The organism is Nitratireductor thuwali, from assembly GCF_036621415.1.
Taxonomy (GTDB): domain Bacteria; phylum Pseudomonadota; class Alphaproteobacteria; order Rhizobiales; family Rhizobiaceae; genus Chelativorans; species Chelativorans thuwali.
The window spans coordinates 2387980-2442326 of sequence record NZ_CP030941.1; the positions used below are offsets into that span (position 1 = coordinate 2387980).

The 54347-nt window shown below is 65.3% G+C and carries 58 protein-coding genes and 1 pseudogene (2 of these 59 only partly in view); 30 read left to right on the forward strand and 29 right to left on the reverse strand.

Annotated elements, in window-relative coordinates:
- From istA to NTH_RS11635, 3 genes are all read left to right on the forward strand, one after another.
- Positions 1–735, forward strand: the 3' portion of a protein-coding gene (istA, locus tag NTH_RS11620; protein ID WP_338528863.1) for an IS21 family transposase. It extends 765 nt beyond the left edge of the window; 735 of the gene's 1500 nt are visible here — the last part of the coding sequence; its start codon lies beyond the left edge, outside the window; it ends in the stop codon at positions 733–735.
- Entirely contained in the window at positions 732–1469 is a 738-nt protein-coding gene (istB, locus tag NTH_RS11625) for an IS21-like element helper ATPase IstB (protein WP_422392347.1), read from the forward strand. Before istA ends, istB begins: the two co-directional genes overlap by 4 nt.
- 344 nt (positions 1470–1813) lie before the next feature.
- Positions 1814–2839, forward strand: coding sequence for a sigma-70 family RNA polymerase sigma factor (locus tag NTH_RS11635; RefSeq protein WP_338530163.1), 1026 nt, complete (start codon positions 1814–1816; stop codon positions 2837–2839).
- Here the strand turns inward: NTH_RS11635 and NTH_RS11640 are convergent.
- Positions 2828–3253: a hypothetical protein gene (locus NTH_RS11640; RefSeq protein WP_338530164.1), complete on the reverse strand. Its 426-nt coding sequence runs from the start codon at positions 3251–3253 to the stop codon at positions 2828–2830. The genes NTH_RS11635 and NTH_RS11640 overlap by 12 nt on opposite strands.
- Positions 3250–3582 (reverse strand): autorepressor SdpR family transcription factor, encoded by a 333-nt coding sequence (locus NTH_RS11645; protein ID WP_338530165.1) that lies wholly within the window; start codon positions 3580–3582, stop codon positions 3250–3252. The genes NTH_RS11640 and NTH_RS11645 overlap by 4 nt, the downstream gene beginning before the upstream one ends.
- Before the next feature lie 210 nt (positions 3583–3792).
- On the opposite strand from NTH_RS11645, the gene NTH_RS11650 reads away from it, so the two are divergent.
- A complete protein-coding gene (locus NTH_RS11650; protein WP_338530166.1) occupies positions 3793–4176 on the forward strand; it encodes a hypothetical protein in 384 nt (127 codons plus the stop codon).
- Positions 4177–4255: 79 nt separating this feature from the next.
- Here the strand turns inward: NTH_RS11650 and NTH_RS11655 are convergent, their stop codons facing one another.
- The 3 genes from NTH_RS11655 to NTH_RS11665 form a co-directional block, all read right to left on the reverse strand.
- Positions 4256–4378: an Atu4866 domain-containing protein gene (locus NTH_RS11655; RefSeq protein ID WP_338530167.1), complete on the reverse strand. Its 123-nt coding sequence runs from the start codon at positions 4376–4378 to the stop codon at positions 4256–4258.
- Between the two features lie 102 nt (positions 4379–4480).
- The gene (locus NTH_RS11660) at positions 4481–5443 is read right to left on the reverse strand and encodes a DUF72 domain-containing protein (protein ID WP_338530168.1); all 963 of its coding nucleotides are present in this window, start codon (positions 5441–5443) and stop codon (positions 4481–4483) included.
- Between the two features lie 82 nt (positions 5444–5525).
- A complete protein-coding gene (locus NTH_RS11665; RefSeq protein ID WP_338530169.1) occupies positions 5526–5942 on the reverse strand; it encodes a carboxymuconolactone decarboxylase family protein in 417 nt (138 codons plus the stop codon).
- Positions 5943–6467: 525 nt separating this feature from the next.
- Between NTH_RS11665 and NTH_RS11670 the strand changes: the two genes are divergently transcribed.
- The 5 genes from NTH_RS11670 to NTH_RS11690 all read left to right on the forward strand — a co-directional run bounded on the left by NTH_RS11670 (position 6468) and on the right by NTH_RS11690 (position 12954).
- On the forward strand, positions 6468–7685 hold the full coding sequence (locus NTH_RS11670; protein WP_338530170.1) for a quaternary amine ABC transporter ATP-binding protein: 1218 nt from the start codon (positions 6468–6470) through the stop codon (positions 7683–7685).
- Complete coding sequence (locus NTH_RS11675) at positions 7682–8614, forward strand: ABC transporter permease (protein WP_338530171.1); 933 nt, start codon at positions 7682–7684, stop codon at positions 8612–8614. The genes NTH_RS11670 and NTH_RS11675 overlap by 4 nt, the downstream gene beginning before the upstream one ends.
- 97 nt (positions 8615–8711) lie before the next feature.
- Positions 8712–9740, forward strand: a complete 1029-nt coding sequence (gene proX, locus NTH_RS11680) for a glycine betaine/L-proline ABC transporter substrate-binding protein ProX (protein WP_338530172.1) — start codon at positions 8712–8714, stop codon at positions 9738–9740.
- Positions 9741–9986: 246 nt separating this feature from the next.
- On the forward strand, positions 9987–12221 hold the full coding sequence (locus NTH_RS11685) for a transglycosylase domain-containing protein (protein WP_422392389.1): 2235 nt from the start codon (positions 9987–9989) through the stop codon (positions 12219–12221).
- Positions 12205–12954 (forward strand): SDR family NAD(P)-dependent oxidoreductase, encoded by a 750-nt coding sequence (locus tag NTH_RS11690; protein ID WP_338530173.1) that lies wholly within the window; start codon positions 12205–12207, stop codon positions 12952–12954. The genes NTH_RS11685 and NTH_RS11690 overlap by 17 nt, the downstream gene beginning before the upstream one ends.
- 9 nt (positions 12955–12963) lie before the next feature.
- Here NTH_RS11690 and NTH_RS11695 read toward each other — a convergent pair whose 3' ends face one another.
- Positions 12964–13425, reverse strand: coding sequence for a host attachment family protein (locus NTH_RS11695; RefSeq protein ID WP_338530174.1), 462 nt, complete (start codon positions 13423–13425; stop codon positions 12964–12966).
- A gap of 254 nt (positions 13426–13679) precedes the next feature.
- On the opposite strand from NTH_RS11695, the gene cysG reads away from it, so the two are divergent.
- From cysG to rpsU, 6 genes are all read left to right on the forward strand, one after another.
- Positions 13680–15107, forward strand: a complete 1428-nt coding sequence (gene cysG / locus NTH_RS11700) for a siroheme synthase CysG (RefSeq protein WP_338530175.1) — start codon at positions 13680–13682, stop codon at positions 15105–15107.
- Between the two features lie 15 nt (positions 15108–15122).
- A complete protein-coding gene (locus NTH_RS11705) occupies positions 15123–15431 on the forward strand; it encodes a DUF2849 domain-containing protein (RefSeq protein ID WP_338530176.1) in 309 nt (102 codons plus the stop codon).
- Between the two features lie 18 nt (positions 15432–15449).
- On the forward strand, positions 15450–17120 hold the full coding sequence (locus NTH_RS11710; RefSeq protein WP_338530177.1) for a nitrite/sulfite reductase: 1671 nt from the start codon (positions 15450–15452) through the stop codon (positions 17118–17120).
- Positions 17095–17847: a phosphoadenylyl-sulfate reductase gene (locus tag NTH_RS11715; protein ID WP_338530178.1), complete on the forward strand. Its 753-nt coding sequence runs from the start codon at positions 17095–17097 to the stop codon at positions 17845–17847. Before NTH_RS11710 ends, NTH_RS11715 begins: the two co-directional genes overlap by 26 nt.
- Before the next feature lie 11 nt (positions 17848–17858).
- Positions 17859–18392 (forward strand): DUF934 domain-containing protein, encoded by a 534-nt coding sequence (locus NTH_RS11720; protein ID WP_338530179.1) that lies wholly within the window; start codon positions 17859–17861, stop codon positions 18390–18392.
- Positions 18393–18676: 284 nt separating this feature from the next.
- Complete coding sequence (gene rpsU / locus NTH_RS11725; protein WP_265515989.1) at positions 18677–18904, forward strand: 30S ribosomal protein S21; 228 nt, start codon at positions 18677–18679, stop codon at positions 18902–18904.
- Between the two features lie 237 nt (positions 18905–19141).
- Here rpsU and NTH_RS11730 read toward each other — a convergent pair whose 3' ends face one another.
- The 3 genes from NTH_RS11730 to NTH_RS11740 all read right to left on the reverse strand — a co-directional run bounded on the left by NTH_RS11730 (position 19142) and on the right by NTH_RS11740 (position 21629).
- Entirely contained in the window at positions 19142–19330 is a 189-nt protein-coding gene (locus tag NTH_RS11730) for a hypothetical protein (protein ID WP_338530180.1), read from the reverse strand.
- Between the two features lie 148 nt (positions 19331–19478).
- Positions 19479–20510, reverse strand: coding sequence for a trans-3-hydroxy-L-proline dehydratase (locus NTH_RS11735; protein ID WP_338530181.1), 1032 nt, complete (start codon positions 20508–20510; stop codon positions 19479–19481).
- A gap of 15 nt (positions 20511–20525) precedes the next feature.
- Positions 20526–21629: a cis-3-hydroxy-L-proline dehydratase gene (locus NTH_RS11740; RefSeq protein WP_338530182.1), complete on the reverse strand. Its 1104-nt coding sequence runs from the start codon at positions 21627–21629 to the stop codon at positions 20526–20528.
- Positions 21630–21871: 242 nt separating this feature from the next.
- Here NTH_RS11740 and cpaB point away from each other — a divergent pair, with 242 nt between their 5' ends.
- The 7 genes from cpaB (at position 21872) to NTH_RS11775 (ending at position 29837) form a co-directional block, all read left to right on the forward strand.
- Entirely contained in the window at positions 21872–22687 is an 816-nt protein-coding gene (gene cpaB, locus NTH_RS11745) for a Flp pilus assembly protein CpaB (RefSeq protein WP_338530183.1), read from the forward strand.
- A 77-nt stretch (positions 22688–22764) separates the two neighbouring features.
- Entirely contained in the window at positions 22765–24255 is a 1491-nt protein-coding gene (locus NTH_RS11750) for a type II and III secretion system protein family protein (protein ID WP_422392437.1), read from the forward strand.
- Between the two features lie 16 nt (positions 24256–24271).
- On the forward strand, positions 24272–24970 hold the full coding sequence (locus NTH_RS11755; protein WP_338530184.1) for a CpaD family pilus assembly protein: 699 nt from the start codon (positions 24272–24274) through the stop codon (positions 24968–24970).
- A gap of 16 nt (positions 24971–24986) precedes the next feature.
- On the forward strand, positions 24987–26264 hold the full coding sequence (locus NTH_RS11760) for an AAA family ATPase (protein ID WP_338530185.1): 1278 nt from the start codon (positions 24987–24989) through the stop codon (positions 26262–26264).
- A gap of 24 nt (positions 26265–26288) precedes the next feature.
- Entirely contained in the window at positions 26289–27797 is a 1509-nt protein-coding gene (locus NTH_RS11765; protein ID WP_338530186.1) for a CpaF family protein, read from the forward strand.
- Between the two features lie 17 nt (positions 27798–27814).
- Positions 27815–28828, forward strand: a complete 1014-nt coding sequence (locus NTH_RS11770; protein ID WP_338530187.1) for a type II secretion system F family protein — start codon at positions 27815–27817, stop codon at positions 28826–28828.
- Positions 28829–28841: 13 nt separating this feature from the next.
- A complete protein-coding gene (locus NTH_RS11775; protein ID WP_338530188.1) occupies positions 28842–29837 on the forward strand; it encodes a type II secretion system F family protein in 996 nt (331 codons plus the stop codon).
- A 237-nt stretch (positions 29838–30074) separates the two neighbouring features.
- On the opposite strand, the gene NTH_RS11780 is transcribed toward NTH_RS11775, so the two are convergent.
- Genes NTH_RS11780 through NTH_RS11790 form a run of 3 tightly spaced genes read right to left on the reverse strand, consistent with a single transcriptional unit; the run spans position 30075 to position 32120 of the window.
- Entirely contained in the window at positions 30075–30476 is a 402-nt protein-coding gene (locus NTH_RS11780) for a Fur family transcriptional regulator (RefSeq protein WP_338530189.1), read from the reverse strand.
- The gene (gene znuB, locus NTH_RS11785) at positions 30473–31288 is read right to left on the reverse strand and encodes a zinc ABC transporter permease subunit ZnuB (RefSeq protein ID WP_338530190.1); all 816 of its coding nucleotides are present in this window, start codon (positions 31286–31288) and stop codon (positions 30473–30475) included. Before znuB ends, NTH_RS11780 begins: the two co-directional genes overlap by 4 nt.
- Entirely contained in the window at positions 31281–32120 is an 840-nt protein-coding gene (locus NTH_RS11790) for a metal ABC transporter ATP-binding protein (protein ID WP_338530191.1), read from the reverse strand. The genes znuB and NTH_RS11790 overlap by 8 nt, the downstream gene beginning before the upstream one ends.
- A 143-nt stretch (positions 32121–32263) precedes the next feature.
- Here NTH_RS11790 and znuA point away from each other — a divergent pair, with 143 nt between their 5' ends.
- Complete coding sequence (gene znuA, locus NTH_RS11795) at positions 32264–33301, forward strand: zinc ABC transporter substrate-binding protein ZnuA (protein WP_338530192.1); 1038 nt, start codon at positions 32264–32266, stop codon at positions 33299–33301.
- Positions 33302–33375: 74 nt separating this feature from the next.
- Here znuA and NTH_RS11800 read toward each other — a convergent pair whose 3' ends face one another.
- On the reverse strand, positions 33376–33573 hold the full coding sequence (locus NTH_RS11800) for a CsbD family protein (RefSeq protein ID WP_338530193.1): 198 nt from the start codon (positions 33571–33573) through the stop codon (positions 33376–33378).
- Positions 33574–33746: 173 nt separating this feature from the next.
- Here NTH_RS11800 and NTH_RS11805 point away from each other — a divergent pair, with 173 nt between their 5' ends.
- On the forward strand, positions 33747–35138 hold the full coding sequence (locus tag NTH_RS11805; RefSeq protein ID WP_338530194.1) for a cytochrome P450: 1392 nt from the start codon (positions 33747–33749) through the stop codon (positions 35136–35138).
- Here NTH_RS11805 and NTH_RS11810 read toward each other — a convergent pair.
- The 3 genes from NTH_RS11810 to rsmI form a co-directional block, all read right to left on the reverse strand.
- The gene (locus tag NTH_RS11810) at positions 35128–35955 is read right to left on the reverse strand and encodes a cyclase family protein (protein ID WP_338530195.1); all 828 of its coding nucleotides are present in this window, start codon (positions 35953–35955) and stop codon (positions 35128–35130) included. The genes NTH_RS11805 and NTH_RS11810 overlap by 11 nt on opposite strands.
- Before the next feature lie 80 nt (positions 35956–36035).
- Positions 36036–36413 carry a YraN family protein gene (locus tag NTH_RS11815; protein ID WP_338530196.1) on the reverse strand — a complete coding sequence of 126 codons (378 nt, stop codon included), beginning with the start codon at positions 36411–36413 and terminating at the stop codon, positions 36036–36038.
- Positions 36403–37314 carry a 16S rRNA (cytidine(1402)-2'-O)-methyltransferase gene (gene rsmI / locus NTH_RS11820; protein ID WP_338530197.1) on the reverse strand — a complete coding sequence of 304 codons (912 nt, stop codon included), beginning with the start codon at positions 37312–37314 and terminating at the stop codon, positions 36403–36405. The genes NTH_RS11815 and rsmI overlap by 11 nt, the downstream gene beginning before the upstream one ends.
- Positions 37315–37427: 113 nt before the next feature.
- On the opposite strand from rsmI, the gene NTH_RS11825 reads away from it, so the two are divergent.
- Positions 37428–38630: a penicillin-binding protein activator gene (locus NTH_RS11825; RefSeq protein ID WP_338530198.1), complete on the forward strand. Its 1203-nt coding sequence runs from the start codon at positions 37428–37430 to the stop codon at positions 38628–38630.
- 106 nt (positions 38631–38736) lie between these two features.
- On the opposite strand, the gene hemW is transcribed toward NTH_RS11825, so the two are convergent.
- From hemW to rph, 4 genes are read right to left on the reverse strand one after another with little or no spacing between them, the layout of a single operon-like run.
- The gene (gene hemW / locus NTH_RS11830; RefSeq protein ID WP_338530199.1) at positions 38737–39900 is read right to left on the reverse strand and encodes a radical SAM family heme chaperone HemW; all 1164 of its coding nucleotides are present in this window, start codon (positions 39898–39900) and stop codon (positions 38737–38739) included.
- Entirely contained in the window at positions 39897–40544 is a 648-nt protein-coding gene (gene rdgB / locus NTH_RS11835; protein WP_338530200.1) for an RdgB/HAM1 family non-canonical purine NTP pyrophosphatase, read from the reverse strand. Before rdgB ends, hemW begins: the two co-directional genes overlap by 4 nt.
- Positions 40541–40954 (reverse strand): VOC family protein, encoded by a 414-nt coding sequence (locus NTH_RS11840; protein WP_338530201.1) that lies wholly within the window; start codon positions 40952–40954, stop codon positions 40541–40543. Before NTH_RS11840 ends, rdgB begins: the two co-directional genes overlap by 4 nt.
- 11 nt (positions 40955–40965) lie before the next feature.
- A complete protein-coding gene (gene rph / locus NTH_RS11845) occupies positions 40966–41682 on the reverse strand; it encodes a ribonuclease PH (protein WP_338530202.1) in 717 nt (238 codons plus the stop codon).
- Positions 41683–41904: 222 nt separating this feature from the next.
- Here rph and hrcA point away from each other — a divergent pair, with 222 nt between their 5' ends.
- The 4 genes from hrcA (at position 41905) to NTH_RS11865 (ending at position 44898) form a co-directional block, all read left to right on the forward strand.
- Positions 41905–42975: a heat-inducible transcriptional repressor HrcA gene (gene hrcA, locus NTH_RS11850; protein WP_338530203.1), complete on the forward strand. Its 1071-nt coding sequence runs from the start codon at positions 41905–41907 to the stop codon at positions 42973–42975.
- Positions 42976–43001: 26 nt separating this feature from the next.
- Positions 43002–43298, forward strand: a complete 297-nt coding sequence (locus NTH_RS11855; protein WP_338530204.1) for a putative quinol monooxygenase — start codon at positions 43002–43004, stop codon at positions 43296–43298.
- Between the two features lie 111 nt (positions 43299–43409).
- Positions 43410–44057, forward strand: coding sequence for a nucleotide exchange factor GrpE (grpE, locus tag NTH_RS11860; RefSeq protein ID WP_338530205.1), 648 nt, complete (start codon positions 43410–43412; stop codon positions 44055–44057).
- 208 nt (positions 44058–44265) lie between these two features.
- Positions 44266–44898, forward strand: coding sequence for a trimeric intracellular cation channel family protein (locus NTH_RS11865; RefSeq protein WP_338530206.1), 633 nt, complete (start codon positions 44266–44268; stop codon positions 44896–44898).
- Between the two features lie 13 nt (positions 44899–44911).
- On the opposite strand, the gene NTH_RS11870 is transcribed toward NTH_RS11865, so the two are convergent.
- On the reverse strand, positions 44912–45904 hold the full coding sequence (locus NTH_RS11870) for an adenosine kinase (protein ID WP_338530207.1): 993 nt from the start codon (positions 45902–45904) through the stop codon (positions 44912–44914).
- Positions 45905–46067: 163 nt separating this feature from the next.
- On the opposite strand from NTH_RS11870, the gene NTH_RS11875 reads away from it, so the two are divergent.
- Positions 46068–46805: a sulfate transporter family protein gene (locus NTH_RS11875; RefSeq protein WP_338530208.1), complete on the forward strand. Its 738-nt coding sequence runs from the start codon at positions 46068–46070 to the stop codon at positions 46803–46805.
- Here the strand turns inward: NTH_RS11875 and NTH_RS11880 are convergent.
- The 8 genes and pseudogenes from NTH_RS11880 to NTH_RS11915 form a co-directional block, all read right to left on the reverse strand.
- A complete protein-coding gene (locus NTH_RS11880; protein ID WP_338531887.1) occupies positions 46772–47611 on the reverse strand; it encodes a GNAT family N-acetyltransferase in 840 nt (279 codons plus the stop codon). The genes NTH_RS11875 and NTH_RS11880 overlap by 34 nt on opposite strands.
- A 153-nt stretch (positions 47612–47764) precedes the next feature.
- Complete coding sequence (locus NTH_RS11885; protein ID WP_338530209.1) at positions 47765–50005, reverse strand: ATP-binding protein; 2241 nt, start codon at positions 50003–50005, stop codon at positions 47765–47767.
- Positions 50006–50087: 82 nt separating this feature from the next.
- Positions 50088–51077, reverse strand: a complete 990-nt coding sequence (locus NTH_RS11890) for an MDR family oxidoreductase (protein ID WP_338530210.1) — start codon at positions 51075–51077, stop codon at positions 50088–50090.
- 66 nt (positions 51078–51143) lie between these two features.
- The gene (lspA, locus tag NTH_RS11895) at positions 51144–51626 is read right to left on the reverse strand and encodes a signal peptidase II (protein WP_338530211.1); all 483 of its coding nucleotides are present in this window, start codon (positions 51624–51626) and stop codon (positions 51144–51146) included.
- Positions 51623–52477 carry a TrmH family RNA methyltransferase gene (locus NTH_RS11900; RefSeq protein WP_338530212.1) on the reverse strand — a complete coding sequence of 285 codons (855 nt, stop codon included), beginning with the start codon at positions 52475–52477 and terminating at the stop codon, positions 51623–51625. Before NTH_RS11900 ends, lspA begins: the two co-directional genes overlap by 4 nt.
- Positions 52474–53502: a class I SAM-dependent methyltransferase gene (locus tag NTH_RS11905; RefSeq protein WP_338530213.1), complete on the reverse strand. Its 1029-nt coding sequence runs from the start codon at positions 53500–53502 to the stop codon at positions 52474–52476. The genes NTH_RS11900 and NTH_RS11905 overlap by 4 nt, the downstream gene beginning before the upstream one ends.
- Before the next feature lie 195 nt (positions 53503–53697).
- Positions 53698–54033 carry a LapA family protein gene (locus NTH_RS11910; RefSeq protein WP_338530214.1) on the reverse strand — a complete coding sequence of 112 codons (336 nt, stop codon included), beginning with the start codon at positions 54031–54033 and terminating at the stop codon, positions 53698–53700.
- Between the two features lie 39 nt (positions 54034–54072).
- Positions 54073–54347, reverse strand: a pseudogene (locus NTH_RS11915) (integration host factor subunit beta); its annotated part runs 13 nt beyond the window's last position; the annotation flags it as partial.

The window sequence follows — 54347 nt, forward strand, 5'->3', positions numbered from 1 at the left end:
ACACCGCGGTTGCGCTTCAGGAACTATGAGGAGTTGAACGCCTGGCTGCTCGACCAGTGCGTCGTCTTTGCCAAGGCGCATCGCCATTCCGAGCGGCCCGAGCAGACGGTCTGGGAAGCCTTCGAGGCTGAACGGGCAAGCCTGGTGCCCTATGCCGGCCACTTCGATGGATTCCACGCCGTGCCGGCCTCGGTGTCGAAGACCTGCCTGGTGCGCTTCGACAACAACAAATACTCCGTCATGGCCAGCGCGCTCGGCCGGCCGGTGGAGATCCAGGCCTATGCCGACCGGATCGTGATCCGCCAGGATGGGGTGATCGTCGGCGAGCATCGCCGCGCCTTTGGCCGCGGCAAGACCGTCTACGACCCTTGGCACTATGTGCCGGTTCTGGCCCGCAAGCCGGGCGCGCTGCGCAACGGCGCGCCCTTCAAGGACTGGATGCTGCCCAGCAGCCTGGAGCGGATACGCCGCAAGCTTGCCCGTTCTGACGACGGAGACCGGCAGATGGTGAGCATTCTGTCGGCCGTGCTGAGCGACGGCATGCCGGCGGTGGAAGCCGCCTGCGCAGAAGCGTTGCGTGAGGGTGCCTGCTCGGCCGATGTCATCCTCAACATCCTGGCGCGTCGACGCGAGACGGCGCGGCCACCGACTATGGCCACGCCGGCCGGCCTCAAGCTTCACCATGAACCCACGGCAGATTGCAGCCGATACGATCAATTGAGGAGAGCCGTATGATGGACCGCACCGACATTCTCGCCACCATGGGATCGCTGAAGCTCTTCGGCATGAAGGCGGCCTATGACGAGATCATTCGAACCGCCGTGAAGCGCCAACACGAGCCGCAGCGCATCATCGCCGACCTGCTCAATGCAGAGATATCCGAGAAGAAGGCGCGCTCGATCAAATACCAGATGACGATCGCCAAGCTGCCGCTGGCCAAGGAGATCGAGGACTTCGTCTTCGACGGCACACCGATCAACGAGACGCTGGTGCGTGATCTGGCCGGCGGCAACTTCCTCGCCCATCAGCGCAACGCCGTCCTCGTCGGCGGCACCGGAACCGGCAAGACCCATCTCGCCGTCGCCATCGCCCGCGCCTGCATCCGTGACGGCGCGCGCGGCCGCTTCTTCAACGTCGTCGACCTCGTCAACCAGCTCGAGGCCGAGGCCCGGGCCGGGCGCCAGGGGCGGCTCAACGATCGGCTGTGTCGCCTGGACTTCGTCATTCTCGATGAACTTGGCTATCTGCCTTTCGCTCAGGCCGGCGGGCAGCTCCTGTTCCACCTCATCAGCCGGCTCTATGAGCAGACATCGGTGATCGTCACCACCAATCTCACCTTTGGCGAATGGCCGACTGTCTTCGGCGACGCCAAGATGACCACGGCACTGCTCGATCGGCTCACCCATCACTGCGACATCATCGAGACCGGCAACGACAGCTGGCGCTTCAAGAACCGCTCTCAAAGCTAAAGCCGAAAGGCCAATCAGGCGCACTCGACCGGGCTGCGCAAACTCGACCAGCTCCACCCGGTCGAGCGCTCACATCGTGCCCGTCAAAGGGGTCCCTTTTGGACGAAAAAACGGGGTCCCGTTTCCGCGATCATTGACAGGCTCGGAGGACGATCTGAACAGGCTCGGCTTTTGGCTTGGTGCTGGCGCTCAATCCAACATTGACGAGGGTCCTGATCTGGCTCCGCCGAGGTCCGATCTTGCAACCGCGCGCCATCTCGGGCAGCGCGTGGCGAAGGCGACGCTTCAATTCGTTCACGGCCGCGAAGCCATGAACGCCAGAGCGTCGCGCGGTGGGGGCAGCTATGACTGAAACGTACGCTCATCCGGTTTGCCCCGAACTTCGTCGCCGATTGACCCGAATTGCGTACCGCATGCTGGGATCGGTCGCGGACGCGGAAGATGTGGTCCAGGAGGCGTGGTTACGCTGGCTCGCCTCCGATCGACAGTCCGTGCATGAGCCGGAAGCCTTCCTGCGGACCATCGTGACGCGACTTTGCCTTAATGAACTGAAATCGGCCCGGCGCCAACGTGAAACCTATATTGGCCCGTGGTTGCCCGAACCAATCTTTGATCCGGGAACTGGCGGAGCCATCGACGACATAACCCTGCCGCTCATGATCGCCTTGGAAAGGCTCTCCCCGCTGGAACGGGCAGCGTTTCTGCTGCATGACGTATTCGGCATGAGCTTTGATGAAGTCTCGAAGGCAATCGGACGGAAAGCCGTGACCTGCCGGAAGCTTGCCAGCCGGGCTCGGATCCAAATCCACAAAGCCGGCCCACGATTCTCTGCAAGTCAGGAGCATGGCCTTAAGCTGGCAGCCGCATTCTTCACCGCCTCAAGGAGCGGTGATATGAGTGGATTGCGGAGCCTTTTGGCCGAGGACATTGTGATCTACGCCGATGGTGGCGGCCAGGTTCCGGCATCCAGAGCTCCAGCAGTCGGACTTGCCGCGGCGACAAAGCTTTTTGGTGCTCTCGCTCGGTATTTCGCTAGATCGCCCTCCCGGCTGATACGCTACCTGGCCATCGACGGGCTGCCGGGTTTCATTACGATTGAAGATGGCGATATCGTGCAGACTACGGCCCTGCTGCCGCGCAATGACAGGATTGTCGCCATTTACGTCACGCGCAATCCGCAGAAGCTAAAGCACCTGCGACACTCCGGGGCGTCACCGCTCGTCTCCTCGCTGTCTGGCGGACTGCCACGACGCCGAACCGCCCTGGACGAGGTCCATGACCTGGTGGCCGAGCCGGGTTCTTCCAGCCACAGCCGCAATACTTCTCCAGCCGGCTTGCCGGTGGGCAACACGGGAGCGTTACGGAGTTGAAGAACGGTGAAGTGCGACGCCTCGCCATACGATGTAGCCGAACACCATCGCTATGGCTGCGACCACAGCGACGACGCAGCCGGTGACGGCGACATCGCGGGGCGCGAACGCCCACAGGACAGCAACGGCGATGCCGAGGAGCATCATCACCCAGCCCACCACCCGGTGCACTGCCTGGCGCACCGCCGCCAGGGCGATCGAGGCAGGTGGCGGCCCATCAAGAGCTTTGGGTATTCTGTTGCCCCAGGCCGCGATGCCGAGGCCGAGCAGCACATTGAGCCCGCGTGTCGTGATATCCTCGTCGATCAGCCCCTGCTGCCGGGCTAGGGCAAGCAGCAGGAAGCCTGCGATCAGTATGCCCCCGATGATAAAGGCAGCGAGCAAGCCGCCGCGAGTGCTTGAATAGCGGCTCATTTGCACTTTCCTTCGTGGATTGCGGGAGGTCCGATCGTCTTGTCGGCGCCGGTTGATACTCGTGTCCCAGCGCGCACGCCGAACAGTTCGGCAAAGCCAAGCAACGCGTCCTCCAGCACCGACAGCCTCAGTTGGTAGGTGATGGTCGTGCCGATCTTGTCGGCCGTAATCAGATTGGCCTCGCGCAACACCGAGAAATGCGCGGACATTGTTGGCCGAGACACCGGGAAGTGATCCGCCAGTTCTCCCGCCGTCATTGGTCGCTGGCGCAGCAATTCCAGCACCTTGCGGCGCGTCGGATCGGCGAGGGCTTTGAACACGTCGTTCATACATAGATGTTTAGCTAAATACGAAAATACCGTCAAGCCCAGTCTTGGTTGAGAGGCGAGGCATCCCGGCCAGGCTTTTGGGATCCGGCGGGACGATGGGAGCCGCATTGGGGGCGCTCCCCAGCCTTCGGCGCGGAACTTGTGACCTTCCGCATCGTTGGGCTGCGCGACCGGTTTTTGAAGGCCGCTGTTCGACATAAGGAGAACCACATGCGCATCCTCTTGGCTGCCCTCGGCATCTATGGGTTCTATCGGCTGCTGCGCTGGAAGCGCGGCGGCAGTCAGCGGCAGGAACTGCTGCCGGATATGCGCGGGAGACCGGGCGACGGTCCGGCAGAGGCCAGGTCCCATGTCGTCTATCGCGTGGTCGAACATGACGGCGGCTGGGCCTACGCGGTGGGTGACGTGTTCTCGGAGACATATGCCACGCGGTCGCAGGCCGAGCGCGCCGCCGAACAGGCCGCGGCCGCCCATGAAAGCGCCGGCAGCGATGCCTACGTCGAATATCAGGACCGGGAAGGCCGCTGGCACGGGGAAATGGAACCGGGCGAAAGCCGTCCCGTCACCGACGTGGAGGTGAAGGGGCGGGCTTGACCCGGAGCGGCGTTCCCCGCGAAGCTGGCCGACGGCAGCTGGCTCAGATGGAAGATCGAAAGGGTTATCACCCAGCCCGTCACCGGCCGCAGCTTTCTCCGATACAGATCATGCCGGCGTGATGCTGTCCGCCGTCGATGTGCGCTCCATCGGCGGTGAAACCGGCATCGTCCCGGTAAGCGAGGTGATTTCCCGATCTCATGGCACCCCCGACAGGCACCCTCACGGCTCCGCGCCGGCCGCACGGCGTCGGTCTCTGTCGCCAGCGCCGTGCAGGAACGTGGCCTGTGAAGGCGGGTCGTGCTCACGATTGCGCGAGCTTCGCCTGCAACGACGATCGTGGGACTTTGCGCCTTGCCGGCTTTTCCCCGTTTTCACGCCGCAGGGCCTGCCCGATGCCCAGGCGGGCGGCGAGAGCTGCGGCGTCAAAGGGCGCGTGCACCTTGGCGTCATTGTCGAAATACACATAGACGTCGCGGCCGGCCGCGCGCCGTTTCGTCGGGCTCAGCACCCGCTCCGCATCCGCCGGCTCCCTGCCGGCCGCCCAGGCTCGAATGCGATCTGCCCAGCGGTCGAGTGCCTCCTCGTCATAGCCGCTCGAATAAAGTTGCTCCGAGCCATGCAGGCGGCAATAGACGAAGTCCGAGGTGAGATCCATGAGCAGCGGCCATTCGGGCGTGTCGGCACATACGAGCGCCACGTCATGGCGCCGCAAGAGCTCGATGAATGCGCCCGTGCGGAAGCTGTCATGGCGTATCTCGACCGCATGGCGCAGCGGCCGCTGCGCATCGCTTTCGGTCCAGGCGCGGCCTTCGAGCCGGCTGTCATGCTGCCGTGCAAGCGCGGCCGCCTCTCCCGTATCGCGGGGAAGCATCTTGAAGAAAGCCTCGAACCGCTCCGCGTCGAACGTCATCCGCGGCGGAAACTGCCACAGGATCGGACCTAGCTTGCGCCCCAGGCGCAGCGGGCCCGAAGCCAGGAAATTGGCGAGCGGCGTCTCGATCTCGTTCAGCCGCTTCATATGCGTGATATAGCGCGAGCCTTTGATGGCGAAGACGAAATCGTCCGGTGCTTCCTCGTCCCACCGGGCAAAGTTCTCCGGCCGCTGCATGCGGTAGAAGGTGCCGTTGACCTCGACGGAGCGGAAATGCCGGGCCGCAAACGAGAGCTCCTGTTTCTGCGGCAGCCCGGCAGGATAGAACACGCCGCGCCAGGGCTTGTAGGTCCATCCCGATATGCCGATGCGGACAGTTCCTGCGGTCGCCATGTCGCTTCCATGATTGCATCCCAATGCGGGAAACGGAGCCGGCGGCAACATCGTTCCGCGGCCGGACGTCACTCGGCGTTCGTCATGCCGCTTCTCCTTCGGCGGCCCGATTCCCCTCAAAAACCTCCTTTGCCGCAAAAAGACCGTTCAGGGCTGTCGGAAAGCCGGAATAGACCGCCATCTGCATGATGGTCTCGGTGATCTCTTCGCGGGTCAGGCCAACATTCAGGCCGGCCTGGATATGGACCTTGAGCTGCGGTGACGAGTGCCCGAGGGCCGTCAGCGCCGCGATCGTTGCGATCTCGCGCTCCCGAAGCCCGAGGCCCGGGCGCGAATAGATGTCGCCGAAAGGGAATTCGATCAGGTAGCGCGCGAAATCCGGCGCGATGTCGGCTAGCGATTCTACGACCTTGCGGCCGGCCTCGCCGTCGACCTCGGCAAGAGCCCGCAAGCCTTTGTCGTATCGGCTCTCGGAGCCGGTTTGCTTCTGCGTCGTCATCATCCACCTCATTGGCAAGAATACCGGCAGGGCCGGCGTTTCCGGTATCGGGGCCGAGCAGGCAGCTTGCGATTCGGCGGCACGGCAGGGACATCCTCGCCATCCTCGACCTCGGGCCGGTGCCTTTCGGTTCCCTGACCCGTGTCTGTCATCCTTCGCATGCTCTCGCTCTCGTCACGACGCATCCATCTGTAGGAGTTCGAGCGCGCTCTAGGTCAAGGCACTTTCTTTGCCAGGCATCGTCCCGGACAATGGCGGGAACCCTCGACGGGAACGGCAAATGGGCAGATCGCAGGCTTGATGGTCGCCCAAACATGGAATCAGCCTGGGAGGCAGGCCCTTTGACGGTTGATCGGTGGCGGCTGGCGTTCTATGGTTATGTAGCTGAACATTCTTCCTTTTGGCAGCAATGTCGGGGCAGCTAGCCAGCTCCTACCAGCGCCTCTAGCAAAATACGGAAAGCATAAGCGGATTTTTTCCCGCGAGACCACTCTTACTCTTTGCGGCATAACAACAAGAGGCCAGATGGAAGCCAAGTTAAAAGTTAGAGACGCCTTCAAAGTCTTTGGAACAGCCCCGGAAGATGCTCTGGAGCGCCTGAGGCGCGGCGAGAGCAAGGAGCAGATTCTCGCCGAAACCGGTCAGGTCGTCGGCGTGCAGGACGTCAGCTTCGACGTTGAGGAAGCGCAGATATTCGTCGTCATGGGTCTTTCAGGCTCGGGCAAGTCGACGCTCGTGCGCATGCTGAACGGTCTGATCAAGCCGACCGCCGGACATATCCTGGTGGATGGCGAGGATGTGGCGACCTGTTCGCCCGAACAGCTGCGCCGGATAAGGCGAAACAAGGTCGCCATGGTCTTCCAGCATTTCGCTCTGTTTCCCCACAAGACCATTGCCGAGAACGTCGCCTACGGGCTCAAGATCAAGGGCGTCGGCGCGGCCGAGCGGCGCAAGAAGGCGCTCGCCTCGCTCGATCAGGTGGGCCTTTCGGCCTGGGCGGACAGCTATCCGGCCGAGCTTTCCGGCGGCATGCAGCAGCGCGTGGGTCTCGCGCGCGGCCTGGCGACCGATCCGCAGATCCTGTTGATGGACGAGCCGTTCGGCGCGCTTGATCCGTTGATCCGCCGGGAGATGCAGGACGAGCTGCTCAACCTGCAGAAGACGCTCAAGAAGACCATCGTCTTCATCACGCACGATCTGAACGAGGCGCTGATACTGGGCGACCGCATCGCCATCATGAAGGACGGCCGCTTCGTCCAGGTCGGCTCCGCGCAGGAGATCGTCGCACATCCCGCGGACGATTATGTGAGCGCCTTTGTTGCCGATATCGACCGTGGGCGTGTCTTCACTGCGGGCGACGTGGCGGACGAACCCGCTGCGGTGCAGCTGACGGCAAGCGCGGAAGAGGCGATGGCGATCATGGAGGAGCGGAACCTCAACGCCCTCCATGTGCTGGACGGCGACACCGTCGCCGGCGTGGTCACCTATCAGGACCTGTCGGCCGAGCAGCGCCGCAACGGCAAGGCTAGAATGCTGGCGTCTGTCGTGATCTCCGACTTTCCTTCCGCGGCCAAGAACGCGCAGCTCCACGAGCTTTATGGGCTGGCCAGCAGCGGCTTGCCCATCGCGGTTGTCGGCGAGGGCGGCAAGCTCACCGGCGTCGTGGAGCCCGAGGCGGTGTTCGCCCAGCTTTCCCGCGAGGAGCAGCCGCAAGACGACGGAAAGAGCGAGGAGCCATCATGATCAGCCCGTCGGACATCCTGCTCATCCCCTTGGACGACTGGATCAACACGATAGTGCGCGATTTCCTCGTGCCCAACTTCCGCCCGTTCTTCCGGGCCCTGCAGGTGCCGGTGACGGCGGTGCTCAACGCGTTGGAGGCGTTCTTCCAGTTCGTGCCGATGCTGGTCACCACGGCCGCCTTTGCGCTCGTCGCCTGGCGGGTGGTGGGGCGCGGACTGGCGATCTTCACGCTCGTCGCCCTGGTGTTCATCGACATGATCGACCTGTGGCCGGAGACCATGACCACCCTGTCGATGATCCTGACTTCGGTGCTGTTCTGCACCGTCATCGGCGTGCCCGTCGGCATCCTTGCGGCCGGCAGCGACAAAATGTGGTCCGTGACGCGGCCGGTTCTCGACATCATGCAGACGATCCCATCCTTCGTCTACCTCGTGCCGATCGTCATGCTGTTCGGCGTGGGCATGGTGCCGGGCATCATCGCCACCATCATCTTTGCCCTGCCTCCGATCATCAGGCTCACGAATCTGGGCATCCGCAATGTGCGCGGAGACCTGATCGAGGCGGCGGAGGCCTTCGGTTCGACGCGTTGGCAGATGCTGTGGGAAGTGCAGTTCCCGCTGGCGATCCGGACCATCATGGCGGGCCTGAACCAGACCCTTATGCTGTCCCTGTCGATGGTGGTCATCGCCGCGCTCATCGGCGCCGGCGGGCTCGGGCTCACCGTCTATACCGGGCTGGGACGGCTCGATGTGGGCGGCGCCACTGCGGGCGGCGTGGGCATCGTGCTGCTGGCGATCATCCTCGACCGCATTACCCAGGCGCTGGGCGAGCAGAACGGCGTTCGATCGCTGTCGCTGCGCCAGGTTTTCGTTTCACTGTTTCGTCTGCGCCGCCCGGTTGCGGACGAGGCCAAGAAGACGGGCCCATAGCCCGCCGGGCGGAGGCGCTCTGCTTGTCTCCGCTTTCGACGTGCCGGGCGCCCCTTGCGTCCGGGCATAATGAAAACACAAGAGAAGGAGAGGCATCATGTTCAGTCTCAAGAAAGCCGTGCCAACCCTCGCTGCCGCCACCTTGATGTGCGCCGGTTCGCTGATGCCGGCACAGGCGCAGGAAATGCCTGGCGAAGGCAAATCCGTGCGCATGGCCCGCGCCACCTGGGACACGGGCTGGTTCCACGCCGAGATCTACAGGCAGATGCTCCAGGAGCTCGGCTACTCGGTGGACACCCCCACGACGCTCGACAACCCGCCCTTCTACCAGGCGGTCTCCCAGGGGGACGTCGACCTGTGGGTCAATGGCTGGTTCCCGCTGCACAATACCTATCGCAGCACGTTCGAAAGCGGTGCCGAAATCGTCGGCGCGGTCGCCGAGGGCGGCGCGCTGGAAGGCTATCTGGTCGACAAGGCCTCAGTCGAGAAATTCAACATCGAAACGCTGGACGATTTCAAGCGCGAGGAGGTCAAGGAGGCCTTTGACCGCAATGGCGACGGCAAGGCCGACCTGGTTGCCTGTCCGCCCGGCTGGGGCTGCGAGGTCAACATCGAGCATCACCTGGACGCCTACGAATTGCGCGACCATGTGAACCCGATCAAGGCCGGCTACTCCGCTTCCATGGCAGACGCCGTGGCGGCCTATGAGAATGGCGAGCCGATCTTCTTCTACACCTGGACGCCCAACTGGACGGTCAACGAGCTGGTCCCGGGCGAGGATGTGATGTGGATCGAAGTTCCGGAGGTCGACCTGCCGGAAAACATGATGGATCTCGCCGACGCCGCCACGCTTGAAGGCGTCGAAGGCTGCGTGGACGATCCCTGCACGCTCGGTTTCCCGGCGAACGATATCGTCCCGGTGGCCAATAGCGCATTCCTGGAGGAGAATCCGGCTGTGCGCGCGCTGCTCGAGAACGCGTCCATCCCGCTGCCCGCCATCTTCGCGCAGAACGCCGCGATGAACGAAGGCGACGACGACATCGAACAGCAGGCCGCGAACTGGATCGAGGAAAACCGCGAGACGGTCGATTCCTGGCTCGAGGAAGCCCGGCAGGCAGCGAACTGAGCAATACGAAAACCGGTGTGAGACTGGTTCAATTTGAAGGGCGGCCCGCGGGCCGCCCTTTTTTGGTTGCGCCGTCGCTGCGAATTGAAAAACCCGCCACGGGATAGGTGGCAGGCGGTCATACAAGGTTCGTTTTGGCCGATCCGGGTGCCCGCTTTTCGCCCTTAACGGCGCCTTAAACCGGCCCGCCTAGTCTGCTGCCGCTATAGGGACGGCTGCGCGTGGCGCGGTAACGGGGATAGGTCGATGGCCAGGAACACGCGAAAACGGCGCATAGAGCCGACTTTCGACGCGCCTTCGCGCCGTCGCGCCGGCGGCATGCGCGCAAGCGAGGCCGACCGCATCGTCCCGCCGTCGCGCCGCAGGAAGCCGCGCGGAAGGAAGCGCGCAAGGAGATCGCGGCGCGGCGGCGGCTTCTTCTTCCGCTTCCTGCGAAAATTCCTCTATTGGAGCCTGGTGCTGGGCATCTGGGCCGGCATCGCCGCCGCGGGGCTCGTCGCCTTTTATGGCGCGCGCATGCCGGCGGCCACCACATGGGAGATCCCCGACCGCCCGCCGAACGTGAAGATCGTCTCGATCGACGGCAAGCTCATCGCCAACCGGGGGATGACCGGCGGCGAGGCCGTCGGGCTGCATCAGATGTCGCCGCACATCGCGCAGGCGGTGATCGCCATCGAGGACCGCCGCTTCTACTCCCACTGGGGCGTCGATCCCGTGGGCCTTGCCAGGGCCATGGCGGAGAACATCGTCGAAGGGCGGATCATCCAGGGTGGCTCCACCATCACCCAGCAATTGGCCAAGAACCTGTTCCTTGAGCCCGACCGCACGGTCGAGCGAAAGGTCCAGGAAGTGCTGCTGGCCGTCTGGCTGGAGCAGAAGCACACCAAGGCGCAGATCCTGGAGATGTATCTCAACAGGGTCTATTTCGGTTCCGGCGCCTATGGCGTGGAAGCGGCCTCGCGCCGCTATTTCAACAAGTCCGCCCGCGATGTCACCCTTTCCGAGGCGGCCCTACTGGCGGGCCTTCTCAAGGCGCCGTCGCGTCTGTCGCCGGCGCGCGATCCGCAGGCGGCCGAAGCGCGCGCGCAGATCGTGCTGTCGGCCATGCGCGAGCAGGGCATGATCGGCGACAGCGAGCTCGCCGCCGCCATGAGTGCGCCGGCCACGCGGGCGGCCGCATACTGGACCGGTTCCGAACATTATGTCGCCGATCGCGTGATGGAGGAACTGCCCGGGCTGATCGGCGATACGAAGGACGACGTTGTCGTCGAGACGACCGTCGATCTGTCGCTGCAGAAGCTGGCCGAACGGTCCATCCGAACGCTGATCGCGGAAAAGGGCGAAGAGCTGGCCGTCTCCCAGGGCGCGCTCGTTTCCATCGACGGGTCCGGCGCGGTGCGCGCCATGGTGGGCGGCTATGATTACGCCAACAGCCAGTTCGACCGCGCTTCCGAGGCCCGCCGTCAGCCGGGCTCCGCCTTCAAGCCCTTTGTCTACATGGCCGCGCTGGAGCAGGGCCGCACGCCCTCAAGCATCCGCAACGATGCGCCGGTCAAGATCGGCAAATGGACGCCGGACAACTACAAGGGCAAATATCACGGTCAGGTGACCCTGGCCGAGGCGCTTGCCCGCTCGCTCAATTCGGTGGCTGCCCAGCTGGTCATGGAGGTGGGGCCGAAGGCCGCGGTGGAGGTCGCGCATCGCATGGGCATCGAATCCCGGCTGAAGGCCAATGCCTCCATCGCGCTCGGAACCTCCGAGGTCACCCCGCTGGAGCTGACCGCCGCCTATGTCCCCTTCGCCAATGGCGGCTACAGGCCCGAGATACATTTCATCCGGCGGGTGGTCAGCGTGTCCGGGAAGGTGCTCTACGAGCGCAAGGCCCAGAGGCTGCCGCGGGTGGCAAGTCCCGAAGTGGTCGGCATGATGAACGCGATGATGGCGGGAACGCTCGATTACGGCTCGGGCCGCAGCGCGGCCTTCGGCTGGCCCGCCGCCGGCAAGACCGGCACGACGCAGGGTTCGCGGGATGCGTGGTTCGTGGGGTACACGGCCAACCTCGTGACCGGCGTCTGGTTCGGCAACGACGATGCGCGGCCGACAAAGGCCACCGGCAGCTCGCTCCCCGCGCTCGCATGGCGCGATTTCATGGCGGTTGCCCATAAAGGCGTGCCGGTCGCCGCGCTGCCGGGCGGCTGGAGCAGGGCGCGCGCGCCCGCCGGTGCCGGAACGCCGTCCCGCCCGGTGCCGCAGGCGGCGGTGGCCGGCGGCTCCGCCCCCGCGCCATGCCGTCCTCCGCGCCGTCCGGCCGCCCGGTGCCGCCCGCCGATGTCGGCGGCGGCCATCAGCCGCGGGAGACGTCGATCCTCGACATCATCCTCGGCAATGGCAATTGAGACGTTTCGCGCCCTCGCAATCCGCCTGAATTGGTTCTACATAGGGCGGACGCCAACCGGAGACCGCCGTGAGCCAGATCGATGACCGCAAGACACTGGTGTTGACCGGCGCCAGCCGGGGCATCGGCCACGCCGCCGTCAAGCGCTTCTCGCGCGAGGGATGGCGGGTCATCACCTGTTCGCGCCAGCCTTTCGCGGTGGACTGCCCGTGGCCTGCCGGCCCGGAGGATCATATCCAGCTTGACCTGTCGGACCAGGAAGGCGTGGGTATCGCCATTGGCGAGATCCGCCATCGGCTGGACGCCAATGGCGGCAGGCTCGACGCCCTCGTCAACAACGCCGCCATTTCGCCGAAACTCGAAGGCGGCAAGCGGATGAATTCCATCGACACGCCCATGCATGTCTGGCGCGACGTCTTCCAGGTGAACTTCTTCGCGCCCATCATGCTGGCCCGCGGCCTGTTCAAGGAGCTGGCGACCGCCAAGGGGTCGATCGTCAACGTCACCTCCATCGTCGGCAGCCGGGTCCACCCCTTCGCCGGCACCGCTTATGCCACGTCAAAGGCGGCGCTGGCCGCCCTGACGCGCGAGATGGCCGCCGATTTCGGACCCCACGGCATCCGCGTCAATGCCATCGCGCCGGGCGAGATCGAAACCTCGATCCTGTCGCCCGGAACCGACAAGTTCATCGAGCAAATCCCCCTCCGGCGCCTCGGCCAGACGTCCGAAGTCGCCGAAACGATCTACTTCCTATGCTCGGGCCAGTCATCCTACGTGACCGGCGCCGAAATCCATATCAATGGCGGGCAGCACGTCTAGGTCCTGACCCTAGGGGCGCTCCCCCTCCGCCAACAGCACCTTTTCCATCTCCGGCACGGTGTGGTTCGTCAGCGTCTTGGCGACCTCGCCGACGACCTTTTCCTCTACTTCCTTGTGCAGTGATTTGCGCATTTCGCCCAGCACCAGGGGCGGCGCTACGAGGACGAGCTTGTCGAATTTCCCTGCATGGGCGAGCTTGTACAGCCGCGACGCGATCTCGTCGGCGAAGCGTCGTTTCTCGATGCGGTGCCAGTCCGTTTCCTGAACGGCGCTGCTGTGCCTGTCGCCGGTATCGTACAGCCGGCCCGGCCTGTCCGTGCCCTGTTCGCGCGTCGGCGGATTGTCGTCGTGAATCTCGCGGACCACCTCCAGGTTCGGATATACGGCATCCCCCTCATTGCGCAGGAACAGCGCTTTCTCGCCGTCCGCGACCAGAACCCACATATCGTGCTGAAGCCGGAAATTGGCCATTTTCGCTCTCCACTCGGCGTTGAATTCCTGATGAGAAACGCGCCGGAAGGAGGCGCGTTCCAAAGGTCGACGCGCAAGGATGATCCTGCGCCGCGGATGATTTTTCCGCTTCCCGGCGCCGCAACGCAAAACTCGTTGCTGCCCGCCGCCGGGGGCGCGAGTGGGTTTCTTCTGATTGTCGCGTTCAAAAGGCAGAATTTGGGCTAATACCAGGGACCTTGGTCCTTGGTAGAATGATGAGGAGACCCGGCATCATGTCAGGTGAAACGGCAAGGCTGAACGCATTCCCGGTCTTCATGCGCGTCGAAGGACGCCGCGTGGCGATTGTGGGCGGCGGTGAGGAGGCGCTGGCCAAGGCCCGCCTCATGGCCCAGTCGTCCGCCCAGATCGTGATCGTCGCCGAAGCGCCGGAGGCAGCTCTCGTGGAATGGGCGTCCGCCAACGGCGTTGCGGTCGTGCGCGAGGCCTACGAGGCCGGCCATCTGCATGGCGCGGCCCTTGTCTTCGCCGCGACCGGGGACGAGGCTTCCGACGGCGCCGTGGTCGCCGACGCGCGCGCCCGCTCCATCCCCGTCAATGCCGTCGACCGGCCGGAGCTTTGCGACTTCTTCACCCCCGCTCTGGTCAACCGCGCGCCCGTGGCCGTTGCCATCGGCACCGAGGGCGCCGGTCCCATCCTGGCGCAGATGCTCCGCGCCGCCATCGATCGCATGCTGCCGCCGTCGCTCGGCCGGCTCGCTGCGCTTGCCGCCGCCTATCGCGACCGTGTCGAGACTTCCGTGCCCAAGGGTGCGGCGCGCCGCCGGTTCTGGAAGTCCTTCTTCGCCGGCGCCGCCTCCCGCGCCATTGCGCGTGGCGACGAGGCCTCCGCCCGGAACGCGGCCGAAGGGCTGCTTTCCAGCGACGGCGTCGAGACCGGCCACATCGCGCTTGTCGGCGCCGGGCCGGGCGCCGAAGACCTTCTCACCTTGCGCGCCCAGCGCCTGCTGATGGAAGCCGATGTCATCGTTCACGATGCGCTGGTGCCCGAGGCGGTCGTGGCCATGGGCCGCCGCGATGCCGAGCGCATCCACGCCGGCAAGCGCAAGGGGTGCCACTCCAAGACGCAAGCCGAGATCAGCGAACTGCTGGTCGAGCTCGGCCGCGCCGGCAAGCGCGTCGTGCGCCTGAAATCGGGCGATCCGCTGGTCTTCGGCCGCGCCGGCGAGGAGATGTCGGCGCTGCGCGATGCCGGCATTTCCTATGAGATCGTGCCCGGCATCACCGCCGCCTTTGCCGCCGCCGCCGATTTCGAGCTGCCCTTGACCCTGCGCGGCATCGCTTCCTCGATGGTCTTCACCACTGGCCATGATCTGAAGGGCCGCGCGCTGCCCGATTGGGCGAAGCTCGCCATTTCCGGCGCCACCGTCGCGGTCTATATGGGCCGCAGCACGGCAGCCGAGGTGGCCGGCAGGCTGCAGGACGCTGGGCTTTCGCCGGATACCGCCGTCGCTGTCGTCGAGAATGCGAGCCTCGGCAACCGCCGCCTTGCCCACGGCACCCTGGCCGACCTGCCCGCGCTCAGCGAGCGTGACGACATGACGGGTCCGGTTCTGACCATCATCGGCGACGCGGTCGCCGGCGCCAATTTCGACCGTTCCGAGCCGCTTGCCGCCCGTAAGCGCGCGGCCGCGCGTGTTTGACGAGGACCAGGGATCATGAAGCTACTGACGGCAAATCGGTTGATCGACGGCGAAGTGGTCTGGCTCTCGGCGGACGGGAGCTGGGTCGAGACGATCGAAGACGCCGAGATTGCCCATGACAAGGATGCCGAAACGCGGCTTTCGGCCGCCGGCCTTCTGGCGCTCGCCAACAACGAGGTGGTCGACGTCAATCTCATAGATGTCGAGATCGTCGATGGCGAGATGCGCCCCATCCGCCTTCGCGAGCGCATACGGGCGCTCGGCCCCACCACTCACATCAATCTTGGCAAGCAGGCGCGCAAGCGGACTGCGGCCTTCGGCTGAACACGTCAGGGAAGTTTCATGTACCGTTACGACGAATTCGACCATGACTTTGTGAAGGCCCGCGTCGCCCAGTTCCGCGACCAGGTGGAGCGGCGGCTGTCGGGCGAGTTGACGGAGGACCAGTTCAAGCCCCTGCGGCTGATGAACGGCGTCTATCTTCAGCTTCACGCCTATATGCTGCGCATCGCCATTCCCTACGGCACGCTGTCGCCGCGCCAGATGCGGATGCTCGCCCATATCGCCCGCACCTACGACAAGGGCTACGGTCATTTCACGACGCGCCAGAACATCCAGTTCAACTGGCCGGCGCTGTCGGATATTCCGCAGATCCTGGAGGATCTGGCGTCGGTCGAGATGCACGCCATCCAGACTTCTGGCAACTGCATCCGCAATGTCACCGCCGACCATTTCGCCGGCGCAGCCGCCGACGAGGTTGCCGACCCGCGCCCCTATGCCGAGATCCTGCGCCAGTGGTCGTCGGTCCATCCCGAATTCTCCTACCTGCCGCGCAAGTTCAAGATCGCCGTCACGGGCGCCGAGCGCGACCGCGCGGCGGTGCAGGTGCACGACATCGGCCTCCACCTGAAGAAGAACGAGAAGGGCGAGCTGGGCTTTTCCGTCTATGTCGGCGGCGGCCTTGGCCGCACGCCCATGGTCGGCAAGAAGATCCGCGACTTCCTGCCCGAAGAGGATCTCCTGTCCTACACGACCGCCATCCTGCGCGTGTATAATCTTCATGGCCGCCGCGACAACAAGTACAAGGCGCGCATCAAGATCCTCGTTCACGAAACCGGCACCGAAGAGCTCAAGGCGCAGGTCGAGAAGGAGTTCGAGGCGCTGCGGAATGGCGAGCTCAAGCTGCCGGATGCCGACATCGCGGCGATCCAGGCCTATTTCGCGCCGCCGGCGCTGGCGACCCGGCCCGAGGGCGATGCCCTGCTCGCCGAGGCGGCCGCGCGTGATGCGGGCTTTGCCGACTGGCTGCGCCGCAACCTTCACACCCACAGGAACGCCGATTACGCCGCTCTCACCATCTCGCTGAAGGGCATCGGCGAAATCCCGGGCGATGCTTCCGCCGATCAGATGGATGCGGTGGCCGAGCTTGCCGAACGCTACGGCAACGACGAAATCCGCGTTACCCATGAACAGAACCTGGTCCTGCCCCATGTGGCGCGCGCCGATCTGAAGGCGGTGTTCGACCGTCTCGTAGAGATCGGCCTGGCCACCGCCAATGCCGGGCTGGTCACCGACATCATCGCCTGCCCGGGGCTCGATTTCTGCGCGCTCGCCAATGCCCGCTCGATCCCCGTCGCCCAGCAGATCTCGACCCGCTTCGGCGATCAGAAGCGGCAGGAGGAAATCGGCGATCTCAAGATCAAGATTTCCGGCTGCATCAATGCCTGCGGACACCACCATGTCGGCCATATCGGCATCCTGGGCGTCGAGAAGAAGGGGGCCGAGCTCTATCAGATCACGCTTGGCGGCTCCGGCGACGAGCGCACGTCGATCGGCGAGATCATCGGCCGCGGCTTCGGCCCGGACGAGATCGTCGACGCCGTCGAAACCCTCGTCGAAACCTATCTCGGCCACCGGCAGGGGCGGGAGGAAACCTTCCTCGACGCCTATCGCCGGCTTGGCCCCGCACCATTCAAGGAGGCGCTCTATGGCCGTGAAGCCAAAGCTGCCTGATCTGGAACAGACAGCAATAGACGAAGCGGCGGCCCTCGAGGCCCGGTTCGGCCATCTCGAGGCCGAGGCCATCGTCGAGATCGCCATCAAGCGCTTCCGCGACGAGGGCGGCATCGCAACCGTGTCGTCCTTCGGGGCCGATTCGGCGGTGCTGCTCCACATGCTCGCCAAGGCCGACAAGACGCTGCCGGTACTCTTTCTGGATACCGGCCAGCATTTCGGCGAAACGCTCGAATATCGCGACCAGCTCGCCGCCGACCTGGGCCTTGAAAACCTCGTCGTCGTCGATCCGGACGCCGCCATGCTGGCCGCCCATGATCCGGACGACCTCTTGCACAAGACGGATACCGACCTGTGCTGCGAAATCCGCAAGGTCGAGCCGATGGCCCGCGCCGTGGAACCTTATGCCGCATGGTTCACCGGCCGCAAGCGCCACCAGGCCGCCACGCGCGCGCAAATGCCGGTCTTCGAGGCCGTGGGCCCGCGCATCCGGATCAACCCGCTGGCCCGCTGGACCACCAGGGACCAGGCCGACTACATGCGCGGCCACGGACTGCGCGAGAACCCGCTCGTTGCCTATGGCTATTTGTCGATCGGCTGCTTCCCCTGCACAGAGCCGGTGAAGCCCGGCGAGGATGCACGCAGCGGACGCTGGGCCGGACAGGCCAAGACGGAATGCGGCATCCACTTGCCGGGGCTCGACAACGCGCTGACTTCGGCGGCTTGAGGATGGGCGATATGAACGACACGACCGGAACGATAGAGCCTCGCCTGTGGAGCGAGCAGGGTTTCCTCGACAATCGCTGGCGGCGCGCGGAGAGCGCGGAAGAGCTTGATTCCGAGGGAAATTTCATCGTGCCGCTGGAGGTGTTCGCGGCGCTGGACGAGGCGGCCCGCTCGGCGCTCAAGCCGCGTCTGGGCGTCGAGCTGCAGCCCGGAGACGACGTGGAGGCGCTGGCGCCGCACCTCGACGGGCTGCCCCTGGTGGCCTTGGCGTTCCCCGCCTATACGGACGGCCGCTCCTATTCCAAGGCGCAGCTTCTGCGTTCGCGCTACGCCTATGAGGGCGAAGTCCGCGCCACCGGCGACGTGCTGTTCGACCAGGTTGCGCACATGCTGCGCGTTGGTTTCAGCACGCTGGAAGTGAAGAATGCCCCCACGCTCGCACGGCTCGAAGCGGGCCAGCGGGGCGGCATCGGCCTTCATTACCAGCCTGCTGCGCGCGCCGCCTCTTCCGGCGCTTATTCCTGGCGGCGGCAGGCGGCTGGCTGACCAGAACCCTCCACAAATATGCGCTGCGCACTATATTTGTCCTGAAGGGGTGCATCTGGCGCGAATGCTGCTATAGTCCGCGCCTTCCCCGAGTCGTCCCTGGTGGCGGCTTTTGCGGCCGCTCGCGTGCCCTCTTTTGCATGGAGCAGGGCCGGACCCGATGAATTGCATGGTCCCGGAACCTCCGAACGGTGTCCTCCGAAGGACCGTGCTCGAACAGACGAAGGGCTCTGCCGGCCGCTTGTGGCAGGTGCCCCTAACGCCGATAGAAAGAAGGAAGAACATTGCAGGTAGTTGTTCGCGACAACAATGTCGACCAGGCTCTCAAGGTGCTGAAGAAAAAGATGCAGCGCGAGGGCGTTTTCCGTGAGATGAAAGCCCGGCGCTCCTACGAGAAGCCGTCAGAAAAACGCGCCCGGCAGCATGCGGAAGCCATCCGCCGCTCGCGCAAGCTGGCGCGCAAGCAGGCGCAGCGCGAAGGCCTTCTGCCGAAGAAGAAGCGCGCCGCCTGATTTTCCATCCGTGTCGCCGAGATTGAAGCGCCGGGCAGGTCGCCCGGCCGGCGCGTCTATGGCGGCCATTCGGCGTTCGCACATGCGCAAACGCGAAGTGCAAGGCGCCGCGCGTCCGAAAGAACGCGCGGCGCCGATTTGAGAAATTCCAGGAAATTGAAGCCGGTTTCCGTCTGGTATTGGCGTAAGATCAAATGGTTGGGTCAGTTCGGCGCTTCTTGGAAACGACGAACTGATCTAGCCTCGCCATGCGCGGTTTACCCTTGCGTTCTCCGCCTCTTGCAGTTCACTCAAAAGCTCAAGCAATTCTTCCGGCAGCTCCCGTTCCAGCTCGAAGCCCGGCAGGCGGCGGAGAAACCGAGTATTGTCCGCGTGACGAAATTGCCGGCTGAGTTCATCAGCCGTCGATCCGTCCTTTTGCCGCATCGGTTTTCTTCGCGCTCCTCTGTTTCACTCATGGGATTAATCGGCGCAACGGCATAACGTTCCACAAAAGCCCGTAAGCCGTTCTTTATGGTAAAGTTTTCGTAAAATTTAAACTTCTCGACGGCGGTGGTGCAACCGGTTGAGGGGGCTAACTCCTCACCGGCCAGGTATCCGCGAGACGATAGCCCTGCGGCCACGGATCCTCGGGGTCGAGCATGTGCTGGCAGGTCCCGGTAACCCAGGCCCGCCCCGTGATTTCAGGGATGATCGCCCGCTTCCCGCCAACGCTCGTCTCCCGGGCGATGCGGCAGTCGAACCGGGATCCGAGGATCGACAATCCTGAAAACCGCTGCCCGGCCGAAAGCGCGCCGCGTGCATGCAGCACGGCCATACGGGCCGAGCAGCCGGTACCGGTCGGCGAGCGGTCCAGCTTCGCGGGCTGGATCACCACCGTGTTGCGCCCGGTGACAACGCCGTTCTCCTCGGTGACTGGCATTGTCATTTGGCAGAAGGAGATATGATCCCAAGCGGGATTTTCGGGATGGGTGAAGCCCAGTTGCTCGTTGGCCGCGCGGGTGATCCTCGCTCCCGTCTCGGCGAGTTCCCGCGCCTCATCGGGCGCCAGTGCAAAGCCGAGCGCCTGCGCATCGGCAATCACGAAGCTGTCGCCGCCATAGGCGGTATCCACCACCAGCGTGCCCAGCCCTTCCACTTCCAGCAAGGCGCCCAGCCTGTCCGCGAAGGAAGGGACGTTGGTGACGGTGATGCGCTCTGCCTTGCCGTTCCTGCAGGCAGCCGTGATCTCAACGAGCCCGCCGGGCGCCTCCAGTGTCAGCCGCGTTTCCGGCTCGCGCATCGGCAAAATGCCGCTGTCGAGCAGCACGGTCGCAACGCAGATTGCGTTGGAGCCGGACATGGGCGGCGTGTCCTCCGGTTCCATGATGATGAAACCCATGTCCGCCCGCGGGTCCTTCGGCGGCACCAGCAGGTTCACGTGGCGGAAGACGCCGCCGCGCGGCTCGTTTAGAACGAAGTTCCGCAACGCACCGTCACGCGCGATGAAATCGCGCTGCTCCCAGAGCGTGTCGCCCGGTGGCGGAACCACGCCGCCGACGATCACATCGCCCACCTCGCCTTCGGCGTGGCAGGAAACGATGTGAATGATCTTCGATGAACGCATCCGATTGCCAGAAATTCACCCGAACGAAAGCACCGGTGCGCCGAGCACGTTGAAATCCGGTTCGATCCCGAGCCCCGGCCCCGTGGGCGCCTTCATGGCGCCGTTCGCCCGTTTCGGCGCGTTTCTCGCAATCGTCTTCGTTCCATAGGAGTTGAAATCGGTCGCCGAGAACACGAATTCCTCCGGCGTCGACTGGGCCAGATGGGCGATGGTCGCCGTCACGATGTCGCCGCCCCAGGTGTCTTCTATGGTCATGGGGATGCCGTGGGCCACGCACAGGTCGCGCATCGTCCGGGCCTTCGAAAGCCCGCCCACCTTGGAAATCTTGAGGTTGATCACGTCCATGGCGTCATCTGCCAGTCCGCGCACCAGCACGTCGAGACCCGTGATGTTCTCGTCCATCACGAAGGGCTTGGCCGTCCGCCGCCGGATGGACAGGCATTCCTCGTAAGTGGGGCAGGGCTGCTCGATATAGACGTCGAGATCGGCCACCGCGTCGACCACCCGCGCGGCCTCGTGCCGCGTCCAGCCTGTATTCGCATCGGCCACCAATATGTCGCCGGCGTCGAGAATGCCCCGGCAGGCGCGGATGCGCGCGATGTCGTCGTCCGCGGCGCCGCCCACCTTGAGCTGAAACTTGGTATATCCCTCGGCCTTGTAGCCGCCGATCCTGGCCGCCATCGTCTCCGGGTCATCCTGGGAGATTGCCCGGTAGAGCTTTACCTCCTGCTGCGCAACACCGCCCAGAAGCTGCACCAGCGGCATGCCGGCCGCCTTTCCAAGCAGGTCCCAGCAGGCGATGTCGAGCGGCGCCTTTACGTAAGGGTGCCCGTTCAGGGCGGCGTCCATGGCCCGGTTGACGAGGCCCAGATTGGTGGGGTCGAGGCCGATCAGCCTTGGCGCCACTTCCTCCAGCCCCGCGCGCACGCCGCGCGCATAGGACGGCAGATAGGTCGAACCGAGCGGGCAGCACTCGGCATAGCCCGTCAGCCCCGAATCGGTCTCGATGGCGACCACTGTTGCGTCGAACACCTCGACATAATTGCCGTTCGACCAGGAATAGCGGCCTTCCTTCAGCGGCAGGTCGACCTGAAAGGCCTTGATGGCGGTAATTTTCAAAGCGGAAGGCTCCCTTTCGGATGCTGTTGCTCGACAATGTACCAGCGCAATCGCCGGCGCAATCGCTGGTCCGTTCGATTGCCCACCGTCGCCATCGCACCGGCGCGTAAGCCCCGGCCACCCGTTGCGTCAACTTTAAATTAATTACGCTTGTAATGTCTCTGTTAACCGTAATTTGACGTTTACAAGGCGAATGTCTGTCCCGAGCTAGGGTAATTTTCGGGGTATCGAGGGGCGGACGAATGAACAAATCCCGCATCGTCATTTTGGGCGTTGCCGTCGTCGCGGCGGTCGGGGCGGGCTATATGGCCAAGAACCTGGCTTCCAGGCCCGCCGATAATGTCATTGTCGAAACCGGGCCGCAGGAACCGCAGGTCGAACTCAAGGAAGTCCTGGTCGTCGGCCAGGACGTGCCGATGGGCTCCACGCTCGGCAGTGCGGTGCGCTGGCAAGCATGGCCCGCCGACACCATCAACGAGACCTACATCACCCGAGACAGCCATCCCGATGCGGTCGAAGACCTGAAGAACTCCGTCGCCCGCCTGACGCTCTATTCGGGAGAGCCGCTGCGCCACGCCAAGCTGATCGGCGAAGGCCAGAGCTTCATGTCGGCCATCCTGCCGCCCGGCAAGCGCGCCGTGGCGACGCAGATCGCCGCCGACACATCGGCCGGCGGGTTCATACTGCCCAATGACTATGTCGACGTCATCATGACCCGCCGTTCCGAGAATGCCGCCACGCCCGACGGCTTCGTGACCGAAACGATCCTGAGAAACATCCGCGTCCTGGCCATCGACCAGACGATCCAGGAGGACGAGGACGGCCGCCGCGTCAAGGTCGGCGAGACCGCGACCCTGGAACTGACGCCCGAGCAGGCGGAAGTCATCACGGTGGCGCAGCAGATGGCCGACCGGCTGACGCTCGCGCTGCGCTCGCTGGCCGATGCCAACGAACAGCCGGACAATGACGGCCTCTATCTCGTGACGGGAACCGGCCGCGGCAACAGCGTGCGCCTGATCAGGTCAGGCGAAGTGTCCGAAGTGGGGACCCGGAAATGATGATGGATCAAAACACGCCGGAACGCATCCATTGGCGCAAGGCAAAAAAACTGGCCAGGCGCCTGTGCGCTGGGGCTATGCTTGCAGTGGCCGCCACCGGCCTGCTCGGTTCCCTGGCCCCCTCTCCCGCCATGGCCGAACAGGGCGTGGTCAAGGCCTCAGCCAACCAGCGGGTGAAGCTCGGGCTTAACAAATCGCTCGTCGTCGACCTGCCGCGCGACGCCTACGACATCCTGGTCGCCAACCCGTCGGTCGCCGACGCGGTCACCCGCACGGCGCGCCGCATCTATCTGTTCGGCAAGCAGGTTGGCGAGACCAACATCTTCGTCTTCGGGCCGAATGGCGAGCAGATCGCGAGCCTTGATATCGCCGTCGAGCGCGACGTCGCCGGCCTTGAGGAATATCTGGAGCGCTACATTCCCAATTCCGACATCAATGTCGAACTGCTGAACGACAACGTGGTCCTCACCGGCACGGTCGAGACCCCGCTGGACGCCTCCCGCGCCGCGCAACTCGCGCAGATCTTCGTCAGCGGCGGCGAAGCGACCACCGGCCAATATTCCCAGACCGCCGCCGCGCCCAGCGATGGCGGCGGCGTCGCCATCGACAATCCGGACTCCGAACGCCGCACCAGTCAAATCGTGAACATGCTGCAGATCATCGGCGAGGATCAGGTGACGCTGAAGGTTACCGTCGCCGAGGTGAGCCGGACGGTGATGAAGCAGCTGGGGGTCGACATGCTCGCGAACGGCAGCGTCGATGGGATTCGCTGGAGCGCGTTTAGCGATACGCCGCTTGGCCTCGGCAATGGCCTGTCCAACGCGGGTGCTGTGTTGGGAGGCGGCGGTTCGTTGATCACCTCCTACATTCATGCCATGGAACAGGCTGGGGTCATGAAGACCCTTGCCGAACCAGCGCTTACGGCTGTTTCCGGCGAGAAGGCGACATTCCGGGTCGGCGGCGAGTTCAACATCCTGGATGGCCGCGACATCGACAGTGAAACAGGTCAGGTCACCGACGAACATCGCAAGATCGAATACGGTATCGGCCTTGAATTTCAGCCCACGGTGCTGTCAGCGGGCCGTATTTCCTTGAAAGTTCGCACACAAGTCTCCGAGCCCACCTCCCAGGGTAACGTTTCATTGGCAGGAGGCTTCACAAACGGCGGACACGTCAAAGGCGGGAGCATCATTTCCATTCGCAAGCGTCTTGCCGATACGACAGTGGAACTGCCCTCCGGTGGTTCCATGATGATTGCCGGCCTCGTGCAGGACGATGTGCGTCAGGTGATCAACGGTCTTCCCGGCCTTGCCAAGATTCCCGTTCTCGGCACGCTCTTCCGCAGCCGCGATTTCGTCCGCAACGAGACCGAGCTCATCATCATCATCACGCCTTATCTCTCGCGTCCCACCCAGCGCACGGCGCTCGCCCGTCCGGACGACAATTTCAACGCCGCCAGCGATGGCGCCGGCATGTTCCTGGGCCGCGTGAACCGCGTCTACGGGACCATGAAGACCAATCTGCCGAAGGGCCGCTACCACGGCGTCGTCGGCTACATCTACAAGTGATCGGGGACCGCTTGCCATGTTCGATACGAAGATGAAGAAGGCCGCGCTGCCGCTGGCTGTCATAGCCGCGGTGGCGCTGGTTTCCGGCTGCAGCTGGGCCAAGCGGGACTCGGTGATCGTCGGCTCCGTGCCCGACGACTACCGCACGCGCCACCCGATCGTCATCGCAGAAGGGGAGGAAATCCTCGACTTGCCGGTCAGCAGCACCGCCTACCGCATGACGGGGCACCAGAAGGCGGCCATAGCCGGCTTCCTCGACAAATATGGCGACAGCGGCCAATCGCTGGTGACGATCCTGGTTCCCGCCGGCTCGCTCAACGAGGCCGCCGCGCTCAGCGTGTCGGGCGATTTCGCCGAGTATCTGCGTCGGGCCGGCGTTCCCGGCGAGCGCATCCAGGTCCTGTCATATCAGGCCGGCCCCGAGGAGACCGCTCCCATCAGGCTGTCCTATGGTCTGGTAAAGGCGCAGGTCGGCCCCTGCGGCCGCTGGCCGGACGACATGGCCCAGTCCTACGAGAACAGGAACTGGGAGAATTTCGGCTGCGCCTATCAGAACAATCTCGCCGCCCAGGTTTCCAATCCCAACGATTTCCTCGGCCCGCGCAAGATGACGCCGATCGACGCCGAAAACCGCGACGCGGCGATCACCGACTACAAGGATCGCGTCGTCGCCGAGGATTTCCGGAGGCGATCGGAAATCGAATACGACCAATGATCGAAGGTAACGGGAAATGACCGATCTGGCTTATGAAACCGATCACCTGGACCTGATGAGCACGCCGCAGGATAGCGGCCTGCATCAGCTTCGCCCGGTGCCGCGCATTTCCATCCAGGCCTTCTGCGAAACCGAAGCCGTCGCCAACCCGATCGAGCGGGCGGGGGAAGACCGGCGCATGGCCAAGACCCACCTCAAGGTCCATATGGGCGGGGTAGCCGGGGCGGTCGAGTTCTACCGTCAGGCTGCCACGCCCAATCTCATCATCCTTGAATCGCGGGCCGAGCCCAAGGAGCTTCTGGCTTCTCTGTCGCAGCTTGCCGAGGTCTGCGACCCGACGTCGAAGGTCGTCATCATCGGCCATTACAACGACGTCTGGCTCTACCGCGAGCTCATCCGCTCCGGCATCTCCGAATATGTCGTTGCGCCCATCTCCATGGCCGACATCGTCAGCGTGATCGCCACCATCTTCGTTGATCCGGATGCCGAGCCGGTCGGCCGGTCCATCGCCTTCATCGGCGCGAAGGGGGGCGTCGGCTCGTCGACCATCGCCCACAACATCGCCTGGTCCATGTCCTCGCTCTTCGAAAGCGAGGTCGTGGTGGCCGACCTCGATCTGCCCTTCGGCACCGCCAATATCAATTTCGATCAGGATCCGGCCCAGGGCATTGCCGAAGCCGTGTTCTCGCCCGAGCGCATCGACGAGGTCTATCTCGACCGCCTTCTGGCCCAGTGTGCGGAGCGCCTTTCGCTGCTGGCCGCGCCCTCGACGCTCGACCGCCCCTATGATTTCGACGCGGAAGCCTTTGCGCAGATCATCGACACGGCGCAGCGCTCGGCGCCGCTGGTCGTGCTGGACGTGCCGCATGTGTGGACAGGTTGGTCGAGGACGACCCTTGCCCGGGCCGACGACGTCGTCATCACCGCGACGCCGGAACTTGCCAACCTGCGCAACACCAAGAACCTCGTCGACATGCTGAAGAAGCTGCGCCCCAACGACGCGCCGCCGAAGCTGATCGTCAATCAGGCCGGCGTCCCCAAGCGCCCGGAAATCAGCGCCGAGGACTTCGCCGAGCCCCTCGGCATCACGCCGCTCGCCGTCATCCCGTTCGAGCCGCAGCTTTTCGGCAACGCCTCGAACAATGGCCGCATGCTGGGCGAGATGGACCAGAACAGTCCGGTCGTGGCGCAGATAAACGATCTGGCGCACATCCTCACGGGGCGGCGGGAGATCAGGCCGCAGAGGAAGTCCGCGCTTGCCGGCCTTCTCGGCCGCCTGAACCGCAAGACGTAACCGTAAATAGCGAGCGGTAGCAGCATGTTTGGCAAAAGAGGTTCCAGCTCCACGAACGGCGGCCCGTCGCGCCCGGCGGCGCCGGCCGACGGCGCCGGTCTGACCGAAACGCTCGAGCGGCCGGAGCCCAAGCCGCAGGCCGCTCCTCCTCCGCCGGCGGCCGCCGAACCGTCCAGACGCGCGCCCGAGCCGATGCAGCCTGCGTCTCCGGCGGCACAGGCGTCGGCGCCGCGCAATCCGCGCGAGCGCACCGAATCCTATTACGACACCAAGAGCCAGGTCTTCTCCGCGCTCATCGACACGATCGACCTGTCGCAGCTTTCCAAGCTGGAGCCCGACAGCGCTCGCGAGGAAATCCGCGACATCGTCAACGACATCATCGCGATCAAGAACTTCGCGATGTCGATTTCCGAGCAGGAGGAGTTGCTCGAGGACATCTGCAACGATGTGTTGGGCTACGGCCCGCTGGAGCCGCTTTTGGCCCGCGACGACATCGCCGACATCATGGTCAATGGCGCCCGCCAGGTGTTCATCGAGGTCAACGGCAAGGTCGAGCAGACGCCGATACGCTTCCGCGACAACCAGCAGCTCCTCAACATCTGCCAGCGCATCGTCAGCCAGGTCGGCCGCCGCGTCGACGAATCGAGCCCCATCTGCGACGCCCGCCTGCCGGACGGCTCGCGCGTCAACGTGATCGCGCCGCCCCTGTCCATCGACGGCGCCTCGCTCACCATCCGCAAGTTCAAGAAGGACAAGCTCACGCTCGATCAGCTCGTCCGTTACGGCGCGATTTCGCCCGAGGGCGCCCAGGTGCTCCAGATCATCGGCCGCGTGCGCTGCAATGTCGTCATCTCGGGCGGCACCGGCTCCGGCAAGACGACGCTGCTCAACTGCCTGACCAACTATATCGATCGCGACGAACGCATCATCACCTGCGAAGATTCGGCCGAGCTTCAGTTGCAACAGCCCCATGTGGTGCGGCTGGAAACCCGTCCGCCCAATCTGGAAGGCGAAGGCGAGGTGACCATGCGCGACCTCGTGAAGAACTGCCTGCGCATGCGCCCTGAACGCATCATCGTCGGCGAGGTGCGCGGCCCGGAAGTATTCGACCTTTTGCAGGCCATGAACACCGGTCACGACGGCTCCATGGGCACCATCCACGCCAACAGCCCGCGCGAGTGCCTCAATCGTATCGAATCCATGGTGGCGATGGGCGGCTTCACCCTGCCGCAGAAGACGGTGCGCGAGATCGTCGTCGGCTCGGTCGATGTCATCATCCAGGCCGCCCGCCTGCGCGACGGTTCCCGCCGCATCACCCACATCACCGAGGTCGTGGGCATGGAAGGCGACGTGATCATCACCCAGGATCTGGTGCTCTACGACATGAAGGGCGAGGACGCACAGGGCAGGATCATCGGCGAACATGTTTCCACCGGCGTCGGCCGCCCGGCCTTCTGGGACCGCGCCCGCTATTATGGCGAGGAAGCCCGCCTGGCGGCGGCGCTCGAAGCGATGGAAAAGAAGACCAATTGATGAGCGGGATGGGATGAATGTTCGGTCTTGAGCCGGCGGTGCTGGGTTTTATCGTGCTGGCGACGTGCAGCGCCGGGGCGCTCGCCTATGCCCTGCTTTTTACCACCATCGCAAACGAGCAGAAGGTCGAGCGGCGGCTTGAAACGGTCAAGCGCGCCGAGACGGACCGTGCCGCGGTCAAGGCCTCGCGCGACCGCGTGGCGGAAGTATCCAAGCGCCGCAAGACGATCCAGGACTCCCTCAAGGACATCGAGAACCGGCAAAAGGGCAGGGACCTTTATCTCAAGAAGCCGCCGCTGAAGATACAGATACGCCAGGCCGGCCTGAACGTCAGCATCGAACGCTTCTACGTCTATTCGGCCATTGCCGGCGTCCTGCTGGCGCTGCTGACGTTGATCGTGGGCGCGCCGCTTTTCGCCGTTCCCGGCGCGCTCCTGGTCGGCGGGCTGGGCCTGCCGCGCTGGGTCGTCGGTTTCCTGCGCGCGCGCCGCGTCAAGGCCTTCCTGAACGAGTTTCCGAACGCCCTCGACATCATCGTCCGCTCCGTCAGGTCGGGCCTGCCGCTCAACGATGCCGTGCGCATGATCGCCGCCGAGGCGCCGGAGCCGGTTCGCACGGAGTTCCGCCGGATCGTCGAAGGTCAGCAGCTCGGCATGTCGATGGCCGAATCCACCCTGCGCATGAGCGAGACCATGCCCTGTTCGGAGGCATCGTTCTTCGGCATCGTCATCCAGATCCAGAGCCAGGCCGGCGGCAACCTCTCCGAAGCCCTGGGCAACCTTTCCAAGGTGCTGCGCGACCGCAAGAAGATGAAGGCCAAGGTGGGCGCCCTGTCGATGGAAGCCAAGGCATCGGCGGCCGTGATCGGCTCGCTTCCCTTCATCGTCGCGTTCCTCGTCTACATCACCAGCCCGAGCTATATCGCGCCGCTCTTCACGACCGGCACCGGCCATCTCATCCTGGGCGTGGCGGGCCTGTGGATGAGCATGGGCATCTTCGTCATGCGCCAGATGATGAATTTCGAAGTCTGATGGGGAAGCAGTCATGACCGAAGGCATCGCACGCGCCCTTTTCGATCCGGCATTTCTTATCGCGTTGCTCGTGGCGGTGGCCGTCTTCGCCACCGTTTTCACCCTGCTTCCGGTATCGTCGGGCGACACGCTCAAGTCGCGCATGCGCTCGGTGGCGCTGGAGCGGGACGAACTGCGCGCCAAGCAGCGGGCCCGGCTCGCGGCCGAAAGCGACCGGAAGCGCCGGGGCCTGCGCGAGCAGGAAAGCGGCAGGATCCGCAGTATCGTGGACAGTCTGGACCTGAAGCGGGCACTGGCCGACGAGCAGACGGTCGCAAAGCTGCGCATGGCGGGCTTCCGTGGCCAGAACCCGCTGACCAAGCTGCTGTTCTTCCGGCTCGTTCTGCCGTTCGTGGGCTTCGGGCTGGCCGCCTTCTACATTTTCGCCCTTGGCGCGCTCGCCGACAAGCCGTTCTTCATGAAGGTATTCGTGTGCATCCTGGCGGCCTATGCCGGCTTCTATGCGCCGGTCATGTATGTCTCCAACCGCGCCAGCAAGCGCAAGCAGTCCATCCAGCGCGCCTGGCCGGACGCGCTCGACCTGCTGCTCATCTGCGTCGAATCCGGCATGTCCGTGGAGGCCGCCTTCCGCCGGGTGGCCGACGAGATCGGCAGCCAGTCCGTGGCGCTCGCCGAGGAGTTTGTGCTGACCAACGCCGAATTGTCGTTCCTGCAGGAGCGGCGCCAGGCCTATGAGAATCTGGCCGCGCGCACCGGCCTCGAAACGGTGAGAAGCGTTTCCCAGGCCCTGATCCAGGCCGAGCGGTACGGCACGCCGGTCAGCCACGCCCTGCGCGTGCTGGCCAATGAAAGCCGCGAGGAACGGATGACGGCGGCCGAAAAGAAGGCCGCCGCGCTGCCGCCCAAGCTGACTGTCCCGATGATCATCTTCTTCCTGCCGGTCCTGTTCGCCATAATCCTCGGCCCCGCCGGCATCACCCTGTCCGAAAAGGGCCTGTTCGGGAACTGATGCGATCGAGGCTCGCGCCAAGCTTCGTCATCAACTCTGAGGGGATAGCTCTGTCTCAGCCCGCGCGTGAGCGGCCGCGCTCCGTCAACAGCTCGGTTTTTGCCGAGTTCCGGTCCCGACCTTGAGGACGACACTAATGCGCCCGCCTCGTCATCCCAGACGGGGATGACGGAGGTAGGCGCCAGCTTCCTCAAAGTTGATGCCGGCAGGCCGATTCAGGCTGAACTCTTCCTGGCCCTATCCGGCCGCCGAACAGGAAGCGCAGTGGCCGCGGATTTCGACGGTCGTCTTCGACGGCTTGAAGCGGTGCCCGGCCGTCCATGCGCCGAGGCGCTCCTGCACCACATCGTCCGAGAATTCATCCACCTTCCCGCATTTTTCGCAGATGGCGAAAGCGATCATGTCATGCGCATGGCAGTCGGGGTGGGCGCAGGCGACGAAGGCGTTGATGCTCTCCAGCCGGTGGACGAGACCCATTTCCTGCAGCTTTTCCAGCGCGCGGTAGACCTGCAGCGGCGCGCGGAAGCCCTCGTCGCGCAGCCGGTCGAGGATCGTATAGGCGCTGAGCGGCCCCGCCGCGCTGTCGAGCGCGTGCATGACGAGGTTCTGGTTTCGGGTCAGTTGATGGCGCGTCGTCATCGGCGGGCCTCCATGCTTCGCGCTCGCCGCAGGGGCAGCCGCGCCAGGCTGAGCAGGAACAGGATGAAGGCCGCAACCACGATCGACGGCCCCGACGGCGTGTCGAAGTGGAGCGAGGTGGAAAGCCCTCCCACCACCGCCAGCATGCCGGCGAGCGAGGCGAACACCGCCATGGCCTCGGGCGTGGCCGAAAAGCGCCGGGCGGTGGCGGCCGGGATGATGAGCAGCGACGTGATGAGCAATATGCCCACCACCTTCATGGCGATCGCGATGACGGCGGCCATCAGCAGCATGAAGATGAAGCGCGCGCGCTCGGGCTTCAGGCCCTCGGCCTCGGCGATGTCGATATTGACGGTGGCCGCCATCAGCGGCCGCCAGAGATAAACCAGCAGCGCGAGAACCAGCGCGCCGCCGGCATAGATGATCGCGATGTCGGCCTTCGATACGGCGAGGATGTCGCCGAACAGGAAGCTCATCAGGTCGATGCGGATCCAGCTCATGAACGCCACCATCACCAGCCCCAGCGCCAGCGTCGAATGCGACAGGATGCCCAGCAGCGCATCCGTGGAAAGCCCGTCCCGGCGCTGCAGCATGAGAAGCACCACCGAGGCCCCGGCGGCCACGATGAAGACGCCCACCGTGAGGTTGATCTCGAACAGGAAGGCCAGCGCCACGCCCAGCAGCGCCGAATGCGCCATCGTGTCGCCGAAATAGGCCATCCGCCGCCACACGACGAAGCAGCCGAGCGGCCCGGCGACGATCGCCAGGCCGACGCCCGCCACGATGGCCCGGGTGAAGAAGTCGTCAAGCATCCGGCGCGGCCTTTTCGTTCGGAACGTCTTCGTGATCGTGATGGTGCTCGCAGGCATCGCCGACAGTGCCGTCGGCGCGGCGCACCCGGCCGCCGGAAAGATGCGTGTGGTCGTGATCATGATGATAGATCGCAAGCGTGTCATTGCCGCGCGCGCCGAACAGCGTCTGGTATTCCGCGCTCTGCGCCACGTTTTCCGGCGTGCCCCGGCAGCATACATGGCCGTTCAGGCAGATCACGGTATCGGTCTCCTTCATCACCACATGCAGATCGTGCGAGATCAGCAGAATGCCGCAGTTCGTCCGGTCGCGTATCTCGCGGATGAGGCGGTAAAGCGCCACTTCGCCGGTAAAATCCACGCCCTGCACGGGCTCGTCCAGCACCAGAAGGTCCGGTTCGCGCGCCAGCGCCCGGGCAAGCAGCGTCCGCTGGAACTCGCCGCCCGAAAGCGCCTGCACTTCCGCCCCCTTCAGATGGGAAACGCCCGCCGCCTCCAGCGCCGTGTCGATGCGCGCGCGGGGCAGCGGCCCCGTCAGCCGCATCAGCCGGTCCACGGTCAGCGGCAGCGTCCAGTCGAGGCTCATCTTCTGCGGCACATAGCCGACCTTCAGGCCGCGCGCGCGCTTCACGGTTCCCTCGTCGGGCTTGAGCACGCCGATGGCGGTCTTCGCCGTCGTGCTTTTGCCGGACCCGTTGGGGCCGATCAGCGTCACGATCTCGCCGCGCCGCACCGTCAGGTCGACACCCCGCACGAGCCATCTCCTTGCCCGATGGATGCCGGCATTGTGCATTTCCACCAGCACTTCGGCCGGGTTCTTTGACTGTAGCAACATTCTCCGAGAGCCTTCTTGTCAGGCCATATTGCACACGTTATAGAGTAACGCAATGCGGATGTAATGTCATAACGTTTAACCGCAAGGGCCGCCCTGCGCGGACTGAAACAGTCCCACTTGCCGAGAAAGAAAAGGTTCGACCGATGAAGCTTGCGCGTTCACTTCCCCTTGTCTCCGCCCTTTTGCTTTCGACCGCCGGCCTGCCGGCCCACGCCGCGGAAGGGGTCATTGCCTCGATCAAGCCCGTCCATTCCATCGTCTCCGCCATCATGCAGGGTGCCGGCGAGCCGGCGCTTCTGGTCAAGGGCGCCGCCTCTCCGCATTCCTATTCGATGCGACCGTCGGAAGCCGCATCGCTGGAATCGGCGAAGATCGTATTCTGGGTCGGCCCGGAGCTCGAGCAGTTCCTGGAAAAGCCGCTCGAGACGCTGGCGCAGGGCGCGCGCATCGTCGAATTGGCGCATGCGCCAGGTCTGAAGGAAATGGAGCTGCGTGAAGGGGGAGACTTCGAGGAGCACAGGCATGAGGCTGGAGAAGAAGGCCACGGCGATGAGGATCATGCCGCCCACGAGGGTCACCATGATCATGAGGCGGAGTCCGGCCACGAAGAGCATGCCGAAGCCGGTCGCGAGGACGAGCATCACGGCCACGATCATGGCGGGATCGACATGCATCTATGGCTCGATCCGGAAAACGCCCGCGCCATGGCAAACCGGATTGCCGGGGTTCTGGCCGAGGCCGACCCCGCCAACAGCGCGCTCTACCGCGCCAACCTCGCCGAGTTCGAAACGCGGCTCGATAACCTGATCGCCGAAACCGATGAGCGTCTCGCCGCCGTCAAGGGCCGGCCGTTCATCGTGTTCCACGACGCCTACCAGTATTACGAGAGCCGCTTCGGCATATCCGCCGCAGGCTCCATCACCGTCAGCCCCGAAAGCATTCCCGGCGCGCGCCGCGTCGGCGAGATCCGCGACAAGGTCGAAGAGCTCGGTGCCGTATGCGTTTTCTCGGAACCGCAGTTCGAGCCGAAGCTGGTCGAGGTGGTCACCGAAGGGACAGAGGCAACCGCCGGCGTCCTCGATCCGCTGGGCGCGTCGCTCGAGGACGGCCCGGATCTCTATTTTGAGCTGATCGACAACATGACCGCGTCGCTCGTGGATTGCCTGTCCGGCCAGACCTGACGGCCGCCGACGGCCAGATCAAGGGCGGCTTGCGGCCGGCTAGGAGCCGCCAGCCGCCCGTCTTGCCCGGTTCGTCAGCTTGACGAGGCCCATTCGTCGACTTCGCGCTCGGCCTCTTCCTGGGATTTGCCGTAAAGTTCCTGGATGCGGCCGGCCAGCGCTTTGCGGTTGCCTTTCACGACGTCGAGATCGTCGTTGGTCAGCTTGCCCCATTTCTGCTGGGCCTTGCCCTTGAATTGCTCCCAATTGCCCTCGATCTGGTTCCAGTTCATGTCGCATCTCCTGTTGGATCGCTGCCCCCGATACGGAGGCGCCCGGCAGGGTAACGTCGGAGGACGCCTCGCCGTTCCGGGGCATCTTTGCGATTGGGCGCCAGCGCGCACACCATCTGCACGATTGAAAGCAGGCGCCATAAGGCTTACGTCTCGGTGGATCGGATACGCCAATGGACACCGCCGCCATCTCATTCCGCCCGCCGGCCCCCAAGCCGCGCCAGAAGCCGCCGTCGACGCTGCAGATGATGCGGATCGTCTATCGAAACCCGCTCGAACTGTGGGGCGAGCCCTCCTATAACGAGCCGTGGATCTCGATCACCGGCGGTATCGGCGGGCCGCTCCTCATCGCCAACGACCCCGGCCTCATCCGGCATGTGCTCGTCGACAACGCCCGCAACTACAAGATGGCGCGCGTGCGCCAGAAGATATTGCGGCCGATCCTGCGCGACGGCCTCCTGACCGCCGAGGGCGAGGTCTGGAAACGTTCGCGCAAGGCCATGGCCCCGGTCTTCACGCCGCGCCACATCGCCGGTTTCGCCGCTCCCATGCTGCGCGAGGCCGAATCCTTCGCCGCCCGCTACGAAGCGTCGCTGGGCGGCACGGTCGACGTCTCCCGCGACATGACGATGCTCACCTTCGACATATTGGCCGAAACCCTGTTTTCCGGCGAGATCGCCGGCGAGCCGGACAGTTTCGCCTCCCAGGTCGACCGCCTGTTCGAGACCATGGGCAGGGTCGATCCGCTCGATCTTCTGGGCGCGCCGGACTGGCTGCCGCGCGTCACCCGCCTTCTGGGCCGCAACTCGCTGGCCTTCTTCCGCGATATCGTCTCCCGCACCATCGAAATGCGCGAGGAGAAGATGGCGCGCGGCGACGGCGTGCCGGAGGATTTCCTCACGCTTCTGCTGCGCGCCGAGGGACCGGACGGTCTTGCCCGCGCCGAGATCGAGGACAATATCATCACCTTCATCGGCGCCGGCCACGAGACGACCGCTCGTGCCCTTGGCTGGACCATCTATTGCCTCGCCATGCTGCCGGCCGAGCGCGAACGCATCGAGGCGGAGATCGATGCGGTGCTGGCCGCTGAGCCCGATCCGGTCAAATGGCTAGACGGAATGCCGCTCACGCGCGCCGCCTTCGAGGAGGCGATGCGGCTTTATCCGCCGGCCCCTTCGATCAATCGCGAGGCGATAGAAGATGACCGCTTCGCCGATCTCGACATTCCCAAGGGCACTCAGGTGCTGGTCATGCCCTGGACGGTCCATCGCCATCGCAAGCTGTGGGACGACCCGGAAGCCTATCGCCCCTCCCGCTTTCATCCCGAAAACCGCGAGGCGATCGACCGCTTCCAGTACCTGCCCTTCGGCGCCGGCCCGCGCATCTGCATCGGCGCGACCTTCGCCATGCAGGAGGCCGTCATCGCGCTCGCCGTCCTGATGTCGCGCTACCGCTTCGACGTCACGCCGGAGACGAAACCCTGGCCCGTGCAGAAGCTGACAACCCAACCCCAGGGTGGCCTGCCGATGAAGGTGTCGCGCCGCAGCCTTGACGCTAAACCATAGCGAATACGCGCGCTGGCCCGCCGGAACCACCCTTGACCTTGGGCGCGCCGACCACCAGCGTCGCGCCCGCCGCCGGCAGCGCTTCCAGATTGGCGATGCATTCAAGGCCCCACCGGCCCGACGGCAGCCACTCGTAATGCACGGCGAAATCGGGCGAGGGGCCATGGTCCAGCGAAAGTGTGTCGACGGCGATGCCCTTGGTGCTCGTCTCTTCCATCAGCATCTGCGCCGCCTCGATGTGGAAGCCGGGGAAATGCATGGTCTTCCCGTCCTCTCCCACATTGCGGAACTTGTCGGTCGTCACATGCTCGCCCCAGCCCGACAGCATGGCCACGCACGCCCCTTCCGGCATGTCGCCATTGGCCTCGATCCAGGCCCGGATGTCGTCGGGCGTCACCTGCGCGTCGGCATCGGTGGAAGCCTTCTCCCTGATGTCGATGACCGCCAGCGGGCAGACCAGGTCGCCGACCGGAATCTCGTCCACCGACGTCCCGTCTGCGGAAAAGTGCAGCGGTGCATCCATATGCGTGCCGGTATGCTCGTTAAGCCGCCACTCATTGATGTTGAACTTGTGCTCCGCATAGTTGAACAGCGGTTTGACGAAGAACTGCTGGTCGCCGAAATAGGTGGGAAAATCCTCGGTCAGCGTATGGGTCATGTCCTCCACCTTCGTCGGCATCGCCTTCTGCGCGAACAGGGCCTGCGGGGCAGAAATCGTCGCGGCCGCCGCCGCACCCGCGACCGCGCTGCGGCGGAAAAAGTCGCGGCGGTTCAACATGCGCGACTTAACGCTCTCGGTTACGCAATGATGGCACATCGTCTTGTTCCCTCTGGTGTTTATGGAGGAAAGCAAGAATGCGCCCGCCGCCGGCCGCCTGCAAGGGGGCGGTGGGCGGGTCAATTATCCGCGGCGTAAATGTTCTCCACATGCACCGGCCAGCGCCGGGGCAGGATCGCCACGAGATCGTAGCGGATCGACAGGCGCGCCCTGTCCGGCTGGCGCGCCAGCCACAGATCCGCCGCCGCGTCGATACGCCGTTGCGCGTAATGTCCGACGGCATCCATCGCCTGTTCGAGGCTCGGCCGCGCCTTCACCTCGACGATGGCGACGAGCGCGCCGCGCCGCGCGATCAGGTCGATTTCGCCAACCCTCGTGCGATAGCGGCGGGCGACGATGCGATAGCCCTTCAGCATCAATGCCAATGCGGCCAGCCACTCGCCGCGATGCCCCCGGCGGTAGGCCTTGAGGCGCTTGCGCCCGCCGTCAGCCGCCACGGCCTTCACCCTTGAGCGCAAGCAGGCGCTGGTAGAGGTTCGACTTCTTCTCCCCGGTCATGCGCGCGGCCTCGCCCGCCGCCTTCGCCGCCGGCATTTCGCGCGACAGCGAGATCAGGAGCCGGTCCACCGTCGCCGCGTCTGTCGGCTGCGCCTCGGCCGGCGGCCCGATGCAGACCACCACCTCGCCCTTCGGCGCGCCGGCTTCGGCATAATGCGCGGCGAGCGCGGCAAGCCCGTCCCGGCGCACTTCCTCGAAAGCCTTCGTCATTTCCCGCGCCACCGCCGCCGGCCGGTCGCCCAGCATCTTGGTCATCGCCGCAAGGCTGGATGCCAGCCGGCGCGGGGATTCGAAAAAGACCAGCGTCGCCGGCACGCCCGAAAGCTCCTGCAGCCGGCTTTCCCGCTGCCCGGCCTTGACCGGAAGAAACCCGCCGAACATGAACGCGTCGGTCGGCAGGCCCGATGCCGTCAGCGCGGCAAGCACGGCCGATGGTCCCGGAATGGGCATCACCTTCAGCCCCGCGTCCTGAACCCGCTCCACCAGCCTGAAGCCCGGATCGGAGATCAGCGGCGTTCCCGCGTCGCTGGCCAGCGCCACGCTCCCGCCTGCCTCGATGGCGGCAAGCAGCCGCGGCCCGGCTTCTGCGGCGTTGTGCTCGTGATAGGCCGCCGTCCGGCGGCTGATGCCATAGCGGTCCAGAAGCACGCGTGTGACCCGCGTGTCCTCGCAGGCCACGATATCGGCGCCCGCCAGCACCTGCAGCGCCCGCAGCGTGATATCCGAAAGATTGCCGATCGGGGTGGCGACCAGATAGAGCGCCGGCTCCAGCGGCGGCGCGGCGACCTCCACGCCGGCGACCACATAATGCCGTCGATCTGCCGCTTTCCTCTCGCTCACGCCCGCCAATCTTCCACCGCAAAATTCATGGATTCACACCGCCTTCTTTGACACGCGTTCACCGGGGTTGCAAATTCACCGGCTATAGCGGCGGACGGGGCTTGGCGAGGAACATGACACAGACGAACACCATTCGCGCCGCCCTCGGGCGGGCCTTTGGCATTTTCACGCTGGTCGCCGGCCTTGCCGCCTGCACCCAGCAGCAGGTGGGCCGCGGGCTGCCCACCGTGGCGCCTCTTCCCGACGCGCCCGCCGTCGCCCAGCCGAGCGGCGAGGTCTTCGGCAATGGCGATATCCGCGTGGCCTTGCTTCTGCCCCTGAGTGCGGGCGAGAGAGGCGGGGCCGTTGCCGCCGAAATCCGCAACGCCGCCCTCCTGGCGCTGGAGGATCACGGTTCCTCCTCGATCCAGCTTGTCGTCAAGGATACCGCCGGCACGCCCGAAGGCGCCACCCTGGCGGCGTCCAGCGCGGCGGGGGAGGGCGCGGCCCTCGTCCTCGGCCCGCTCTTTGCCGCCAATGTGCGCGCTGCCGCCGAAGTGCTGCGCCCGCGCGGCACGACCATGATCGCCTTCTCCTCGGACAGCAGCGTCGCCGCTCCCGGCGTCTTCCTGAATTCCCATCAGCCCGAGGGCCTCGTCGACCGCGTCATTTCCTTTGCCGCCTCGCAAGGAGTGTCGAGGGTCGTCGCGATCGTGCCCAACGATGCCGGTGGCGCACTGGCCGAAAGCCAGGCGCGCCAGACCTTGCAGCGCACCGGCGGCAGCCTTGCCGCTGTCGCCCGCTACGATCACGACACCGCCTCCGTGCTCACCGCCGCGCAGGAGGTCGCCCTTGCCGTCCAGGACGCCGACGCCGTCCTCCTGCCGGACGGCGGCAACGCGCCCGCGGCGATCGCCGCCTCGCTTTCGGAGATGGGGGTCGACCTGTCGGGCAAGCGGCTTCTGGGCACCGGCCAGTGGGCCAGCGCCGATCTGTCGAGCCCGGCGCTTCAAGGCGGCTGGTATGCGGATGTGGAGCACGAGCGCATGAACCGCTTCAAGGAGCGCTACCGGGCCCGGTACGGCGCCGAGCCCAGCCTGACCGCGGCGCTCGGCTACGACACCGTCACGCTCGCCGTCGCCCTCGGCCAGCGTGGCGGCGCCGGGACCTTCGCCCCGGCCAATCTCACCCGCGCCTCCGGCTATGCCGGCTATGGCGGCATCTTCCGCTTCCGCCCCGACGGCACGGCTGAAAGAGGCTACGCGGTATACGAGGTAAGGGAGGGCCAGCCCGTCCTTATCAGCCCCGCCCCCGCCAGCCTGGCGGGGGAGAGCTAGCATGGTCGGCCGGGATGGACAAACGGTCGGGCACTGCGCTTTTTCCAGAGATGATGACGGTGGCCGCGCTTGATTCAGCCTGAACTCATCAAGCGATAGGCGTCGCCTACCGCGCCAGATCCGCCACCACCGCGTCCAGCACGACCATTCCCGCCGGCGTCGCGCGCAGGCCGGAATTGCCGACGGGCTCGACCAGCCCTTCATCGCGCAGCGCGGAAATGCGCCGGGGCTCCAGCGGCCGCCCGGCGAGCTTTTCGAAACGGACGAGGTCGATGCCCTCCACCAGCCGCAGGCCCATCAGCAGGAATTCGTCGGCTTCCTCCACCCGCGACAAGGTCTCGCCGCCGGTCACGCCCTGGCCCTTGCGCTCCACGAGGTCGAGCCAGGTTTCCGGCACGCGTTCGGTGAAGGTCACGATCCGCTGTCCGTTTTCGATGAAGCGGCCATGCGCGCCGGGGCCGACGCCGACATATTCGCCATAGCGCCAGTAGATGAGGTTGTGCCTGCTTTCCGCGCCGGGTTTCGCATGGTTGGAGATCTCGTATGCCGGCAGTCCCTGCGCCGCCGTCACCGCCTGGGTCGCTTCGTAAAGCTGCGCCGCCTGCTCGACGTCCGGCACGCTCAGCTTGCCGGCCGCCCGCAGCGCGAAGAACGGCGTCCCCTGCTCGATGGTGAGCTGATAGAGCGACAGATGGTCGGCGGCGTACGAGATCGCCCGCTCTAGTTCTTGGCTCCAGTCCTCCACCGTCTGGCCGGGCCGCGCATAGATCAGGTCGAAGGAGAGTCGGGGAAAGTTGGCGCGCGCCAGCTCTATGGCGTGCAGCGCCTCGCTCACGTCGTGCAGCCGTCCCAGGAAGCGCAGATCCTTGTCGTTGAGCGCCTGAACACCCAGCGAGACCCGGTTGACGCCGGCCATGCGGTAGCCGCGAAATCGGTCAGCCTCCACCGAGGAGGGGTTGGCCTCGAGCGTGATTTCGACGTTCTGCGGCACCGTCCATTCCGCAGCGATGGCGTCCAGAATGCCGCCGACCGTTCCCGGATCCATCAGCGATGGCGTTCCGCCGCCCAGGAAGATGCTCGTCACCTCGCGCGGCCCGGTCCGCTGGCGCATCGTCGCCAGTTCGCGCGCAAAGGCCGCGCCGAAGCGCACTTGGTCCACCGGCTGATGGCGCACGTGGCTGTTGAAGTCGCAATAGGGGCACTTGGTCGCGCAGAACGGCCAGTGCACATAGATGCCGAAACCGGGGTCCCGGTCGAGAATTTCCGTCATGGCCTTGCCAGTCTTGCCTCGGCGAACAGCTTGAACGCGCGGGCGCGGTGGGAAAGGGCGGTTTCCTCGCCCGGCTTCCAGCCGTGCTTCTGGTCGGCGCTCATCTCGCCGAATGTGGTGGAATAACCCTCCGGCTGAAACACCGGATCGTAGCCGAAGCCCAGTTCGCCCCTCGGCGGCCAGACGAGATGGCCTTCCACCTCGCCGCGGTAATATTCGGTCTCGCCGTCGGGCAGGCAAAGGCAAAGCACCGCGACGAAACGCGCCCGGCGCTCCTGCGGGGTCTCCGCGCCTTTTTCCCGCAACAGCCTTTCCACCTTCTCCATGGCAACGCCGAAATCGCGGCTGCCGTCCGGCAGGGTCGCCCAGTCGGCGGTATAGACGCCCGGCGCGCCGTCGAGCGCATCGGCGCACATGCCCGAATCGTCGGCCAGCGCCGGCATGCCGGTCGCCTTGGCGGCCGCCAGCGCCTTGATATGGGCGTTCTCCTCGAACGACGTTCCCGTCTCCTCGGGCTCGGCCAGTCCCAGTTCGGCGGCCGAGCGCACCTCGAAGCCGAAGGGCTGCAGCAGCCCGGCAAACTCCTTCAGCTTGCCCTTGTTGTGGCTTGCAAGAACAAACTTCCGGTCCTTAATTTCTCTCACGAAAAACCCCAGATGCGTGGTTCGGCGAATTCCAGCGAATTGCCGAACGGGTCGCGAAAATAGATGGAGCGCCCGCCTGCCGGCCACTCGAAATCCGCCTCTATGCCGATCCCCGCCGCTTCGAGCCGGCCCCGCCATTGCTCGATTTCGGCGGCATCGGCCGCAAAGCACAAATGTCCTTCGCCGACCGCGCCATGCGGCGGCACCGGCAGCTTGGCCTCGGGCGGCGGCGGCACCTTGGTCGCCTCGGGATCGAACAGCAGCACCAAGGCCTCACCGCAACGGAAGAAGACATGCCTGCCCTCCACCCTGGCGATGCGCTCCAGCCCGAGCACCTGGCCATAGAAGCGCTCGGCCTCATTGAGGTCGCTCACATAAAGCGCGGCTTCGAGTATGGCTTTGGGCTTCATCGGCTCCTGTCCTACGAGACGGCCATCTTCTGCAGATCCACCAGTCGCTGCACGCCCTGCTTCGCCAGCGACAGCAGCGCGCTGAATTCTTCCTCCGAAAAGGGCGCGCCCTCGGCCGTGCCCTGGATTTCGACGATGCCGCCCATGCCAGTCATCACGAAATTGGCGTCGGTCTCGGCGGCCGAATCCTCGGCATAGTCGAGATCCAGTACCGGCGTACCATCACAAATACCGCAGGAAATGGCGGCAACATGGTCCTTCAGCACTTTTTCGATGGAAATCATCTGCCGGGCCTGCATCCAGCTCAGGCAGTCGTGCAGCGCGACGAACCCGCCGGTGATCGCCGCCGTGCGCGTGCCGCCATCGGCTTGGATCACGTCGCAATCGACGGTGATCTGCAGTTCGCCGAGCGCCTGCAGGTCCACGACCGAGCGCAGCGAGCGCCCGATCAGCCGCTGGATTTCCAGCGTGCGCCCGCCCTGCTTGCCGGACGCGGCCTCGCGCCGCATGCGGTCTCCGGTCGAGCGCGGCAGCATGCCGTATTCGGCCGTCACCCAGCCCTTGCCCGTATTGCGCAGCCAGCCCGGCACCTTCTCTTCCAGGCTGGCCGTGCACAGCACATGCGTGTCGCCGAATTTGACGAGGCAGGAGCCTTCGGCATGTTTGGATATGCCGCGCTCGAAGCTGACGGCGCGCATCTCGTCCGCCTGCCGTTTGGATGGTCGCATGGTTCGGGCATCTCCTGAGTGGATTGGTCGAGGGTTGATCGTGGCTGGGCTTGTAACTTTCCGTCTCCCCCGACGCAAAGGAAAACCGCGCCATCCCGCCTGTTTGAGGGCAATGGGCAGACAGGACGATCTGCAAGGGCCGTCGGGTTCACCCGATTGCCCTGAGCGCAGTTGTGATGTGAGCGGCAACGCTTATATTCGCAGGTCAGGAGTTCCTGACCCATGACCAAGCCCGTGACCGATCCGAACCTTCAGTCTCTCGACGCCCGTTCGCGCGACATCTTTCGGCTGATCGTCGAGACTTATCTGCATGATGGAGAGCCGCTCGGCTCGCGCAATCTGTCGCGCATGCTGCCGAAACAGCTCTCCCCCGCCACCATTCGCAACGTGATGAGCGATCTGGAGCATCTGGGGCTAATCTATGCGCCGCATGTTTCGGCGGGGCGGCTGCCCACCCAGCAGGGCCTGCGCTTCTTCGTCGACGCCTTCATGGAGATTGGCGACCTCTCCGAGGAGGAACGCCAGGTGATCGAGGCGCAGATAAAGGCGGCCGGCAAGAGCCAGTCGCTCGAACATATGCTGACCGAGGCGAGCCAGATGCTGTCGGGCCTGTCGCGCGGCGCCGGCCTCGTGTTGGCCACCAAGAGCGAGGCGGCGCTCAAGCATATCGAGTTCATCCAGCTCGAGCCGCGCAAGGCGCTGGCCGTTCTCGTCTCGCAGAATGGCGATGTGGAAAACCGGGTGCTGGACCTGCCGGCCGGCGTCACCGCCTCTCAGCTCGTCGAGGCGTCGAACTTCCTCAATGCCCATATCAGGGGCCGGACCCTTGCGGAGGCAAAGGCCGAGATGGCGCGGTTGAAGGAAGAAACGCGCGCCGCCCTTGATTCGCTGTCCCAATCCCTGGTCGAGCAGGGGCTGGCGGTCTGGGCCGGGGCAGGCAGCGACGCCCCCGCCAGGCTCATCGTGCGCGGCCGGGCGAACCTGCTTGAAAACGTCACCGCCCAGGCCGACATCGAGCTCCTTCGCCATCTGTTCCAGGATCTGGAGACCAAGGAGGCGCTCGTCCAGCTTCTGGAGCTCGCCGAGGATGGTCCCGGGGTGCGCATTTTCATCGGCTCTGAGAACAAGCTCTTCTCGCTGTCGGGCTCATCGCTCGTGGTGGCGCCCTACAGGGATCAGGATTCGCGCATCGTCGGCGCGCTCGGCATCATCGGCCCGACCCGGCTCAACTATGCCCGCATCGTGCCGATGGTGGATTATACGGCCCAGCTGGTCGGCCGCCTGTTGCGATAAACCGGCTGCGGCACGGAGAGGGAAACATGTTCGGTCTGATTGGAAAGATGCGGGCCCAGCCCGGGCAAAGGGATGCGCTCATCGCCATCCTGCTTGAATCCACGGGCGGCATGCCCGGCTGCCTCAGCTACGTCGTGGCGCGGGACGAAGGGGAGGAGGACGCCATCTGGATCACCGAGGTCTGGGACGGCGAGGACAGCCACAAGGCCTCCCTCTCCTTGCCGCAGGTGCAGGCGGCGATCGCCCGGGCGCGGCCGCTCATCGCCGGCTTCGATAGTCGGATCCGCACCGTGCCGGCGGGCGGCGCCGGCCTTGCCGGGTAAGGCCGCAGGTTTAGGGCCGGCGGGTGAGGCCATGCGCACGCACCCCTTGATTTTCCAGCCGCAAAGCTCGATATCCGGCCCGACTTTGGATTTGAAAAAGACGGACAGGCAATGAACACCCATCGCAAGGACGACGACGCGTTCAACAATACCGAGGCGGAGAACGAAGAGGTCCCGACCGAGAACGTGGAAGCCGAGGGCGAAGGCGTTTCGGAGGAAGATGTTCTTCTGCGTCTGGCCAGGGAGAACGAGGAACTGAAGGAGCAGGCGCTGCGGCTGGCCGCGGAGATGGATAATCTGCGCAAGCGTACGCAGCGCGACGTCGCCGATGCGCGTGCCTACGGCGTCGCCAATTTCGCCCGCGACATGCTGCAGGTCTCCGACAACCTTCAGCGTGCCCTGGAGGCGGTGCCGGCCGAATCGCGGGAGAATGCGGATTCCGGACTCAAGGCGCTGGTCGAAGGCGTCGAGATGACCGAACGCGCCATGCTATCGACGCTGGAGCGCCACGGCGTCAAGCGCATCGATCCCAAGGGCGAGAAGTTCGACCCGAATTTCCACCAGGCCATGTTCGAGGTTCCCAATCCGGACGTGCCGGTCAACACCGTCGTTCAGGTCGTGCAGACGGGCTACGTCATCGGCGAGCGCGTCCTGCGCCCGGCCATGGTCGGCGTGGCCAAGGGCGGCCCCAGGGAAGGCGCCGCGTCGAAGGACGCGCAGGCGGCTGAAACGGACGAGCGGTCGGGCGGATCGGGCTGAAAATGTTATGGGCGGCGGTAGGGCTTGCATGGGCGTGTCCCGCCTCGCCTTTCCTTTCCCGCCCGATAGGCTGTCGCGCGAGGGCGATTCCAGGAAGGTGGAGCCGGTTCTCCGTCCGCAATTGCGGAAGACCCAATAGTTGGATCAGCCCGGCGTTCTGTGAGACGCTGAACTGACCTGGCGGCCGAGTAGCCGCGCGGAGCCGCCGATGAACCCCTTGCTGATTCTCGACTATGCGGGCGTGGCCGTCTTTGCGGCCACCGGCGCGCTGGCGGCCTCGCGCAAGCAGCTGGACATCATCGGTTTTCTGTTCTTCGCCGGTGTCACCGGCACGGGCGGCGGCACGCTGCGTGACCTGGTGTTGGGCCTGCCGGTCTTCTGGGTGGTCAATCCCACCTATGTCGCGGTCTGCGCCGTCGTCGGCGGCCTTGTCTATTTCACCGCCCATCTGGTCGAATCGCGCTACCGTCTTCTGCTCTGGCTGGATGCGGTGGGCCTTTCGGCCTACGGTGTCCTGGGCGCCGCCGTCGGGCTTGCGGCATCGGGCTCGCCCATCGTGGCGCTGGTCACGGGCGTATTGACCGCCACTTTCGGCGGCATCATCCGCGATCTCCTGGCGGGAGAGCCCTCGGTCCTGCTCCGGCCCGAAATCTATGTGAGCGCGGCGCTCACCGGCGCCGCCGTTTTCACCGGGGCCGATCTTGCCGGCCTCACGCTCGCTCCGGCCTCGCTGATGGCCTTCGCCGCCGCCTTCCTGGTGCGCGGCGGCGCCTTGCGCTTCGGCTGGACGGTGCCGCGCTACAAGCCGCGTCCTGGCCGCCGGCCGGAAGACATTCCCTGAGCGGGTATCCGGCCTACAGCAGGCCCGCCTGCTGGGCAGCTTCCTTGAGCGAGAACTGCAGGCGCGGTCCCACCTGCTTGATGACCTGGGCAGCGGCGAACGAGCCGAGATTGCCGCAATCGGCGAGGCTGCGGCCATTCGTATAGCCGAACAGGAAGCCCGCCGCGTAAAGGTCGCCCGCGCCCGTCGTGTCCACGACCTGCTCCACTGGCACGACATCCACCCGCGCCGTTTCCTCGCCCCGCACCACCAGCGAGCCCTTTTCCGACATGGTGATGGCCGCGACCGAGCAATCCTGGCGGATGGCCTCGACCGCGTCGTTGAAGGAGGAAGTCTGGTAGAGCGCCAGCAGCTCGTGCTGGTTGGCGAAAACGATGTCGACCCGGCCAGACCGCATCAGCTCCAGGAACTCGTCGCGATAGCGGTCGACGCAGAACGGATCGGACAGCGACATCGCCATTTCCCCGCCGGCGGCATGGGTGATGTCGGCGGTCTGGCGGATCGCCTCCTTGGCGCGCGGCGGATCCCACAGATAGCCCTCGAAATAGCTGACCTTGGCGCCCTGCGCCTTTCCTTCCTCGACATCCTCGGGGCCCAGCTCCACGCAGGCGCCCAGATAGGTGTTCATGGACCGCTCGCCGTCCGGCGTCACGAAGATCATCGAACGCGCGGTCGGCGGATGACCTTCCAGCGGCCGCGTGTCGAAGGCAACGCCCTGGGCGCGGATGTCATGCGTATAGATTTCGCCGAGTTGGTCGTTGCAGACCTTGCCGAAGAATGCCGCCTTGCCGCCCAGGCTTGCGACGCCCGCGGCCGTGTTGCCCGCGCTGCCGCCCGAGGTTTCGATCGCCGGCCCCATGCGCTGGTAGAGCAGCGTCGAGCGCTCGACGTCGATCAGGTTCATCGCACCCCGGATGATGCCGTTCTCCGTCAGGAAGGCCTCGTCGCATCGCGCGATGATGTCCACGATCGCATTGCCGACGCACAGCACGTCAAATTTGCTCATAAAGGTCTCCGGAAAGCGATGGTCTATATGGGCGGGAACGGGTTTAAGCCGATGTAGAACATCGCCGGCAAATATGGAAGGCGCGCTTCGCCGCAACCATTGCGCTGGCGCCGCCGCCCACCTATGTCGCTGATGACACCGGACAAGAAGGGCGAACGCCAAGATGATCCTCGACGCCGCGCGCGCCGCCGCAAGCCAGCTCTTCACGCGCCCCTTCCGCGGCGCGTTCTTGAAGTCGCTCGGGCTTACCCTTCTGGTTCTCGCGGGTCTGTGGTTCGGCCTGCGGGAGCTTTTCGAGTTCTACCTGCTGCCGCTCCTCAACGTCTTCATGCCGGACCTGCCGGGCTGGGCCGGCTGGCTGGGTCTCGTCGGCGCGCTTTTCGCCGGCATCGGCCTGGCGCTCGGCCTTGCCCTTCTGATTGCGCCCATCACCGCCATCATCGCCGGCCTGTTCCTCGACGATGTGGCCGAGGCCGTCGAAACGACCAGCTACCCCGACGACCCGCCTGGCAGCCCGGTGCCGCTCGTGCCCGCCATCGTCATGTCGATCAAGTTTCTGGGAGTGGTGATCCTGGGCAATCTGCTGGCGCTGCTGCTTCTGCTCGTGCCCGGCGTCAACATGATCGCATTCTTCATCGTCAACGGCTATCTGCTCGGCCGCGAATTCTTCGAGTTCGCCGCCATGCGCTACCGTCCGGAAGCCGAAGCCAAGGCTCTGCGTCGCCGCCACGGCTCGACCGTCTTTCTGGCCGGCCTGGTCATCGCGGCCTTCCTGGCGGTGCCGTTTCTCAATCTTCTGACGCCGCTCTTCGCCGCAGCCATGATGGTGCATCTGCACAAGATGGTCTCGGCTCAGACACCGGCCCTTCAGCCGGCGAAGCGCTCGGCCTCGGCGCCGTAATAGCTGATATAGCGGTCGGAAATCTGCTCCACCGGCAGCACCACCAGCACATCGGTGGTGCCGAATTCGCGGTCGATCACGCAGCCGTCGGCGAATTTCGCCCCAAGGCGCAGATAGCCCTTGATGAGCGGCGGCATGGCGAACAGCGCCTGCCTGGCCACGATCGCCTCCTCCGGCATGAGGTCCATCGGCATGTAGCGTGCCGGATTGGCCCGAACCTGCCAGCTTCCTTCCGCCGCGCAGAAATGATGGAGGAAGGACAGCGCCTCGGCGTGCATCGCCGGCACGGTGCCGGGAAAGGAGGCGCAGCCTGTCATGACGTCGATCTTCTTGCGCCGGCAATAAGCCCAGATGCCCTGCCACAACAGCTCGATGGTGCGCTTGGAACGGTAAGGCGGCAACACGCAGGAGCGGCCGAGTTCCAGGAAACGGCGGCCGGGATGGCGCGCAACCAGCGCCTTCAGCTCGAATTCGTCCTCGGAGTAGAAGCCGCCCGCGGCGGCCGCCTCCTCCTGCGGCAACAGGCGGTAGGTGCCGACGATCCTGTCCTGCTCGGCGCCCGGCAGCGAACTGTCGATGACCAGGAGATGATCGCATATGGCGTCGAAGCGGTCCGCATCACGCTCTTCCAGGGCGCCTGCCGCCGGCGGACGCGCACCCATTTCCTGGTAGAACACCTTGTAGCGGATGGATTGCGCGGCCGCGATTTCCTGCTTGCTGCGCGCCAGACGCACCAGCAGCGGCCCGATACGGCCCAGCACGGCCTCGCCGGAAAGATTGCCGGCTAGCTGACTGGCCGGCGGCAATGCGGCCGCTCCCTCGTGGTAGGCGTTTTCTTCCAGCGTCACTGGCTGCACGACTGATTCTCCACGTTTCCAAGGCGTCACATAGAGGTAAGCTGCGACAGAACAATGACAGGAAGATGGTCGGCTTACCACCGGGCCGGCGGCTCGCAGCGGTCAGGCCGCCAGGTTGAGCTCGATAGCCGCAAGCAGCTTGTCGGGGTCGATCGGCTTTGTGACGAAGCCGCTTGCCCCATGGGCGAGCACGCCATGCCGTGTCTTTTCCTGGCCGTCTGCGGTCAGCACTAAAATGGGCATGGCGGGCATGCCTGCCTCTTCTTCGTAGCGGCGCACGGCGGCGATGGCGTCCAGCCCGTCCATGATCGGCATGTGCAGATCCATCAGCACCAGGTCGAAGGCGCGGTCGGCATGGGTCAGCGCATCGACGGCGGCGCGGCCGTTCGAGACCACCTCGACGGCATATCCGGCCTTTGTCAGCGTGACGCGCGCCAGCATGGCGTTGATCTCGTTGTCCTCGGCCACCAGGACGCGCTGTTCGCGGCCGGGTCCGTGCAGCGCCAGCCGGAATGCGCCCTCGCTGTCGGAATGCGTGCCCGCCTCGGCCTCCTGCTGCGCGTTGAGAAGCATCCGCAGCAACGTCCTCGTGCGCGCCGGCCGGGCCAGGAACCCGGAATATCCATGGGCGCGGAAGGTGCCCAGCCTGCCGCGGTCCGTCGGCGCGATCAGCGTCAGCGCCTGGGCGCTATGGGCGCCGGCGCGGCGCAGCCCCGCCAGCGCATCGCCATTGTCGGTCTCCAGGGAGGCATCGATCAGGATCGCGTCGCACGCCGCCTCTCCGTTCTTCAGTGCTGCTTTCGCGGTGGGCACGTCCGGCAGCACTCTGGTCCGCCCGCCATAGGCCTGCACGCTTTGCGACAGCGCGTCGGCCTCGACCAGGTGCGGCGTCACGATAAGGACCTCCCATCCCGCCAGCGCCGGCCCGTCGTCGGATGGCATCTCCTCGAGCTCCTCCAGCGGCAGACGGACGGTGAAGACGGCGCCCTCGCCGGGCGCGCTCTCGACCGAGATGGTGCCCCGCATCGCCTCCACCAGCCGCCGCGAGATCGCCAGCCCCAGTCCGGCCCCGCCATGCTTGCGGGTCGAGCTGGTATCGGCCTGCTCGAACTCCTCGAAAATGCGCTGCAGCGCATCCTTCTGAAGTCCCGGCCCGGTATCCTCCACCGTGAAGGAGAGCGCCGGCCCGTTCTCGTTCCTGTCGAGCGACACCACGACGAGCACGCCGCCGACCTCGGTGAACTTGATGGCGTTGCCCAGAAGGTTGAGCAGAATCTGGCGAAGCCGGCCCGGATCGGCCATCACCATCTCCGGCACGTCGGGCGCCACATGGCATCCAAGGCCGATATTCTTGGCGAAGGCACGCGAGGCCATGAGCTCGACGATATTCTCCACGAGCTCGCGCACGCTCACCCGTTGCGGCTCGATCTCCAGCTTGCCCGCCTCGATCTTGGAATAGTCCAGCAGGTCTTCGATGATGGCCAGAAGCGCGCTCGCCGACGTCGAGATCGCGCCCACATAGGTGCGCTGCTCGGCAGAAAGGCGCGTGTCGGCAAGCAGCGTCGCCATGCCCATGATGCCGTTCATCGGCGTGCGGATCTCGTGGCTGACGGTCGCCAGGAAGCGGGACTTGGCGTGGCTTGCCATCTCCGCCCGCTCGCGCGCGTTCACCAGGGCCGTCTCCGCCCGCTTGCGTCCGGTGATGTCGCGGGCGATGGCCCAGTGCGAGACGTTGCCGCTGTTGCGGTCGCGCAGGGACAGTTCGGTCCACGCGAACCAGCGCAACCCGCTCTTGGCGTAGATCGCCACATCCGTCGAGCTGATGCGCTCGCCTTCCGGGAAGGCCTGTTCCGGCACGACGCTGACATCGATGCCGAGCTGGCTCAACGTCTTGCCGAAAAGGCCGCTCGTATCGGTCCCCATCAGATCGCCGAGCACGCTGTTGGCGTAGAGAATGCGCCCGTCGCGGTCGCGGTGCACCACGAGGTCGCCCAGCGCCTCTAGCAGGCCGTAGAAGCGCTGCTCGCTTTCCTGCATCTCCCACATGCGGTCGGCGAGCATTTCGAGCCGCTGCACCTTGTCTGCGTCGGCGGGCAGCGGGGCAGGTGCCGCAGTCTCCTTGCGTCGGGTGAAAAAAGCCGCGCCTCCCGCGGTCAGCCCGATGGCCAGCAGGATGAGCGTCACCAGCACTGCCGCCCCCGTGAGATGGGAGAGGCCGGCGGTAAGGAGCACGCAAAGGGAGAGTGCCAGTTCGCGGCTGTGTGGCTGCGTGCGGCGCCGCGGCCGGCGCTCCTTCAGGCTGGACCGGATATCTTTCAGCGCCTCTGTGATCGTCGGATGCATCATGGCGCATAATGAAGCACGCCGACGCTTTCAGAAGCTTTCGACCGATCCGTCGCATTTTAACGGTTTCGGTGAGAAAGCCTTACATTTCAACGACCAGGCGCCCGCGCACGCGGCCCGCCACGATGTCCTCCGCCGCCTCCACCACCTGGCTGAAGGGAATGGTCGAGGCAAGCGCCGCCATCTTGCTCCGGTCCAGGTCCCGCGCCAGCCGTCCCCAGGCCTCGAGCCGCAGGCTCTTCGGCGCCATGACCGAATCGATGCCCAGCAGCGAAACCCCGCGCAGAATGAAGGGCGCGACGCTCGCCGGCAGGTCCATCCCCTGCGCAAGCCCGCAGGCGGCCACCGCGCCGCCGTAGGATGTCATCGACAGCACATTGGCCAGCGTATGGCTGCCGACGGCGTCGACGCCCCCAGCCCAGCGTTCCTTTCCAAGTGGCCTGGCCGGGGCCGAAAGCTCCTCGCGGCCGATGATCTCGGCCGCGCCCAGTTCCCTCAGGTAGGAAGCTTCGCTCTGTCTTCCGGTCGAGGCAACCACCTCGTATCCCAGGTTGGCAAGCAGCGAGACCGCCACCGAGCCGACCCCGCCGGCAGCTCCCGTCACCACCACCCGGCCTCGGTCGGGCACGATGCCGTGGCGCTCCAGCGCCATCACGCAGAGCATGGCCGTATAGCCGGCGGTGCCGATCGCCATGGCGTCGGCGGGACTCATCTCCGCGGGCAGCGGCACCAGCCAGTCGCCGCTCACCCTGGCGCGGCCGGCATAGGCGCCGTAATGCGTTTCTCCGACGCCCCAGCCGTTGAGGATGACCCGATCGCCTTCCTTCCATTGCGGATGGCTGGAGCGCGTCACCGTGCCGGCGAGGTCGACGCCGGGGATCATCGGAAACCGCCGCACGACGGGCGCCTTTCCGGTGATGGCCAGCCCGTCCTTGTAGTTGACGGTCGTCGCCTCCACGGCGACCGTCACGTCGCCCTCCATCAGGTCGTCCTCGCTCAGTTCCACGAAGTCGACCGACTGCCCGTGCTCCTCCGATCGCGTGATGAGAACGGCCCTGAATGTTTCGGCCATGGAAACCTCCCTGCAAGCGCACTGTTGAGCTTCAGTCCGCGAATGTGCTTGGCCGGGGCGGCAAGGTCAATCGCGGGCCGGCGCGCGCCGCCAGGCGAGCACTTCGTCGAGGATGACCAGTCCCGCGCCGATGGTGATGAACACGTCCGCCAGGTTGAAGATCGCGAACGACCAGACCGGCGTGTGGAAATAAATATAGTCCACCACATAGCCCAGCGTGCCGCGGTCGACGAGATTGCCCAGCGCGCCGCCGACGATAAGCGCGAAACCCAGCCGCGAATAGAGCTGCGCGCTCTCGGTCTTGAACGCCAGCACCACCACGACGACGAGGATGACGAGCACCAGCAGGCTCAGCCATGGCCCCTCGACGCCGGAGAGCATGGAAAAGGCGACCCCGGTGTTGCGGGAATGGTAGAGCGCCAGGAAGGGCAGGATGTCGACAGGCTCGTGCAGCGGCAGCGAGGCCTCCACCAGCCTCTTGACGATCTGGTCGATGATCAGCGCGGCGAGGACGATGCCGGCATAGGGCGCGATCGGGCGCAGTTTCATGCACTGTTCTCCAGCGGCAGCATGCCGCGGCGGATTTCATAGAGCATCACGCCCGTCGCCACCGCGAGGTTGAGGGAATCGGCCCGCCCCGCCTGCGGAATGCGCACCAGCCGGTCGCAGCACGCGGCCAGTTCCTCCGGCAGGCCCTGCTGCTCGTTGCCCATGAGCAGGACGACCGGCCCCTGCGCGTAGTCCACCGTCCGGTAGTCGACCGAGCCCTTCAGATGGGTCCCCGCCACCAGCCCGTCGAAGCGGGCGCGCCAGCCGAGAAATTCCTGCGGGGCCGCGCGCGAAAGCGGCACGGAAAACAGCGAGCCCATCGTGGCCCGCACGGTTTCGATGGAAAAGGGGTCGGTGCAGTCGCCGATGAGGATGACGCCGTTGGCGCCCACCGCATCCACGGTGCGGATGATGGTGCCCAGATTTCCCGGGTCGCGCACCCGGTCGAGGGCCACCCACACATCGCCGCCGGCCGGCCTTACATCCTTCAGCGCGCGGTACCGCTGCTCAAAGATGCCGACCACCATCTGCGGGTTGTCGCGCCTCGTGACGGCGGACAGCACCTTCTCGCTCACCTCGAGCACCAGCCCGCCCGCGGCCACCGTGCGCGCGGCGGCCGTTTCCACGGCCTTGTTGCCGCGCCCCGCCTTGGCATAGACCAGGGTGCGGATCGTCCAGCCCGTGTCGAGCGCGTCGATCACCAGTTTCAGCCCTTCGGCCATGAAGAGGTGCTCGCGGTCGCGGAACTTCTTCATCGCAAGCGCGCGGATGTCCTTGATGATCGGGTTGGTCAGGCTGGTGATTTCCTTCACCTGCCCCGGGGCGCGAAGCTCCCGCCGGCTTTCGCTCATACCGCCACCCATCGCGAAAACAGCGATGTCGACAACGCCCTTCCGGCGGCCTTCTCGCGGATGATCAATTCGCCCGATTCGACCCCCCCGCCCATGCCGGTGAACTCGTCCCGCACCAGCGCATGGATCGCGAAGAAGGAGGCGCGGATGGAATAGGCCGTCAGCACCATCGCCAGCGGTCTCGGCGACAGGATTTCGCGGCAGGTTTCCACCAGCGCCGGCAGGTGCTCGAAAAGCTGCCACACCTCGCCTTTCGGCCCGCGGCCATAGGCGGGGGGGTCGAGCAGGATGATGTCGTAGCCATTGCCGCGCCTGGATTCGCGCTCGGCGAATTTCATCGCGTCCTCGCAGATCCAGCGTATGGGCCGGTCGCTGAGCCCGGCCATCTCCTGGTTCTCGCGCGCCCAGGTGATCGCCTTCTTGGAGGCGTCCACATGCGTCACCTGCGCGCCCGCGCGTGCCGCGACCAGCGAGGCAAGCCCCGTATAGCCGAACAGGTTCAGAACCTTCACCGGCCGCCGCGCGCCCACGATCAGGCTTTCCATATGCCCCCAGTGCGAAGCCTGTTCGGGAAAGACGCCGACATGCCGGAACGAGGTGAAGCGGCCCTGATAGCTTATGCCGTCGTGGCGCATCGGCCATGTTTCGCCGAGCGGCGTGCCCGGAAAACGCCAGCGCCCCATGCCCTCCTCGTCCGTGTCTCCGGTAAAGACGGCGTCGGCTTTCTCCCATTCCGCCTCGGGCAGCGCCGGCAGCCAGAGCGCCTGCCCCTCCGGCCGCACGATCCGGTAGGGGCCGTACTGCTCCAGCTTGCGCCCGGCGCCCGAATCGATCAGCGCATAGTCCTCATTGGGCAGGACCTCGAGGATCAGCGGCAGCTTCTCCTCGGGCAGCGGCCCCTGCCTGCGGCGCTTTTCGCCGGGCCGGGCCGCGGGCGCCGGGGTGGCGCCGCTCTCCGCTTCCTGCCGCCTGTCGCCGGCACGCTTGCCGCGTTGCGGTCGATGCTTGGCATGCACGGGCTTCAAGAGGGGCTCCAGGTTCGGAAGATTGTCTTCGCCGCTTCTGCCACAGCGAAATGGGGCGCGCAACGTATCCTGCCGGCGCGTTCCCCATCCTCCCTGTGCCGGTCTCCCGGTACAGCTATTGGTGCGCCAGGCGGATGAGGGGCCGCGCGGCATCGTGCCGGGTGACGTCCCGGCTTCTTGCCGGGGGGGGCGATTTCAGCCGCTGTGCCGCGTCAGCGCCGTCCCGGCCGTGCTTCGCGGTTCGTTGGCGTTTTCCGCCTTGCGCAGGCGATCGACCTCATGGCTGCGCTGGCGCGCGATGCGCCGGTAGCGGCCTTGCCGGAACCAGGTGGCCACGCTGCCGATGATCATGCCGAGCGCCAGGGCGGCGAACAGGAACACGAACAGCGGCATCTGCGTGGTCAGCGCCGGATTGCCGGGATTGAAGGGGTCCAGCGTGAACGGGACGAGCGCGCGGTTGGCCACCGCCAGCGCAATGATGATGACCGCCAGCGGCACAAGCACGATGATTGTCACGATGCGACTGAGCATTCCACGCTCCCACGATGCTGCCGAAAGGACGCTCGGCGTTTAGCCTTCCGAATTCAGCCGCTCGCGCAGTTCCTTGCCGGTCTTGAAGAACGGCACCCATTTTTCCTCGACGCTGACCGATTCGCCGGTGCGCGGATTGCGCCCCGTGCGGGCCGGCCTGTTCTTGACCGAGAAAGCGCCAAAACCCCGCAGTTCCACTCGGTTGCCTTCGGCGAGCGCGTCCGTGATCTCGTCGAAGATCGCATTGACGATGTTTTCGACGTCTCGCAGAAACAGATGCGGGTTTCTGTTCGCTATGGTCTGCACAAGCTCAG

What these genes read in the sequence shown, in the direction of transcription:
- istB (WP_422392347.1), top strand. Translation starts at nt 732, where the DNA reads ATGATGGACCGCACCGACATTCTCGCCACCATGGGATCGCTGAAGCTC.
- NTH_RS11635 (WP_338530163.1), top strand. Translation starts at nt 1,814, where the DNA reads ATGACTGAAACGTACGCTCATCCGGTTTGCCCCGAACTTCGTCGCCGA.
- NTH_RS11640 (WP_338530164.1), bottom strand. Translation starts at nt 3,253, where the DNA reads ATGAGCCGCTATTCAAGCACTCGCGGCGGCTTGCTCGCTGCCTTTATC.
- NTH_RS11645 (WP_338530165.1), bottom strand. Translation starts at nt 3,582, where the DNA reads ATGAACGACGTGTTCAAAGCCCTCGCCGATCCGACGCGCCGCAAGGTG.
- NTH_RS11650 (WP_338530166.1), top strand. Translation starts at nt 3,793, where the DNA reads ATGCGCATCCTCTTGGCTGCCCTCGGCATCTATGGGTTCTATCGGCTG.
- NTH_RS11655 (WP_338530167.1), bottom strand. Translation starts at nt 4,378, where the DNA reads ATGAGATCGGGAAATCACCTCGCTTACCGGGACGATGCCGGTTTCACC.
- NTH_RS11660 (WP_338530168.1), bottom strand. Translation starts at nt 5,443, where the DNA reads ATGGCGACCGCAGGAACTGTCCGCATCGGCATATCGGGATGGACCTAC.
- NTH_RS11665 (WP_338530169.1), bottom strand. Translation starts at nt 5,942, where the DNA reads ATGACGACGCAGAAGCAAACCGGCTCCGAGAGCCGATACGACAAAGGC.
- NTH_RS11670 (WP_338530170.1), top strand. Translation starts at nt 6,468, where the DNA reads ATGGAAGCCAAGTTAAAAGTTAGAGACGCCTTCAAAGTCTTTGGAACA.
- NTH_RS11675 (WP_338530171.1), top strand. Translation starts at nt 7,682, where the DNA reads ATGATCAGCCCGTCGGACATCCTGCTCATCCCCTTGGACGACTGGATC.
- proX (WP_338530172.1), top strand. Translation starts at nt 8,712, where the DNA reads ATGTTCAGTCTCAAGAAAGCCGTGCCAACCCTCGCTGCCGCCACCTTG.
- NTH_RS11685 (WP_422392389.1), top strand. Translation starts at nt 9,987, where the DNA reads ATGGCCAGGAACACGCGAAAACGGCGCATAGAGCCGACTTTCGACGCG.
- NTH_RS11695 (WP_338530174.1), bottom strand. Translation starts at nt 13,425, where the DNA reads ATGGCCAATTTCCGGCTTCAGCACGATATGTGGGTTCTGGTCGCGGAC.
- cysG (WP_338530175.1), top strand. Translation starts at nt 13,680, where the DNA reads ATGTCAGGTGAAACGGCAAGGCTGAACGCATTCCCGGTCTTCATGCGC.
- NTH_RS11705 (WP_338530176.1), top strand. Translation starts at nt 15,123, where the DNA reads ATGAAGCTACTGACGGCAAATCGGTTGATCGACGGCGAAGTGGTCTGG.
- NTH_RS11710 (WP_338530177.1), top strand. Translation starts at nt 15,450, where the DNA reads ATGTACCGTTACGACGAATTCGACCATGACTTTGTGAAGGCCCGCGTC.
- NTH_RS11715 (WP_338530178.1), top strand. Translation starts at nt 17,095, where the DNA reads ATGGCCGTGAAGCCAAAGCTGCCTGATCTGGAACAGACAGCAATAGAC.
- NTH_RS11720 (WP_338530179.1), top strand. Translation starts at nt 17,859, where the DNA reads ATGAACGACACGACCGGAACGATAGAGCCTCGCCTGTGGAGCGAGCAG.
- NTH_RS11730 (WP_338530180.1), bottom strand. Translation starts at nt 19,330, where the DNA reads ATGCGGCAAAAGGACGGATCGACGGCTGATGAACTCAGCCGGCAATTT.
- NTH_RS11735 (WP_338530181.1), bottom strand. Translation starts at nt 20,510, where the DNA reads ATGCGTTCATCGAAGATCATTCACATCGTTTCCTGCCACGCCGAAGGC.
- cpaB (WP_338530183.1), top strand. Translation starts at nt 21,872, where the DNA reads ATGAACAAATCCCGCATCGTCATTTTGGGCGTTGCCGTCGTCGCGGCG.
- NTH_RS11750 (WP_422392437.1), top strand. Translation starts at nt 22,765, where the DNA reads ATGCTTGCAGTGGCCGCCACCGGCCTGCTCGGTTCCCTGGCCCCCTCT.
- NTH_RS11755 (WP_338530184.1), top strand. Translation starts at nt 24,272, where the DNA reads ATGTTCGATACGAAGATGAAGAAGGCCGCGCTGCCGCTGGCTGTCATA.
- NTH_RS11760 (WP_338530185.1), top strand. Translation starts at nt 24,987, where the DNA reads ATGACCGATCTGGCTTATGAAACCGATCACCTGGACCTGATGAGCACG.
- NTH_RS11765 (WP_338530186.1), top strand. Translation starts at nt 26,289, where the DNA reads ATGTTTGGCAAAAGAGGTTCCAGCTCCACGAACGGCGGCCCGTCGCGC.
- NTH_RS11770 (WP_338530187.1), top strand. Translation starts at nt 27,815, where the DNA reads ATGTTCGGTCTTGAGCCGGCGGTGCTGGGTTTTATCGTGCTGGCGACG.
- NTH_RS11775 (WP_338530188.1), top strand. Translation starts at nt 28,842, where the DNA reads ATGACCGAAGGCATCGCACGCGCCCTTTTCGATCCGGCATTTCTTATC.
- NTH_RS11780 (WP_338530189.1), bottom strand. Translation starts at nt 30,476, where the DNA reads ATGACGACGCGCCATCAACTGACCCGAAACCAGAACCTCGTCATGCAC.
- znuB (WP_338530190.1), bottom strand. Translation starts at nt 31,288, where the DNA reads ATGCTTGACGACTTCTTCACCCGGGCCATCGTGGCGGGCGTCGGCCTG.
- NTH_RS11790 (WP_338530191.1), bottom strand. Translation starts at nt 32,120, where the DNA reads ATGTTGCTACAGTCAAAGAACCCGGCCGAAGTGCTGGTGGAAATGCAC.
- znuA (WP_338530192.1), top strand. Translation starts at nt 32,264, where the DNA reads ATGAAGCTTGCGCGTTCACTTCCCCTTGTCTCCGCCCTTTTGCTTTCG.
- NTH_RS11800 (WP_338530193.1), bottom strand. Translation starts at nt 33,573, where the DNA reads ATGAACTGGAACCAGATCGAGGGCAATTGGGAGCAATTCAAGGGCAAG.
- NTH_RS11805 (WP_338530194.1), top strand. Translation starts at nt 33,747, where the DNA reads ATGGACACCGCCGCCATCTCATTCCGCCCGCCGGCCCCCAAGCCGCGC.
- NTH_RS11810 (WP_338530195.1), bottom strand. Translation starts at nt 35,955, where the DNA reads ATGTGCCATCATTGCGTAACCGAGAGCGTTAAGTCGCGCATGTTGAAC.
- NTH_RS11825 (WP_338530198.1), top strand. Translation starts at nt 37,428, where the DNA reads ATGACACAGACGAACACCATTCGCGCCGCCCTCGGGCGGGCCTTTGGC.
- hemW (WP_338530199.1), bottom strand. Translation starts at nt 39,900, where the DNA reads ATGACGGAAATTCTCGACCGGGACCCCGGTTTCGGCATCTATGTGCAC.
- NTH_RS11840 (WP_338530201.1), bottom strand. Translation starts at nt 40,954, where the DNA reads ATGAAGCCCAAAGCCATACTCGAAGCCGCGCTTTATGTGAGCGACCTC.
- rph (WP_338530202.1), bottom strand. Translation starts at nt 41,682, where the DNA reads ATGCGACCATCCAAACGGCAGGCGGACGAGATGCGCGCCGTCAGCTTC.
- hrcA (WP_338530203.1), top strand. Translation starts at nt 41,905, where the DNA reads ATGACCAAGCCCGTGACCGATCCGAACCTTCAGTCTCTCGACGCCCGT.
- NTH_RS11855 (WP_338530204.1), top strand. Translation starts at nt 43,002, where the DNA reads ATGTTCGGTCTGATTGGAAAGATGCGGGCCCAGCCCGGGCAAAGGGAT.
- grpE (WP_338530205.1), top strand. Translation starts at nt 43,410, where the DNA reads ATGAACACCCATCGCAAGGACGACGACGCGTTCAACAATACCGAGGCG.
- NTH_RS11865 (WP_338530206.1), top strand. Translation starts at nt 44,266, where the DNA reads ATGAACCCCTTGCTGATTCTCGACTATGCGGGCGTGGCCGTCTTTGCG.
- NTH_RS11870 (WP_338530207.1), bottom strand. Translation starts at nt 45,904, where the DNA reads ATGAGCAAATTTGACGTGCTGTGCGTCGGCAATGCGATCGTGGACATC.
- NTH_RS11875 (WP_338530208.1), top strand. Translation starts at nt 46,068, where the DNA reads ATGATCCTCGACGCCGCGCGCGCCGCCGCAAGCCAGCTCTTCACGCGC.
- NTH_RS11885 (WP_338530209.1), bottom strand. Translation starts at nt 50,005, where the DNA reads ATGCATCCGACGATCACAGAGGCGCTGAAAGATATCCGGTCCAGCCTG.
- NTH_RS11890 (WP_338530210.1), bottom strand. Translation starts at nt 51,077, where the DNA reads ATGGCCGAAACATTCAGGGCCGTTCTCATCACGCGATCGGAGGAGCAC.
- lspA (WP_338530211.1), bottom strand. Translation starts at nt 51,626, where the DNA reads ATGAAACTGCGCCCGATCGCGCCCTATGCCGGCATCGTCCTCGCCGCG.
- NTH_RS11900 (WP_338530212.1), bottom strand. Translation starts at nt 52,477, where the DNA reads ATGAGCGAAAGCCGGCGGGAGCTTCGCGCCCCGGGGCAGGTGAAGGAA.
- NTH_RS11910 (WP_338530214.1), bottom strand. Translation starts at nt 54,033, where the DNA reads ATGCTCAGTCGCATCGTGACAATCATCGTGCTTGTGCCGCTGGCGGTC.